Genomic DNA, 50,808 nt, shown 5'->3' with positions numbered 1-50,808 from the left:
GGATCGACTGGTACAACTACCACCGACCCCACACCGGCATCCAAGGCCAAACACCCGCCAGCCGCGTCACCAACCTCCCCGGACAACACACCTAGCGCCCCTCGCTCCCCTTGCGTTCGCGCGTTCCCGCCCGGATCTCCTCCGTCGCCGCCCGGAACGCCGGGGCCGCCCGCTCGAAGTAGTCGAAGAGCAGGTCCCGCTGCTCCGGCGGGTAGCCGTCGAGCACCTCCGCGATCCGCCGCCGGGCAGGGCCCACGGTCGCCTCGACCCCCGCCAGCGCGTCGGGCACGGCCTCGACCACGACCTTGCGCCGGTCGGCGGGGTCCGTGGTGCGGCGTACGTAGCCCGCGCGCTCCAGCCGGTCGATCAGCCGCGTCGTCGCGCCCGTCGTCAGGCCCGTCCCCGCCGCGAGTTCGCCCGAGGTCAGGCCGCCGGCCAGGGCGATCCGGCTGAGCGCGTACCACTCGGAGGCCTGGAGGCCCGCCGCCTCGGCGGCCGCCATGCCGTGGAGCCCCACGGCGTCGACGTAGTCCCGGAAGACAAGCCGCCGTTCGTCCTGCTCGGCCATCACAACACCTTCCCTTGCCTAATATCTGCGTGTGTGCAGATAATGCATGCGTGCAGTTGTTGCGCCAGTCTAGTCAACGCCGCAGTCGACCGGGAGGCACCACCGTGAACGCCAGGACCGCCAGGACCCTCAAGCGCGCCGCACTCGTCACCGCCGCCGCCCTCGCGCTCGTCGCGGGCGGCGCGTACCTCTACCTCGACACGACCTCCGGGATCCGGCGCACCGGCGCCGAGGACTGCGCCGCGGTCATCCCGGCCGGCGCGGACCGCTCGGACGGCGAGGCCGTCTGCTCCACCCTCGACGCCCTCATCGCGGCCTGGGCGAAGGGCGACGCGGAGGCGTTCGGCCGCCAGTTCACCGAGGACGGCACCTACACCACGTACATCGGCAGCCACTACGAGGGCCGCGCGGACATCACCGAAGGCCACCGCGCGCTCTTCAAGGACTTCCTCAAGGGCACCAAGCTCGCCGCCTCGTACCTCGACATGCGCTTCCTCGGCAAGGACGTCGTCGTCCTCACCGGTCGCGGCGACGACTACACCGGGGCCGAGCCCGCCGCCGACGAGCTCTCCAAGGTCCAGACGTACACGCTGGTCCGCGACACCGACGGCGTCTGGCGCATCGCCGCCTTCCACAACACCCAGCGCCGCAACGTCATGGAGCGGTTCTCCTTCCTCTACGCGCCCGACACGGCCCCGGAGGCGGAGAAGTGACCGCGGTGGCGCGGGCGGGCGGAGCGCCGCGCCCCGCGCGGGCGGACCGGCTCCGGCCCGGGAGGCCGCGCCCGCGGATCCGGACCACCATGGATAGCGGAAGCAGCCCGCCGGACAGGGGCCGGTTCTGCTAGATTGGTCTATACCACACCACCACTCCAGATCGGCAGGCCCCGCGTGGAAGTTGTCATCGTCCCGGACGCCAAGGCAGGCGGCGAGCTCATCGCGGAGGCCATGGCCGCCCTGGTCCGCCGCAAGCCCGACGCCCTGCTCGGCGTGGCGACCGGCTCTACCCCGCTGCCCATCTACGAAGCCCTCGCCGCCAAGGTCAAGGCGGGCCGGGTCGACGCCTCGAAGGCGCGCATCTGCCAGCTCGACGAGTACGTCGGCCTGCCGGCCGGGCACCCGGAGTCCTACCGCGCCGTCGTGCTCCGCGAGGTCGTCGAGCCCCTCGGGCTGAGCGAGTCCTCCTTCATGGGACCGGACGGCTCCGCCGAGGACGTCCAGGCCGCCTGCGCGGCCTACGACGAGGCCCTCGCCGCGGCCGGGGGCGTCGACCTCCAGCTGCTCGGCATCGGCACGGACGGGCACATCGGCTTCAACGAGCCCTGCTCCTCGCTGGCTTCCCGCACCCGGATCAAGACGCTGACGGAGCAGACCCGCGTGGACAACGCGCGCTTCTTCGACGACGACATGGACCAGGTCCCGCACCACGTCATCACCCAGGGCATCGGCACCATCCTCGACGCCCGCCACCTGGTCCTGCTGGCCACCGGCGAGGGCAAGGCCGAGGCCGTCGCGCAGACCGTCGAGGGCCCGCTCTCGGCGCTGGTCCCGGCCTCCGCGCTCCAGCTGCACCGGCACGCCACGGTGGTCGTGGACGAGGCCGCCGCCTCCAAGCTGAAGCTGGCCGACTACTTCCGCCACACCTACGCCAACAAGCCCTCCTGGCAGGGCCTGTAGGCGACGGCCGCGAAAGGCCAGGCCCCCGCCTCGCGGGGGCCTGGCCTTTCGCGCTGTCCGGGCCCGACCGCGCCGGACGGCGGCGGAGCCGGACACCCCCGTGACGGGTGCCCGGCTCCGGATCGTGACGGCCGGGACCCGTCTCCCGGACGGGGCCCACGGCGACAACAGGGCCTGCGGGGCCTACGGGGCGGCGATGACCTCCGCCGCCGCCCGGCCGCAGACCCGCGATGCTCCGTGCGTGGCGATGTGCAGCGTCCCGCGCGGCTCGGCGCGCGGCAGGCCCATCTCGACCACCACGGTGTCCGGCCGGGCCGCGACCAGCGCGTCCAGGACCTCCGCCATCCACGGGTGCCGGTGCTCGTCGCGGACCACCGCGACGACCGTACGGTCTCCCGCCGCCGCCAGTACGTCCCCGGCCGCACAGCCCTCGGGGTACACGCCCGATCCGGTCCCCGGGACCAGCTCGGCCAGCTCGGCCGCGACGCCCCACGGGGTCTCGTCACCCACCGCGATGTTCGCGACGGGGGCGAGGGTGGCGACGTACGGGGCCGCGACCGGCCGGGCCGCGCCCGTGACGACCACCGCGCGGCGGGCCGCCGTCAGGCCGATGCCGGGCGCGCTCCCCTCCGGTGCGCCCGGCGTGGTGACGGCGGCCCGGGAGCGCCGGGTCCATTCGGCCAGGGCGCGGACCCGGGCGGCGGCGTCGGCGAGCCGCTCCTCGGGAAGCGCGCCCTCCCGTACGGCCGCGACCAGCGCGTCCCGCAGCCGCAGGACGGTCTGCTCGTCCGCGAGCCCGCCGCCCACGCAGATCGCGTCGGCGCCGGCCGCGATGGCCAGGACCGAGCCGCACTCGATCCCGTACGTCCCGGCGATGGCGTTCATCTCCATGCCGTCGGTGACGATCAGGCCCTCGTAGCCGAGCTCCTTGCGCAGCAGTCCGGTCAGGATCTGTGGGCTGAGCGTGGCCGGGCGGGTGGGGTCCAGGGCGGGCACCAGGATGTGCGCGCTCATCACGGCCTTGGTGCCGGCCTCGATGGCCGCCTTGAACGGTACGAGCTCGCGTGCCGTCAGGGTGGCGAGGTCGGCGTCGATGCGCGGCAGCGCGTGGTGCGAGTCGACGTTGGTGTCGCCGTGGCCCGGGAAGTGCTTGGTGCAGGCGGCCACGCCGGCGGCCTGGAGGCCTTCGACGTACGCGGCGGTGTGCCGGGCGGCGAGGCGGGTGTCGGCGCCGAAGGAGCGGACGCCGATGACCGGGTTGTCCGGGTTGGAGTTGACGTCCGCGGACGGGGCCCAGTTGAGGTTGACCCCGCACTCGGCGAGACGGCGGCCGAGCTCGCGGGCGACCTCGCGGGTCAGGGCGGTGTCGTCGACGGCGCCGAGGGCCAGGTTGCCGGGGAAGGACGAACCGCCCCGCACCTCAAGGCGGGTGACGTCGCCGCCCTCCTCGTCGATGGCGACGAGGACGTCGTCCCGCTCGGCGCGCAGCTGCGCGGTCAGCGCGGCGAGCTGTCCGGGCGAGGCTATGTTGCGGCCGAAGAGGCCCACGGCGGTGAGGCCTTCGCCGACCAGGCGCAGCAGCCAGGCGGGGGCGGTGGTGCCCTCGAAGCCGGGCTGGAGGACCGCGAGGGCGTCCCTCGTCAGCGCGTCGTTGGGATCGGGCGCGGTCGTACGGTGCGCAAGGACAGTCATGGGCCGTTATCCCTTCACGGCGCCGGCGGTCATGCCGCCGACGGCCTTGCGCTGGAGGAAGATGAAGATGACCAGGACCGGGACCGCGAAGAGGGAGGACGCGGCCATCGTGGCGCCCCAGTCGTTGCCGAAGGCCGTCTGGAACTGGGTCAGCCACAGCGGCAGGGTCTGCGCGGTCTTGTCCTTGTTCAGGATCAGGACCATCGCGAACTCGTTCCAGGCGGTGATGAAGCCGAAGAGCGAGGTGGACATCAGGCCGGGGGCCAGCAGGGGGAAGATCACCTTGCGGAAGGCCTGGCCGCGGGTGCAGCCGTCGATCTGGGCCGCCTCCTCCAGCGTCACCGGGACGGCGGCGATGAAGCCGCGCAGGGTCCAGATGGTGAAGGGGAGGACCATCACGAAGTAGATCGCGGTGAGCAGCGGGAGGCTGTTCAGCATCTCGCTGTCGCGGGCGATCATGTACATCGCGATGACCATGACCTCCCAGGGGGCCATCTGGGCCATCATCACGGCGAGGACGAGGCCCTTGCGGCCCCTGAACTTCATGCGGGCGATGGCGAAGCTCGCGGCGAGGGCGACGAGCAGGGCCAGCGCGACGGCGCCGACGGTGACGATGAAGCTGTTGCCGACGTACGTCCAGAACAGCTCGACGCCGGTGGCCTTGGTGAAGTTGTCCAGCGTCGGGGTGAAGACGAAGACGGGGTCCTTGGAGAGGACCTCGCTGTTCGGCTTGAGGGCCGAGGAGAACATCCAGTAGACGGGGAAGACGAAGACGACGGCGAGTACGAGTGCGCCGAGGTTCTTCGCGACGGCTCCGGGGCGCAGCGGGCGGCGCTTGCGCAGGTGCTGGGCGGGCTTCGCGGCGGGCGCGGCGGGCGCGGGCTTCGGGGCGGTGGTCGTGCTCACTGCTCCTCCTCCTGCTTCAGGATCAGGCGGAAGTAGAAGGACATGACGATCACGAGCATCACGATCGTCAGGACGGAGATCGCGGCCGCGAGGGCGTAGTGCCCCTGGCTCTGTCCCTCGATGAAGGCGTAGACCGGCAGGGTCTCGGAGGCCCGGTCGGGGCCGCCGTGGTTCATGGAGTAGACCTGCGTGAAGGCCTTGAAGACCCAGATCACCTCCAGGAAGGTGGTGACGAGGAAGAACGACTTGAGGTTCGGGAAGATGACCTGCCAGAAGGTCTGCCACCCGTTGGCGCCGTCCATGCGCGCGGCCTCGTACAGTTCGCCGCTGACCGTGGTCAGGCCGGCGTACATGTTGAGGGCGACGAAGGGCACCGAGCCCCAGACCACGAGGACCGTGACGATCGTCAGGGTGGAGAGGCCGCTCTCGAACCAGTTGTGCTGCTCGTAGCCGGAGAAGCCGAGGGTGCGCATGACCCAGTTCATGACGCCGAACTGCTCGTCGAACAGCCACTGGAAGACGGTCACGGAGGCGACGATCGGCATGGCCCAGGCCATCACCAGCGCCATCGACAGGACGAGGCGCATCCACTTGCCCAGGCGGTTGAGCAGGATGCCGATGAGGCTGCCGATCACCATGATCAGCGCGACGTTGGCCGCGGTGAAGGCGAAGGTCCGCACGACGACGGTCCAGAAGTGCGAGTCGCCCAGCAGCTGGGTGTAGTTCTCGACGCCGTTGAAGGGCGCCTTGCGCTGGATGAACTCGATCTTGTCGACCTTCTGGAACGACAGGATCACGTTCTTGGCCAGCGGGTACAGCAGCAGGGTGGCCAGGCTGAGTACGGCCGGCCCGATCAGGAGGTACGGCAACCACCCTGAGGGGAGCGACTTTCTGCCCCCGCGAGGAGACTGGGACGTTCCCTTGGCTCCGGTGGGCGGCGGGGACTTCCGCTGCCCGGCGGACTTCTGTGGTGCGTCCTGTGGAGCGGAGGTCACCGCTCCCTGGGAGTGCACGGTCATGTCTTGGTTTCCTCGCGGTTGACTGTGGCGACCGGCGCCCACTCCCCCGCTAAGGGCGGGCGGCGCATACGTCTGTCAATGCGCGACCGGGGGCGCGACGGGCGCGAGGGCGCCTGTCGCACCCCCCGGTGCGTGCTCCTGCGTACTGCTCGGTGCTACTTGTTGATGCGGTTCGCGATTTCCTTGTCCGCGGCCTCGCCCGCCTTGGCGGCGTCCTCACCCTTGAGGACCTTGGTCATGAACTCCTTGATCGGGTTCGGCTCGGTCTCGACGTTCGCCCAGCCCGGGGTCACCGGGGTGATCTTGCCGTTGAGGCCCGCCTTGCCCATCGCCTCGGCGAAGGAGCCCGCGGGGGCCGTGAAGTTCGCGCCGGCCTGGTTCGGGAGCAGCGCGCCCTTGGTCTCGGCGGCGTACTTGGTCATCTGGTCCTTGCCTGCGGCGAGGGCCAGCCACTCCTTGGCGAGCTCCTTGTTCTTGGAGCGCTCGGCGATGGCGAGGTTCGAGCCGCCGAGGAAGACGGTGCCGGACTTGTCGGCGGTCTTGCCCGGGATCGGGAAGTAGCCGAAGTCGGCCTCCTTGCCCGCCTCCTTCAGCGCCTTCTCGGCACCGCCGGCCTCCCAGCCGAGGCCGATCCAGGAGCTGACGCCGCCCTTGGGGACGATGTCGGTGGACTGCTGCGGGGTGGCCTCGTCCTTGTCCTTCGGAGCCGTGGAGAAGGACTGGAGCTTCTTGTAGAAGTCCATGGCGGAGGCGGCCTGGGGCGTGGCGAGGCCGCCCTTCCACTTGGCGCCGTCCTTGGTGGCGAGGTCGCCGCCCTCGTCCCAGATGAAGCCGGCGAGGATGTACCAGCTCTGGCCGGGGAGGTAGATCGGCTGCGCGGCCGGGTCGGAGGCCTTCAGCTTCTCCAGACCGGCCACCCACTCGTCGCGGGTCTTCGGCGGGGTGACGCCGGCCTTCTCGTAGGCCTTCTTGTCGTAGATGACGACGCGGTTGGCGGCGTACCACGGAGCCGAGTAGAGCTTGCCGTCGACCTCGGCCGAGGCGAGCATGCTCTTCTGCCAGGCGTCCGCGCCGAGCTTCGCCTTGTCTCCGGTGAGGTCGGCGAGGCCGCCGGTGACCGCGTAGCCGGCGGTCTGGGTGTTGCCGAGCTCAAGGACGTCCGGCGGGGTGTTCTCGGAGAGGGCGGTGGTGATCTTCTCCTGGATCCCCGTCCACTTCTGCTCCTCGACCTTGACCGTGACACCGGGGTGCTTGGCCGAGAACTCCTTGTTGACCTCGTCGATCCAGGCCTTCGGTGCGGAACCGTCCATCACCCAGACGGTGATCTCCTTGGCGCCACCCGCGTCGGTCTTCGCCTTGTCGTCGCCGCCGTTGCCGCACGCCGCGACACCGGCCATCATGCCCGCGACACTGACCGCCGCGATGAGCTTGCGCTTCACGCCACCCTCCTCAGGGATGCTGCCTGCAACTTCCCTCGCCCGCCGCGGTGACATAAGCACCAAGTACTGCCCGTGGGCCGGGATCTGATCCATATTGGTGTAGACCAGTAACCGGAGCTTGGCCTAGACCTTTAGGGGTGTCAAGGGTCTAATGAGCGGGTGATCGGTCCGTTATCGGACCGACACCTGGGGGAGGGAGGAGGCCTGTCCTCCCGCTCGTGTCACGATGTGACCGCACATATGGAGGAGCCGGTGACGGCAGCGAAACTGGAGTCGGGAAGGCGGGCGGCGATGGCCACCGAAGGGGCGACCACGGAGCCGGAAGGCGGGGCAGCCACTCGCACGGCGCGTGTGCCCAAGTACTACCGACTCAAGCGGCACTTGCTCGACATGACCGAGACGCTCCCCCCGGGCACCCCCGTGCCGCCGGAGCGCACCCTCGCCGCCGAGTTCGACACCTCGCGGACCACCGTCCGCCAGGCCCTCCAGGAGCTCGTGGTCGAGGGCCGGCTGGAGCGGATCCAGGGCAAGGGCACCTTCGTCGCCAAGCCCAAGGTCTCCCAGCCGCTCCAACTCTCCTCGTACACCGAGGACATGCGGGCGCAGGGCCTGGAGCCCACCTCCCAGCTGCTCGACATCGGCTACGTGACGGCCGACGACACCCTCGCCGGACTCCTCAAGATCTCCACCGGCGGACGCGTCCTGCGCATCGAGCGGCTGCGGCTGGCCAGCGGCGAGCCCATGGCCATCGAGACCACCCACCTCTCGGCCAAGCGCTTCCCCGCGCTGCGCCGTTCGCTGGCCAAGTACACCTCGCTCTACACCGCCCTCGCGGAGGTGTACGACGTACGGCTCGCGGAGGCCGAGGAGACCATCGAGACCTCGCTGGCCACCCCGCGCGAGGCCGGACTGCTCGGCACCGACGTCGGCCTGCCGATGCTGATGCTCTCCCGCCACTCGCTGGACGCCGACGGCGAACCGGTCGAATGGGTACGTTCGGTGTATCGCGGCGACCGTTACAAGTTCGTAGCCCGTCTACAGCGCCCCGCCGTGTGATCGACGGTTGACTCCGGTTCGACCCCCGGTGGACGCTCGTACCGCTATGCGGACGGGGGCTTACGTCCACCGGTCGGGCCCCCGTAGATTCCCTGCGCTCAAGCAGTGATCAACGAGGGGACGAGGATCATGCCGGAACCGGAAGCAACTGGTACACAACGGGCCGCGGCGGGAGCCTCACCAGGAGGGCTCTCGCCGAAGTCCGTGGCCGTCTGGGTGCTCGTGGCCCTCGTAGGGGCGATCGGCTGGGGCGTACTGGCCCTCTCCCGCGGCGAGGAGATCTCGGCCGCCTGGCTGCTCGCCGCGGCGCTGGGCTCGTACGCCATCGGCTACCGCTTCTACGCCCGCTTCATCTCGACCCGCGTACTGAGGGTGGACAAGACCCGGGCCACCCCCGCCGAACGCCTCGACAACGGTGTCGACTTCCACCCCACCGACCGCCGGGTGCTCTTCGGCCACCACTTCGCCGCCGTCGCAGGCGCGGGCCCGCTGGTCGGGCCGGTGCTCGCCTCGCAGATGGGCTACCTGCCGGGCACCATCTGGATCGTCGCGGGCGTGATCTTCGCCGGCGCCGTCCAGGACATGGTGACGCTCTTCTTCTCCACCCGGCGCAACGGCCGATCCCTCGGCCAGATGGCCCGTGACGAGATCGGCCCGGTGGGCGGAGCCGCCGCCCTCGTCGCCGTGTTCATCATCATGATCATCCTGCTCGCGGTGCTGGCCCTGGTCATCGTCAACGCGCTGGCCGACTCCCCCTGGGGCGTCTTCTCCATCGGCATGACCATCCCGATCGCCCTCTTCATGGGCTTCTACCTGCGCGTGCTGCGCCCGGGCCGGGTCACCGAGGTCTCGCTCATCGGCGTCGCCCTGCTGCTGCTCGCCATCGTCTCGGGCGGCTGGGTCGCGGACTCCTCGCTCGCGGAGTTCTTCACCCTCGACAAGCAGACGCTGGTCATCTGGATGGTCGCCTACGGCTTCGTGGCGTCCGTACTGCCGGTGTGGATGCTGCTCGCGCCCCGCGACTACCTCTCCACCTTCATGAAGGTCGGCACCATCGCGCTGCTCGCGGTCGGCGTGGTCATCGCCATGCCGATGCTGAAGATGCCCTCGGTCACCGACTTCGCCTCGCGCGGCGACGGCCCGGTCTTCGCCGGGTCGATGTTCCCGTTCGTCTTCATCACCATCGCGTGCGGCGCGCTCTCCGGCTTCCACGCGCTGGTGTCCTCCGGCACGACCCCGAAGATGATCCAGAAGGAGACCCAGGTCCAGGTCATCGGCTACGGCGCGATGCTGACCGAGTCCTTCGTCGCCATCATGGCGGTGATCGCGGCCTGCATCATCGAGCCCGGGCTGTTCTTCGCGGTGAACTCCCCCGCCGGCGTGGTCGGGACCACCGTCGAGACCGCCTCGCAGGCGGTGACGAACTTCGGCTTCGCCATCTCCCCGGAGGCCCTCGCCCAGGCCGCCAAGGACGTGGAGGAGACCACCCTGCTGTCCCGTACGGGTGGCGCGCCGACCTTCGCACTCGGAATGTCGGAGATCTTCTCGTCCGTGATCGGCGGGGCCGGGATGAAGGCCTTCTGGTACCACTTCGCCATCATGTTCGAGGCGCTGTTCATCCTGACCACGGTCGACGCGGGCACCCGGGTCGGCCGGTTCATGCTCCAGGACACCCTCGGCAACGTGCACAAGTCCTTCAAGGACGTCAGCTGGAAGCCCGGCGTGTGGATCGCGAGCGCGGTCGTCGTGGGCGGCTGGGGCTACTTCCTGTGGGTCGGCGTCAGCGACCCGCTGGGCGGCATCAACCAGCTCTTCCCGCTGTTCGGCATCGCGAACCAGCTCCTGGCCGCGGTCGCCCTGGCCGTCTGCACCACGCTCCTGGTCAAGTCGGGCCGGCTCAAGTGGGCCTGGGTGACGGGCGTCCCGCTCGCCTGGGACGTGGCGGTCACGCTCACCGCCAGCTACCAGAAGGTCTTCTCCGACAACCCGAAGATCGGCTTCTTCGCGCAGCGCGACCTGTACCAGGACGGCATCGACGCCGGGAAGGTACTCAAGCCCGCCAAGAACCTGGACGAGATGCACACCGTGGTCACCAACGCCACGGTGGACGGCGTGCTGTCGGTGCTGTTCGCGGTCCTGATCATCATCGTGCTGCTGGACGCGGCCCGGACCTGTTTCAAGGCCGTCCGCGACCCGGCGTCGACCACCCTCACCGAAGTCCCCTGGAGCGAGTCGAAGATCATCGCCCCGGCCGGCCTGATAGCGACCACCGAGGAGCGGGCGGAACTCGCCGCCGCCGGACTCGACTCCGGCGGCGGCAAGGTCAAGGAACCGGTGTGACCGCCGCGACCGGCATGACGGCCGTCCGCGGGGCCCTGGCGAAGGCCCGGTTCTACGTACGCGAGTTCTCGGGCGAGGCCGCGTACGACCGCTACGTGGCCCACGCCCGCTCGCACGACCCGGACGCCCCGGTCCTGACCCGGCGCGCCTTCGAGCGGGCCCGTACGGACGCCCGCGAGGCCGACCCGCGGGAGGGCTTCCGCTGCTGCTGACCCCCTCCGGGGTCCCGACCGGGCCGCCGCACTTCCCCTCCGGGAAATGCGGCGGCCCTTCGCGTGGGGCTGGCGCACACTCGGTGGCATGGACATCGTGATCAGAGCGGCGGCCGCCGCCGAATACGAAGAGCTCGGCGAGATCACCGCCCGGGCCTACCTCGACGACGGCCTGCTGGACCGCAGCGAGGACGGCGGCTACCTGAACGTGCTGCGCGACGTCGCCGGCCGGGCCGGCGCCGCCGAGGTGCTCGTCGCGGAGTACGAGGGCGAGGTGCTCGGCGGAGTGACCTTCGCCTCGAACACCAGCCCGCTCGCCGACATCGCCGGGCCGGGCGAAGCGGAATTCCGGATGCTGGCCGTGGCCCGCGAGGCGCGCGGGCGCGGCGCAGGCGAGGCCCTGGTACGTGCCTGCATGGCCCGCGCGCGGGCCCTGGAGGGCGTGACGCACCTGGTGTTGTCCACCCAGACCTCGATGTCGGCGGCGCACCGGATCTACGAGCGGCTCGGCTTCACCCGAACACCAGACCGAGACTGGGCCCCGATCCCGGGCCTGACGCTCCTCACCTACCGCTTGGAGCTGTAACCACGCCGACACAACATGTGGGGGGTCACTCATCAACCCGCCCCCACATGTATGCTCGTGCTCGCTGTCGTCGCAGGGGAATCCGGTGCGAATCCGGAACTGTCCCGCAACGGTATGAACTGCACCCATTGGTGCATAGCCAAGTCCGAGGACCTGCCGCCAGCGCGCCCGGCTCGACCGAACCGGGTGCAGACACGTCCGGGCCTCGCGGTTGGGCCGGTGGACGCCATGCGGTGCACGTACCGCCTGCCCTGTCCGGGCCGGATCGTGCGCAGGTCCGCATGCGCCCGCTCGCGCCATCGCCGTCGGTGATCCGGAGCCGAGCAAGGGAGAGCTCCCCCCGTGACCATCGCGCCCTCCGCACCGCGCGCCGAGTCCGTTCCGTCCGAGACCTCGATCGAGGCTGCGATCACGTCCGGGGGACCTGGGGCCGCGCTGCTGCGCACCCTGACCGAGCTGACGGCCGACCTTCCCGACACCGACCCCGGCCGCGTCGCCGCCGCCGCACTGCGCGGCCGCAGCTCCACCTCCGACGAGGCCGAACTGCGCGGGCTGGCCACCGAGGCCGCCGCCGGGCTGATCTCCGAGGACCCGGCGTACTCCCGGCTCGCCGCGCGCCTGCTGACGCTCGCCGTCCGCGACGAGGCCGCCGGCCAGGGGTCCACCTCCTTCTCCGCCTCCGTCGAGGTCGGCCACCGCGAGGGCCTGATCGCCGACCGCACCGCCGAGTTCGTGGCGACCCACGCGGCCCGCCTGGACGCGCTGGTCGAGCACACCCTCGCCGAGGGCGCGGACGACCGCTTCGGCTTCTTCGGCCTGCGCACCCTGCACAGCCGCTACCTGCTGCGCCACCCGATCACCCGTCAGGTCATCGAGACCCCGCAGTACTTCATGCTGCGCGTGGCCTGCGGCCTCGCCGAGAACGACACCGTCCAGGCCGTCGAGGAAGTCGCTTCCCTCTACCGGCTGATGAGCCGCCTCGACTACCTGCCGTCCTCCCCCACGCTCTTCAACTCCGGCACCCGCCACCCGCAGATGTCCTCCTGCTACCTGCTGGACTCCCCGCTGGACGAGCTCGACTCGATCTACGACCGCTACCACCAGGTCGCCCGCCTGTCCAAGCACGCCGGCGGCATCGGTCTCTCGTACTCGCGCATCCGCGCCCGCGGCTCCCTGATCCGCGGCACCAACGGCCACTCCAACGGCATCGTGCCGTTCCTGAAGACCCTCGACGCCTCCGTCGCCGCCGTGAACCAGGGCGGCCGCCGCAAGGGCGCCGCCGCCGTCTACCTGGAGACCTGGCACGCGGACATCGAGGAGTTCCTGGAGCTCCGCGACAACACCGGCGAGGACCAGCGCCGTACGCACAACCTGAACCTCGCCCACTGGGTGCCCGACGAGTTCATGCGCCGCGTGAACGCCGACGCCGACTGGTCGCTGTTCTCCCCCGCCGACGTCCCCGAGCTGGTCGACCTGTGGGGCGACGAGTTCGACGCCGCCTACCGCAAGGCCGAGGCGGGCGGGCTGGCCCGCAAGACCATGCCCGCGCGCGACCTGTACGGCCGGATGATGCGCACCCTCGCGCAGACCGGCCAGGGCTGGATGACCTTCAAGGACGCCTCCAACCGCACGGCGAACCAGACCGCCGAGCCGGGCACCGTCGTCCACTCCTCCAACCTCTGCACCGAGATCATCGAGGTCACCAACGACGGCGAGACCGCCGTCTGCAACCTCGGCTCGGTCAACCTCGGCGCCTTCGTCCTCGCCGAAACGGGCGAGATCGACTGGGAGCGGCTGGACGAGACCGTCCGCACCGCCGTCACCTTCCTCGACCGCGTGGTGGACATCAACTTCTACCCGACCGAGCAGGCCGGCCGCTCCAACGCCCGCTGGCGCCCGGTGGGCCTGGGCGCGATGGGCCTCCAGGACGTCTTCTTCCAGCTGAAGCTGCCCTTCGACTCCCCCGAGGCGAAGGCCCTGTCGACCAAGCTCTCCGAGCGCATCATGCTCGCCGCGTACGAGGCCTCCTGCGACCTCGCCGAGCGCAGCGGCCCGCTCCCCGCCTGGGAGCAGACCCGTACCGCCCGCGGTGTCCTGCACCCGGACCACTACGACGTCGAGCTGAACTGGCCGGAGCGCTGGGAGGCGCTGCGCGCCCGCGTCGCGAAGACCGGCATGCGCAACTCGCTGCTCCTCGCGATCGCCCCGACGGCGACGATCGCCTCGATCGCGGGCGTGTACGAGTGCATCGAGCCGCAGGTCTCCAACCTGTTCAAGCGCGAGACGCTGAGCGGTGAGTTCCTCCAGGTCAACGCCTACCTGGTGAACGAGCTCAAGCGCCTCGGCGTCTGGGACGCCCAGACCCGCGAGGCGCTGCGCGAGGCCAGCGGCTCCGTGCAGGGCTTCGGCTGGATCCCGGCCGAGGTGCGCGAGCTGTACCGCACGGCGTGGGAGATCCCGCAGCGCGGTCTGATCGACATGGCGGCGGCCCGTACGCCGTTCCTCGACCAGTCGCAGTCGCTGAACCTGTTCCTGGAGACGCCGACCATCGGGAAGCTGTCCTCGATGTACGCGTACGCCTGGAAGCAGGGTCTGAAGACCACCTACTACCTGCGCTCCCGCCCGGCGACGAAGATCGCCCGCGCCGCCTCCGGCAGCGCCGTCCCGGCGGCCGCCACGCCCCTCCCGCAGGCCGTCGACGCCGACGCTCTGGCCTGCTCCCTGGAAAACCCCGAGTCCTGCGAGGCCTGCCAGTAATGAGCTCCACCGACAAGAAAAACCTGCTCGACCCGGGCTTCGAACTGACCCTGCGCCCCATGCGGTACCCGGACTTCTACGAGCGCTACCGGGACGCGATCAAGAACACCTGGACCGTCGAGGAGGTCGACCTCCACTCGGACGTGGCCGACCTCGCGAAGCTGACGCCGGGTGAGCAGCACATGATCGGCCGGCTGGTCGCGTTCTTCGCGACGGGCGACTCGATCGTCTCGAACAACCTCGTGCTGACGCTCTACAAGCACATCAACTCCCCGGAGGCGCGCCTGTACCTGTCGCGCCAGCTCTTCGAGGAGGCCGTGCACGTCCAGTTCTACCTGACGCTGCTCGACACCTACCTGCCCGACCCGGACGACCGCGCGGCCGCGTTCGACGCGGTCGAGGAGATCCCGTCGATCCGCGAGAAGGCGCAGTTCTGCTTCAAGTGGATCAACGAGGTCGAGAAGCTGGACCGGCTGGAGACGCAGGCCGACCGCCGCCGCTTCCTGCTGAACCTGATCTGCTTCGCCGCGTGCATCGAGGGCCTGTTCTTCTACGGCGCCTTCGCGTACGTGTACTGGTTCCGCTCCCGCGGGCTGCTGCACGGTCTGGCGACGGGCACCAACTGGGTGTTCCGCGACGAGACCATGCACATGAACTTCGCGTTCGAGGTCGTGGACACGGTCCGCAAGGAGGAGCCGGAGCTCTTCGACGACGCGCTCCAGCAGCAGGTCACCGACATGCTGAAGGAGGCCGTGGATGCGGAGCTGCAGTTCGGCCGCGACCTGTGCGGTGACGGCCTGCCGGGCATGAACACCGAGTCGATGCGCGAGTACCTGGAGTGCGTCGCGGACCAGCGTCTGGTCCGCCTCGGCTTCCCGCCGGTGTACGGCTCGCAGAACCCGTTCTCGTTCATGGAGCTCCAGGGCGTCCAGGAGCTGACGAACTTCTTCGAGCGCCGCCCGTCGGCCTACCAGGTCGCGGTCGAGGGCACGGTCGACCTGGACGAGGACTTCTGACCTCGACGGTCTTCCGCCTTCACCCGAGCATCACCGGATCGGCCGGCAGCAGCCTCGCGCAGCTGCCGGCCGATCCGGCGTTCCCGGGCCAGGCCGAACAGGGCGGGGCCGGCCAGGAGGGCGGCCACGGCGAGGACGGTGAGGTAACTGAGGAACGTGTTCATGCCTCCACTCTCGCCAGCCGCACCGAAACCCGACAGTGGCAGGACTGTCATGAGAGTGCGAATTACTGCCACACTGGGGTCATGGAGAAGACCGGGGTTCTCAAGAACGTGGCCGTGGCGCTCGTCAATGGCGTCGCCCCCTTCGAGCTGGGGATCTTCTGCGAGGTCTTCGGCCTCGACCGGAGCGAGATGGGGCTGCCGGTGTACGACTTCGCCGTGTGCGCGGCGGAGGACCGGCGCTCCACCACCGGGGACGGGCACTTCGACATCGTCGTCCCGCACGGGCTGGAGCGGCTGGAGGGCGCGGACCTGATCTGTCTGCCCGCCGACCGCCAGGCCGCCACCCGGGAGTACCCGCTGGAGCTGCTGGAGGCCCTGCGCCGGGCCGTGGACCGGGGTGCGCGGGTGCTCAGCGTGTGCAGCGGCGCCTTCGTGCTCGGCGCGGCCGGGCTGCTCGACGGGAGGCGCTGCACCACCCATTGGCTGCACGCGGCGGAGCTGGCCCGCCGCTACCCGAAGGCCGTGGTCGACCCGGACGTACTGTACGTGGACGAGGGCCCGGTGGTCACCGCCGCGGGCACGGCTTCGGGCATCGACGCCTGCCTGCACGTCGTGCGCCAGGCGCACGGCGCCGAGGTGGCGAACACCATCGCCCGGCGGATGGTGGTACCGCCCCACCGCGACGGCGGCCAGGCCCAGTTCATCCAGCGGCCGCTGCCCCGCACCGCCTGCGACACGGTCGGGGAGGTGATCGGCTGGATGGCCCGCCACCTGGACGAGGAGATCACCGTCGAGCAGCTCGCGGAGCGCGCGCACATGTCACCGCGCACCTTCGCCCGCCGCTTCCAGCAGGAGACGGGCACCACCCCGTACCAGTGGGTGCTGCGTCAGCGCGTGCTGCTGGCGCAGGAGCTGCTGGAGTCCTCGGACGACACGATCGACACCGTCGCGGGCCGCTGCGGCTTCGGCAACGCGGCGGCCCTGCGCCACCACTTCCTGCGGACCCTGGGCACCACGCCGAACGCGTTCCGGCGCACCTTCCGGGGCCCGCAGGCCGTCGTCGCGTAGGTCAAGTCCGAGGACCCGGCCGACCAGGGCAAGGACTAGGCGTTCGGGACGGTCTCGTAGCGGGGGGTGCCCTCTTCCATCTGGCGCAGGGCGTCCTTGCGCTCCCGCTTCGAGAGCCGGTCGATGTACAGGTACCCGTGCAGGTGGTCCGTCTCGTGCTGGAGGCAGCGCGCGAAGTAGCCGGTGCCGCGGACCTTGATCGGGTTGCCCTGGGCGTCCTGGCCCTCGACCTCCGCGTAGTCCGGGCGGGCCAGCGAGGCGTAGGCGGTCGGGACCGACAGGCAGCCCTCGTTCGAGTCGTCCAGCACGCGCGCGGAGGCGGGCAGTTCGACCAGCTTCGGGTTGACCACGACACCGGTGTGGCGCTTGCCGTCGTCGTCCGGGCAGTCGTAGACGAAGACCTTGGCGTCCACGCCGATCTGGTTCGCGGCCAGGCCCACGCCCTCGGCGGTCTTCTGGCTGGCGAACATGTCGTCGATCAGCTGCGCCAGCTCTTCGCCGAACTCGGTGACGTCCTTGCACTCCCGGTGCAGGACCGGGTTGCCGACCACCGTGATGGGGCGGGAGGTGCCTCGCTCGCGGTGGGCGAGCTCGCGCGCCTCACAGTCCTCCGTGTCCACGACGTAGCCTTCGTCGTCGACCGGGACAACCTGGTTCTCCTGCTGCGCCATGTCCGCCGTACGCCTTCCGTAAGTTCGCCGAGTCACCGATGTGACCGGTACAGCCTACGGCCCCCGCTCAGCAGACTTCTTCGAGATCCCGCCACTCGCGGCTCTCCGGGCTGTCGGCCACCCAGCCGTCGAGCAGACCGCGGACCAGACCGGCGGGCGCGGCGATGCCGCATTCCCGCTCCGGGACCCACAGGGATCCGGAGCCGGCCGTACGGTGCCCCAGCGGGCCGGGGTGTCCGGGCTCGCTGTGGTCGTGGGGGTCCAGGTGCTCGCCGTCGCCCTCGTCGCTCGGCATCGCGCTCTCCGAGCAGGTGCGGCACAGCAGCCGCACCGACGAGGACCAGTCCTCGGCGGCGAAGCCCGCGTCGGAGGCCAGCTGCTCCAGCGCGTCCCGGTCCGCCTCGGTGGCGGCCTCCAGCAGCACCACCCAGGTCGGCACCGGCGAGGGCGCCCACAGCTCGATCTCGTCGAAGACGGGGTAGGAGGGGCCGGCCGCGGTGATCCGCTCGCCGTGCGGCACGCCGTCGTGGAGGACGACCTCGCCCCAGCGCCGCCCGGAGGACGGCAGCGGGATCGAGAGGACCTCTATCCGGGCCGGATCGAGTCTGCGGCCCCACACGACCTCGGCCTCGCCCTCGGGCGACAGCCGGACGGCCGCGCTGCCCAGTTCCATGCCGACCGGTTCGCCGGCGTGCGGGTCTCCGGGCACCTTCAGCCCGTACGCCTGCCAGGCCCGGCGGGCCAGCGGCCAGTCCTGGAGGGCGGTGGCGGCGATGCCGACGTTCCACCAGTCCGGGGCGCCGGTCTCGCGGTCCAGCAGGGCCACGGCACGCAGCCCGGCGGCCCGCGCCTGCTCCCAGTCGTGCCGGAACTTGTGCAGCAGGGCCAGGTTGAACCAGGACTCCGACAGCCAGGGCTCCAGGTCCGCGGCTCTGGTCAGGAGCGCGCCCGCGTCCTCGTACCGCCCGTCGCCGATCAGCGTGAACGCGCGGTCGGTGGCCTGCCGCCACGAGGCGGAGGGCCGATGCCGTACCTTCCCGAAGATCCTCACGATTCCCGCCTGCCGGTCCAACGGTGCAGCCTTGCGGACACCCTCACGGACACTCTTACTCGCATCCAACCATGCCCACTCGGACGGCCGCTCATTACCCATGGGTTACCCAGGCGGGACGGGAACAACTCTGGCACGTCCGCCCCTGGCCAGAACCCTCGCCAGGGACTCCACGACCTCCGGCTGGTAGTCGTGCCCGGTGCCCAGCCGCAGGCGCTCCAGAGCGGCCAGTGAGCCGCCCGGGTGAGTGCTCGCGCCGCACAGGTCGTCGTACGCGTTCACCGTGCGCACGATCCGCGCGGCGACGGGCTGCTCCCGGTACGGGTCCGCCTGCCGCTCCACGACCACCGCCACCTCGGCGGGGACCCCGGTCTGCCGCGCCACCTCGCCGCCCAGCCCGGCGATCCGGCGGGCCTCGGCCGCGGGCAGCTCGACGGTGGCCCCCGCCGGTACCGGGTCGACGAGGGAGAGCTGCCCGATGTCGTGCATCAGGGCGGCGTACTCCAGCACCGTGAGCTCCCGCTCCGACAGCCCGAGGTCCCGGCCGACGGCGCAGCTCAGGGCGGCCACCCGGCGGGAGTGGCCCGGGCGGGTGTATCCGGCGATCTCGGTGGCCCGGGCGAGGGAGGTGATGGTCTGGCGGTAGGTGGTGCGGATCGCGGTGATCCGGTGGAAGGACATCTGGGTCAGCAGCAGCGGCACGCTGAAGACGGGCAGGGCCCAGACCCCCGCCACGGCCACGCCCAGCGCCATGACCAGGCCGGTCGCGCAGATGGCCGAGCCGATCCCGGCCGGCGCCCGCAGCTCGTCGCGCAGCAGGGACCCGTACGGCCACCCGGTCCGGGCCCCCGCCAGAGCGGCGGCGAGCACCGCGTCGCACAGGGCGGTGAGGGCGAGCAGGAGCAGCAGGAACAGGACGAGGTACGGGCCCTGCCCGACCAGGTCCTCCAGTCGGCCGGAGTTGTAGAGCGGCTGGAAACAGACGGCGGCGAAGGTGACGGTGAGCACCCGCCGGGCCACGTGGTCGAGGGCGGGCCCGCGCCCGCGGGCCACGTGCGGGACGATCCCGACGAGGGCGGCGGCGACCACGACGGCGACGATCTGCAGCACACCGTGCTGCGTGGGATGCCCGGCGTCGTGGCCGAGCAGGGCGTACGCGAGGGCTCCGGCGGAGCCGAGCGGCGCGGGCTGGCGGTCCTCGGCGGCCGGGTTCTCGGCGGGATGCCCGGCGGCGGGGCGGTTGTCGCGCCGGGCGAGCTCCCCGACGGTGACGAGGCCGCCGAAGGCGAGGGCGGTGCCGGGCTCGACGACCCCGTTCCACAGGGTGTGGCCCAGGGCCAGGGCGGTGAGCAGGGCGGCGGCGCCCCGTACGGTCCAGGCGGCGAAGGCCCTCACCCTCCGGCTCCGGACTCCGCGCCCGCCCCCGGAGCCGGGGCTGCGCCCGCGCCCGGAGCCGGAGCCGGGCCCGCGCCCGGAGCCGGAGCCGGGCCCGCGCCCGGAGCCGGCCGCCCGCCCTGTACGGGCCGCCCGCCGGGGACCGGTCCCCCGCCCTGCGCCGGGAGCCCCGGCAGGGCGGCCCCCTCGCCGTCGGGGAGCCCGCCCGGCCCGGCACTGATCACCTGGAGGTCGTCGTCCGAGGTGACCACGGGATGCCAGCCGTGGCGCCCGATGGCCTCCACGAGGGCCCGCACCATCGCCGGGTCGAACTGCGACCCCGCGCACCGCTCCAGCTCGGCCAGCGCCACCGGCACGGGCCGGGCCCTGCTGTACGAGCGGGTCGAGGTCATCGCGTCGAAGGAGTCGGCCACCGCCACCACCCGGGCGAGCACCGGGATCTGCTCGCCGGTCAGCCCGTACGGGTACCCGGACCCGTCGACCCGCTCGTGGTGGTGCAGGATCGCGGAGCGGGCCTCCCCCAGGAAGCCGATGCCGCGCACCATCTCGTGGCCGTACTCCGGGTGCAGTTCGATGATCCGGCGCTCCTCGGGGGTCAGCGGCCCGTCCTTGCGCAGCAGCCGGGTCGGGACGCCGAGTTTGCCCACGTCGTGGAGGATTCCGGCGATGCGGACGACTTCCGTCCGGTCCTCCGCCATGCCCAGCTCGCGGGCGATCAGCGCGGAGGCCTGGCCGACCCGTTCGCTGTGTCCGCGCGTATAGCGGTCCTTGATGTCCACGGCCTGCACCAGGGCCCGGATCGTGGCCCGGTGGGCGGCGCGCTCGCGGTGGTACTGGGCGAAGACCCAGCAGGAGATGTACATCGGCAGCAGCACCAGCAGCGCGGCCGGCAGCCCGTACGGGCTGCGCCACATGACGGCCGTCATCAGTCCGGCCAGGCCGTGGACGCAGTGCGGGGCGAGGTTGGGGGTCCCCCCGGACGAAAACCGCGGGAGGGCCGGCAGGCCGCGCCGGGCGGTGGCGGCGGGCCGCCGTTCGGCCGCGGCCAGGACGGCCCCGTCGAGGACGGTGAGCACCAGGCAGAAGGCCACCGCGGCGACGGCCGCGGGCAGCACCACGTAAGGGAAGTCCGCCACCCAGGCGGTCGGGTCGGAGCCCGTCCCGGTCCCGCCCGGGAGTCCGGACCCCCCGGGCCCGGCGAGCGCCTCGGGGCCGCCCAGCAGCGCGTACGTCCGCCCGGCCGTCCAGGCGGCTATCGACTGCTGGGCGGCGTGCCACACCCTGCGCACCCGGGCGGGCCGCTGGACCACCGTCCCGGCGAATCCGCCGGGCAGCGCCACGAGCGCGGCGGCCGCGGGCGGGAGCAGGAACACGGCGGCCAGCACCACGGGGAAGAAGGAGCCGATGCCCTCGGGCACCCTGCTGCCCGGCAGCGGGCAGACCTTGACGAGTTCGCAGCCGAGGTAGAGCAGGGAGAGCAGGGCCACCGTGGGCCAGGGGGTGCCGGAATCGGCCACGGCCGGGTACGCGCAGGCGAATGCCGCGAGGACCGCGCACAGGACGAGGGCGCGCGCCGCCGGCGGAAGTACCCGCATGGCGTTCGCCTCCCCACCTGTGCCGTGCACACCGGGTACCGAATCGAATCGGTACCGGAAGGGGAGAATAGGTGGGGCCCCGCGCCGAGTGGCCCACATTTTCGCATTGCGGCGTTCGGGTGCCCCCGGATTAGCACCTTCGAGTGAAGGAACTCAGTCTCCGGGGGCGGTTGTTCGAAAGGAATGCGGCTGGTGCCCTCAGCCGGTCGCGGGACCGGCCGTGATGTCGTGATCGGGCACGGCCTGCCCCGAGCGGATCAGCTCGATCCGGCCCATCACCTTCGAGCGCAGGTCACTCGGCACGTCGTCCGACCCGCAGCAGCGCTTCACCAGCTTCTTCACGGCCTGCTCCAGGCCGTACTTCTCAAGACAGGGATTGCACTCGCCGAAGTGTGTCTCGAACTTCGTGCAGTCGCTGTCGGGCATCTCGTGGTCCAGGAACTCGTAAAGATGGTCCAGGACCTCGGCGCACTCCGTCTCGTGCGGCTCTCCGCAGCTCATGAGCCCGAGCCTTTCAGGTCGTTCGACTCTCCCGCGCCGGCGGGAACCAGCCCGCGCTCGCGGGCATAGTCCTCCAGCATTCCGCGGAGTTGACGGCGGCCACGGTGCAGTCGGGACATGACCGTACCGATGGGTGTACCCATGATGTCCGCGATCTCCTTGTACGCAAAGCCCTCTACGTCGGCAAGATAGACCGCGATGCGGAACTCCTCCGGAATGGCCTGGAGGGCCTCCTTCACGTCCGAGTCGGGCAGGTGGTCGAGCGCCTGCGATTCGGCGGACCGCAGGCCCGTCGACATGTGCGATTCGGCGCGCGCCAGCTGCCAGTCCTCGATCTCCTCCGCCGCACTGCGCTGGGGCTCGCGCTGCTTCTTGCGGTAGGAGTTGATGAAGGTGTTGGTCAGGATGCGGTAGAGCCACGCCTTGAGGTTGGTGCCCTCACGGAACTGGTGGAAGGACGCGTACGCCTTCGCGTACGTCTCCTGGACCAGGTCCTCGGCGTCGGCCGGGTTGCGCGTCATGCGCAGCGCGGCGGAGTACATCTGGTCGAGGTAGCCGAGGGCGTCCCGCTCGAAGCGCGCGTTGCGCTCCGGGGTCGTCTCCTCCGCGTGGCCTTCGTCGGTCCCAGCGACAGGACCCACCTCCTCCGACAGCGTGGCGGCTCCGAAAGCGGATCCGCTCGAATCGGAGAATAGTCGACCATCCCGGCCCTCCGCCGCCCGAAGCCTGCCGGGCTTGGGACCGGGCAGAACGGTCCACTCCAGGTCAGCGGCCTGCGGACGGTTCTGGCTGATGACCTGGGTCATGCGCTCCCTCTCCTCCGACGAACTTCTCCTGCATACCGACATCCGGGACAACAGAAGGCCCGGGCGCCGCATTCCCGGGCGCGCCAAGGGTTTCCGGGATCCGTCAGGTCGGTGGGGGCGGGGGTGAGCCGGATCACGCGGGAATCTGTCAGGTCTGGCGCACAGCGGGCCCACCCCGGGTGCACCCCGGGCACGCGGCGGGCTGCCGGCGGGCCCTGGCCGGGCTCACAGCGGGAGCCGTCCGAGCCATCCGGCCACCGCCCCGGTGATCACCGCGAGGGCCTCGTCCTGCGTCGGGCCGGCCTTCTTCGGCACCGCGAAGCCGTGGTCGCCGTGGGCCACCTCGACCAGCTCGTACGGGTCCTCCCCGGCCGGCGGCGGAAACTCCTCCGGCCGCCCGAAGGGGTCCCGGCCGCCTTGGACCACCAGGGTGGGCCGCCCGGCGCCCAGCAGCTCCTCGGCCCGCGACTTCTCGGGCCGGCCCGGCGGGTGCAGCGGGAACGCCAGCGCCAGCACCCCGGCCGCGCCCAGTGCGGCGGCGGTCCGGCAGGCCACCCGGGCCCCCGCGCTGCGTCCGCCGGCCACCACGGGCAGCCCGGGCGCCGCCAGCGCCGGCCAGAGCCCGCGCCAGCCCTCGTCCAGCACCTTGGGGGCGGCGGCGACCTTCTTCCCGGCGACCCGCCAGGGCTGCTCGACCAGCGCCACCGTGACGCCCCGGGCGGGCAGGTCCGCGGCCAGGGCCTGGAGGTCCCGGGCCTCGATCCCGCCGCCGGCGCCGTGGCCGAGGGCGAGCACGAGGCGGGCCGTGCGGGCCGGGGCCGGGTGCCAGGTGACGCGGGCGGCGCCCGCCGGGGTGTCGACGCTCTCGGTACGCGTGCTCATACGCCGATCATGCCCTGGCCGGGGCCGGAACCGGGGTTGGAACCGGGGTGGGAACCGGCTTGAAAACCGGAGTGGGAACCGGGGCCCGAGCGGCGCTAGAAGAGCGTGCCCTCCTCCGGCGCGGCCAGCTCCGCCAGCAGCTCGGGCCCGTTGTTGCGCACGTTGCTCACGGCGGTGGGCACCGGGTACGCCCGCATCAGCCCGCCGGGCGGCGGCTCCAGCAGCTCGCGGAGCTCGTCGGTGTCGGTGCGCGCGGGGTCCAGCCAGGGGTCCCACTTGTCCGGGGTCAGCATCAGCGGCATCCGGGGGTGGATCTCGGAGAGGGACCGCGGGCCCTCGGCCGGGGCCACCCCCAGCGGCCCGGTCTCGGCCTCGGTGGTGATCACCGAGCAGGTCACCCACCAGGCCAGCGGGTGCTCGTCGGGCACGGTCCGGTCGCGCCAGAACTCGTATATGCCGGCCATGGCGAAGACGGCGCCGTCGGAGGGGAGCACGAAGTACGGCTGCTTGCGGGCCCGCTTCTTCCTGCCCTCGACCTCCAGCTGCCGTTCGTCGTGGGCGGTGACCCACTCGTAGTAGCCGTCGGCCGGGATGATGCAGCGGCGCTGCGCGAACGGACGGCGGAAGGACGGCTTCTCCGCCAGGGTCTCGGACCGGGCGTTGATCATCCGGGCCGCGCCCTCGGGGCTCTTGGCCCAGGACGGGACCAGCCCCCACTTCAGCACCCGCAGCTGCCGAACCGGACGGCGGCTCGGCGCGTCCTTCAAGGGACGGTCGAGGACGACGTGGACCTCTTTCGTCGGCGCCACGTTCCAGTCGGGGGCCAGCGTCTCCTGCGGCTCCCACTTCTCGATACCGAAGATCTCCGCCAGTTCCTCCGGCGCCCGGCTCGCTGCATACCTTCCGCACATGGCTGCCACACTGCCATGGCACCCGACCACCACCGCAAGGAGTCCGCCACTCCATGGACAGCACCACGACGGCCGGTCTCTGGGACCGGCTCTCCGGCATACAGGACGAGCCCGCGCTCTGGCTGGTGATCGCGACCGGGGTGGTCGCGCTGGCCGCCGTGGGCCCCCGCCCGCTGTGGCGGGTGGCCCGCAACGCGATCACCATCGCGCACGAGGGCGGCCACGGGCTCCTCGCGCTGCTGACCGGGCGCAGGCTCGACGGGATCCGGCTGCACTCGGACACCAGCGGAGTCACGGTCAGCCGGGGCAGGCCGACCGGGCTGGGGATGGTGCTGACGGCCGCCGCCGGCTACACCGCGCCCTCGCTGCTCGGGCTCGGCGGCGCGGCGCTGCTGTCGGCGCACCGGATCACGCTGCTGCTGTGGGCGGCGACCGCCCTGCTGGTGGCGATGCTGGTGATGATCCGGAACGCGTACGGGCTGCTGACCGTGGTGCTGGCCGGCGGGACCTTCGTGGCGGTGTCCTGGCTGGCCCCGTCCGAGGTACAGGCGGTGTTCGCGTACGGGGTGGTGTGGTTCCTGCTGCTGGGCGGTGTCCGGCCGGTGTTCGAGCTCCAGGCCAAGCGCAGGCACGGCGGAGCACCGGACTCGGACGCGGACCAGCTGGGCCGGCTCACGCACGTGCACCCCATCGCGTGGCTGCTGTTCTTCCACGCCGTCGCGCTGTGCTCGCTGATCGGCGGAGGGCGCTGGCTTCTCGGCCTCTGAGACGGGGCACCGCCGGGGCAGCGATCAAGATCTGGGTCCCGGGGAAGCCACTAAAGTGGAGGCCATGACCGAGACCTCCGCGCTCCACGCCCTCTGGCCCGCTCCGCTCGCGGACGGCGCCGTCCGCGCCACCGTCACCGTGCCGGGTTCCAAGTCGGTCACCAACCGTGCCCTGGTGCTCGCCGCGCTGGCCGCCGAGCCGGGCTGGGTGCGGCGCCCGCTGCGCTCGCGCGACTCCCAGCTGATGTCGGACGCGCTGCGGGCCCTGGGCGTCGGCATCGAGGAGACCGTCTCCTCCAGCTCCGCCGACGGCGACAGCGGCGAGGCCTGGCGGATCATCCCGGCCGCCCTGCACGGCCCGGCCACCGTCGACGTCGGCAACGCGGGCACGGTCATGCGCTTCCTGCCGCCCGTCGCCACCCTGGCCGCCGGCGACATCCGCTTCGACGGCGACCCCCGCTCCTACGAGCGGCCGCTGGGCGAGGTCATCAACGCGCTCCGCGTGCTCGGCGCCCGGATCGACGACGACGCGCGGGGCGCCCTGCCGCTGACGGTCCAGGGCGGTGGCGCCCTGGAGGGCGGCACCGTCGAGATCGACGCCTCCAACTCCTCCCAGTTCGTCTCGGCGCTGCTGCTGTCCGCCCCGCGGTTCAACCAGGGCGTCGAGGTCCGGCACATCGGTGCCAACCTGCCCTCGATGCCGCACATCCGGATGACGGTGGAGATGCTGCGCGCCGCGGGCGCCCAGGTCGACACCCCCGAGGCCGGCGGCGAGAAGAACGTGTGGCGGGTCGCGCCCGGCGCGCTGCTCGGCCGCGACATGGTCGTGGAGCCCGACCTGTCGAACGCCCAGCCGTTCATGGCCGCGGCGCTGATCACCGGCGGCACGGTCACCATCCCGGACTGGCCGCGCCGCACCACGCAGCCCGGTGACGCGCTGCGCCGGATCTTCACGGAGATGGGCGGCTCCTGCGAGCTGACCGACGCGGGCCTGGTCTTCACCGGCACGGGCAAGATCCACGGCATCGACGTGGACCTGGGCGAGGTCGGCGAGCTGACCCCGGGCATCGCGGCGGTGGCCGCGCTGGCCGACTCCGAATCGATCCTGCGCGGGGTCCAGCACCTGCGGCTGCACGAGACGGACCGGCTGGCCGCGCTGACCGCCGAGATCAACGGGCTCGGCGGCGACGTCACCGAGACCGCCGACGGTCTGCACATCCGCCCGCGCCCGCTGCACGGCGGCGTGTTCCACACGTACGACGACCACCGGATGGCCACCGCGGGCGCCGTGATCGGCCTGGCCGTGGAGGGCGTACGGATCGAGAACGTGGCGACGACCGCGAAGACCCTGCCGGACTTCCCGAAGATGTGGGCCGACATGCTCGGCCAAGCGCCGACGGGCGCGGGAGCGTAGGGGCCCGGCATGCGCAGGTACGGCAAGCACACCGACGAGGACGACATCCGCCAGCGCCCCAACCCCAAGGGGAACCGGCCGCGGACGAACATCAGGCCCAAGCACGAGGACGCCTCGGAGGGCTTCGTCCTGACCGTGGACCGGGGCCGGCTGACCTGCCTGGTAGACGGCCGCCCGGTGCACGCGATGAAGTCCCGCGAGCTCGGCCGCAAGGCGGCGGTGGTCGGCGACCGGGTCTGGATCGTCGGGGACCTGTCCGGCAAGAAGGACACCCTGGCCCGCATCGTCCGCATCGAGGAGCGCAGGTCCGTCCTGCGGCGCACCGCGGACGACGACGACCCGTACGAGCGGGTGGTCGTCGCCAACGCCGACCAGCTGGCCATCGTCACGGCCCTGGCCGACCCGGAGCCCCGGCCCAGGATGATCGACCGCTGCCTGGTGGCCGCGTACGACGCCGGGCTGGAGCCGCTGCTCGTGCTCACCAAGTCCGACCTGACCTCCGCCGACAAGATCCTGGAGATCTACTCGACGCTCGGCGTGAACTACGTGGTCACCAACCGCGAGGAGCTGGCGACCGGGGACGCGGCCGACCGGGTGCGCGAGCGCCTCAACGGCCGGATCACCGCCTTCGTCGGGCACTCGGGCGTCGGCAAGACGACCCTGGTGAACTCGCTGGTCGCCGAGGGCCGCCAGCGCGCCACGGGCCACGTCAACGCGGTGACCGGCCGCGGCCGGCACACCACCACCTCGGCGCTCGCACTGCCGCTGCCCTCGGGCGACGGCTGGGTCATCGACACCCCGGGCGTGCGCTCCTTCGGCCTGCACCACGTGGACCCGTCCCGGGTCATCCTGGCCTTCCCGGACCTGGTGGCGGGCACCGAGGGGTGTCCCCGCGCGTGCAGCCACGACGAGCCGGACTGCGGGCTCGACAAGTGGGTGGAGGACGGCCACGCGGACCCGGCGCGGCTGTACTCGCTGCGGCGGCTGCTGGAGACGCGGGAGCGCCGCGAGGGGGACTGATCCGGCGGTGCGGGCGGCCGGTCCGGCGGACGGGGCGGCGGACGGGACGGCCGGTCCGGCGGGCCCCGGCCGGTCCGGCGGGGTTTGCAGCGGTCCATGTCTGGTAAATGCATAATCGCACCAAGTGACGCGACGTCACGTGACGCGGGGAGGCATTCGCCATGGCGTGGCTGCTGGTCGTGGTCGCCGGAATCCTGGAAACGGGTTTCGCGGTGTGCCTCAAGCTGTCCCACGGGTTCACCCGGCTGTGGCCCACGGTCGCCTTCGCCTGTTTCGCACTCGGCAGCTTCGGCCTGCTGACCCTGGCGCTCAGGAAGCTGGACGTGGGTCCGGCCTACGCGGTCTGGACGGGCATCGGGGCGGCCGGTACCGCGATCTACGGCATGGTCTTCCTCGGCGACCTGGTGTCCACCCTCAAGCTCGTCTCGATCTCGCTGGTCATCCTGGGGGTCATCGGGCTCCAGCTGTCCGGTTCGGCGCACTGACCAGCCGCAGCAGCTCCCCGGTCCCCGGCTCCTCCCCCGGGGCGATCACGTAGGACAGCGCGAGCCGTACGACGAGCTCGCACCGCTGCGCCGTCTCCGGCGAGAGCGCGGCCGACGCCCGGTCCCGGACCGCCCGGATCAGTTCCCCGGGGCCGAGCGCCGGGACCCCCGGCCGGGAGCCCAGGCCGGGCGGGGCCGGCAGGTTGCCGTTCCACGACCCGGTGAGCAGGGCCCGTACGAGGGGACGCGCGCGGGCCGCCCGTACGGTCCACTCGGCGACCCCCGCGAGCCGCTCCGCGGTGCCCGTACGGGCGCCCAGGGTCCGGTCCACGCCGTCGAGGTACCAGTCGGCCTCCTGGCGGACCAGGGCCCGGCCCAGCCCGGCCTTGCCGCCGAACTCGTTGTAGAGCGTCTGCCGGGAGACCCCGGCGGACGCCGCCACGTCCACCATCCGTACGGCCGGCCAGGGGCGCGCGGACAGCGCCGCTCCAGCCGCTTCCAGCAAGGACTCCCGGGCCGCCGGCATCGTCGCCTCCCCCGTTTGGCTCACCCGCCAGAGTTGACGGGCCGACAGTTCCTGTCAAGGGCGCCTCCCGGCCGTAGCGTGGACGCCGTTCGCCGGGCCGCGGCAGTCTCGATACTGTTCGGCCATGCCCGAGTATGACGATGACCTCCGCCTTGCCCTTGAGCTCGCCGACGCGGCGGACGCCGCCACGATGCAGCGCTTCCGAGCCCTTGACCTGCTGGTCGAGACGAAGCCGGACATGACTCCGGTGAGCGAGGCCGACAAGGCCGCCGAGGAGATCATCCGGGCCGGCATCCTGGCCGCGCGCCCGGACGACGCGATCCTGGGCGAGGAGTACGGACTCCAGGGCGACGGCCCGCGCCGCTGGGTCGTGGACCCGATCGACGGCACGAAGAACTACGTGCGCGGGGTGCCCGTCTGGGCGACGCTGATCTCCCTGATGGCACAGGGCGCCGACGGGGTGTTCCGCCCCGTGGTCGGCGTGGTCTCCGCGCCCGCCCTCGGCCGCCGCTGGTGGGCGGCCCAGGGCAGCGGGGCCTTCGCGGGCGGCGCCCTGGGCGAGACGGCCGCGATCGGCGTGTCGAAGGTGGCGACGCTGGCCGACGCCTCGTTCGCCTACTCCTCGCTGAGCGGCTGGGAGGAGCAGGGGCGGCTGCCCGGCTTCCTGGACCTGGCCCGCGCGTGCTGGCGCACGCGGGGCTACGGCGACTTCTGGCCGTACATGATGGTCGCGGAGGGCTCGGTCGACCTGTGCGCCGAGCCGGAGCTGAGCCTGTGGGACATGGCCGCCATCGCGGTCGTGGTCCAGGAGGCCGGCGGGCGCTTCACCAGCCTGGACGGGGTCGACGGCGTGGACGGCGGGAACGCGGCGGCTTCGAACGGCCTGCTGCACGAGGAGATGCTGGCCCACCTGCGCCCGCGCGGCTGAGCCGACGGGCGAGACGCGGCGCCGGACGCGGCGCCGGGCGAGGCGAGGCGCCGGGCGCTTCGGTCGCCGGGTTCCGCGCCCCGGGCGCGCGCCCTGCTGTGACCGGGGACGACCCGCGCATGCCGAGCGCGCCCTCTTGATGACCCTCCGTGTCCGTGGGAATCTGATACTCCCCTGCTTGTGCGCTTGTGAAGGCCTTCTCTAAGTGCAACGCCACGGTCTTCGCCCGTGCACCCACCCAAGCGGGGGACTCACCCAGGAGGTGGCTCTCTTCATGCTCGTCCGCGACGCCATGAGCACCGTGATCCTCACCCTCGGACCCGCGCACACCCTCAGGCAGGCGGCCTGCCTGATGTCCGGCCGGCGCGTCGGCGCGGCCGTCGTCCTCGACCCCGACCACAGCGGAATCGGCATCCTGACCGAGCGCGACATCCTCAACTCGATCGGCGCGGGCCATGATCCCGACCGCGAGTCCGTGGGCGCGCACACCACCAACAACGTCGTGTTCTGCACCCCGGACGCCACGGTGCAGGAGGCCGCGGAGGCGATGGCCCACGGCGGCTTCCGGCATCTGATCGTGCTGGAGGACGGCGGCCCCGTCGGCATCGTGTCCGTACGCGACGTCATCCGCTGCTGGGCGCCCGCGCGGCGCGCCAGCACCGTCACGGTGTAGCGGCCGGGTCCCCTCGGCGAACGCCGACGGGCCGGCACTCCCCGGGGAGTGCCGGCCCGTCGGCCTGCCACGACAAGCGATCCGTCAGCCGCGAAGGGCCTGGACCGCGGCTTCCAGCCGCTTGCCGAAGTCGCCGTCCGCCTGGCGGAAGTTGTTGATCGCGCGCTCGACTATGTCGTCGCGCGAGACCTTGGCGATGAAGCCGGACAGGTTCTCGATCAGGCGGGCCTTCTCGTCCTCCGAGTAGAGGCGGTAGAGGTTGCCGGCCTGGACGAAGTCGTTGTCCTCGCGGTGCACGGGGGCCGCGTGGTTGCCGGTGCCGCCGGTGAGGGCGACCGGCTGCCACAGCGGGCGGTCCGTCTGGTGCGGGCCGCCGAAGCTGTTCGGCTCGTAGTTCTTCGCACCCTTGTGGCGGCCGTCGTACAGGTAGCCGTCACGGGAGTTGGTGCGCGCCTCGGTGGCGTGCGGGCGGTTCACCGGCAGGTGGTCGGCGTTGATGCCGACGCGGTAGCGGTGGGCGTCGCCGTAGCCGAAGAGACGGCCCTGGAGCATCTTGTCCGGGGAGGGACCGATACCGGGAACGAAGTGCGCCGGGCTGAAGATGCTCTGCTCGACCTCGGCGAAGACGTTCTCCGGGTTGCGGTTGAGCTCCAGCTTGCCGATCTCGATCGGCGGGTAGTCCTCGTGCGGCCACACCTTGGTGAGGTCGAACGGGTTGAAGCGGTACTCGGCCGCCTCGGCCGCCGGCATGATCTGGACCTGCACGGTCCAGGAGGGGAAGTCGCCGCGCTCGATCGACTCGCGCAGGTCGCGCTGGTGCGAGTCGGGGTCCTCACCGGCGAGCTGGTTGGCCTCGGCCTGGGTGAGGTTCTTGATGCCCTGGTCGGTCTTGAAGTGGTACTTGACCCAGAAGACCTCGCCGGCCTCGTTGTTCCACTGGAACGTGTGCGAGCCGTAGCCGTTCATGTGGCGGTAGGACGCCGGGATGCCGCGGTCACCGAAGAGCCAGGTCACCTGGTGGGTCGACTCGGGGCTCAGGCCCCAGAAGTCCCACACGTTGTCGGCTTCCTGCGAGCCCGTGTACGGGTCGCGCTTCTGGGTGTGGATGAAGTCCGGGAACTTGATGGCGTCCTTGATGAAGAACACCGGGGTGTTGTTCCCGACGAGGTCGTAGTTGCCCTCTTCGGTGTAGAACTTCAGCGCCCAGCCGCGGGGGTCGCGCACCGCGTCGGCGCTGCCGAGGTTGCCCGCGACGGTGGAGAAGCGCAGGAAGGTCTCGGTCTGCTTGCCGACCTCGGACAGGAACTTCGCACGGGTCCACTGCGAGACGTCACGCGTCAGCGTGAAGGTGCCGTAGGCGCCGGCGCCACGGGCGTGCACGACGCGCTCCGGGATGCGCTCGCGGTTGAAGTGCGCGAGCTTCTCCAGCAGCAGCTGGTCCTGGACCAGAACGGGGCCGCCGACGCCAGCGGTCTCACTGTTCTGGTTGTCGGCGACCGGAGCCCCGGCCTCCGTGGTGAGCGGTCCCTGCGTCACGTGCGCCTCCTGCGTCATTCCTGCGTGTCCTGTCCTTGGCGTTCGCCGTATCCGATCCTACGATGGACTTTGTCTAAGTCAAGTAAGAATCCAAGTCCACATCGGTTCGGGAGTTACACCGAATCCCCTCGCTGTTAGGCTGGCGTCTATGAGTGACCTGCTGGAACGACTTCGCGGACGCGGATGGCGCATGACCGCACAGCGGCGTGTCGTGGCCGAGGTGCTCGACGGTGACCACGTTCACCTGACGGCTGACGAGGTACACGCGCGCGCCGTGGCCAAGCTGCCCGAGATCTCCCGGGCGACGGTCTACAACACCCTGGGCGAGCTCGTATCCCTTGGCGAGGTCCTGGAGGTCTCCACGGACCGGCGCGCCAAGCGGTACGACCCGAACGCCCACCGCCCCCACCAGCACCTGGTGTGCGCGCAGTGCGGCGCGATCCGTGACGTCCACCCGGCGGGCGACCCGCTGGCCGACCTGCCCGACGGCGAACGCTTCGGCTTCGTGGTCTCGGCGGTCGAGGTGACGTACCGCGGGGTCTGCCCGAACTGCGCGGGCGCCTGATCATCGAGGAAGAAGGGCCCGGAAGCTTCCGCTTCCGGGCCCTTCTCGTCATGCGCTCACGGCCGCGCCGCTTCCGTCCGGGAGTTTCCGTCCGGGAGTTTCCGTCCGGGAGTTTCCGTCCGGGAACGACTGAAGGCCCGGATCCATGGGATCCGGGCCTTCGGCCTTCAGTAGCGGGGACAGGATTTGAACCTGCGACCTCTGGGTTATGAGCCCAGCGAGCTACCGAGCTGCTCCACCCCGCGTCGGTAAACCTGACTTTACGGGAGGGCCCCCGGCAGATGCAAATCGGTTAACCGGCCGCCACCCGGGGCGGCCGAACCGGTGACAGGACCCGGCCGCGCGGCCGCCCGCGCCACCCCGTCCGACCCCCGTCCGACCCCCGGCCAGGGTCAGGGCTCAGGGCTCAGGCGTCAGGCGGAGATCTCCTCCGCGAGCGCGTCCCGCAGGCGCGCCGCCCGCTCGGAGACCTCGGCCGGCCCGAGCTCCATGGCCCGCACGCACCACTTCTGCCCCTCCGTGAGGTCCCCTTGCCGGGCCGCCAGCAGCCCCAGCCGCAGCGCCGCCCGGCCGTGTCCGGAAACGGCCGCCCGCGTCCACCACAGCGCCGCCTCCGGCTCGTTGCCCTCGCGCGCCAGCAGCAGCCCCAGGTTGAAGGCCCCGTTCCGGGAACCGGCCTCGGCCGCCTCCCGGTACCAGCGGGCCGCCACCGCCAGGTCGCCCCGCGCGGCGGCCAGCATCCCGACCCGCACCTGCGCACGCCGGTGCCCCTGCTCGGCGGCCCGCTCGTACCACTCCTCGCTCTCGGTGCGCGCGGCGCCGCCCACCGGCTCGCCCAGCGCCACCGGCTCCGGCGGCGGGGCCAGCGACTCCAGCAGCGCGGCCAGCCGGAAGGCCGCCTCCGCACTGCCGCCGCCCGCCGCGCACCGCAGGTGCCGTTCCGCGGCCCGCTCCTCGCCGTCGCGCACCAGCGCGATGCCGACCTGGAGCGCCGCGTCCGTGTGGCCCGCCGACGCGGCCCGCTCGTACCACTTCAGCGCCGTGCGGTCCTCGTCCCGGCTGGCGAACAGGATCCCGAGGTTGAAGGCGGCGTCCACGCTGCCCGCCTCCGCCGCCTTCGAGAACCACGGCTCGGCGCCCTCGGTGTCGCCGCCCTGCAGGAGCAGGATGGCCAGCGCGTTGGCCGCCTCGCGGTGGCCCGCGTACGCCGCCCGCCGGTACCACTGTTCGGCCTGCGCGGTCCTCTCCTGTGCGGCGCACAGCAGAGCAAGGTTGTACGCCCCGTTCTGGTCGCCCGCGTCCATGGCCGCCCGGTACCACTTCTCCGCGGTCTGGGTCTCGCCCCGCGCGGCGTGGAGCGCGCCCAGCGCGTTGGCCGCGTTGCCGTCGCCGTCCTGGGCGGCCCGGTGCCACCACGCGGCCGCGCTGTCCTCGTCCCCGGCGTCGCGCAGCAGGAAGCCGAGCGCGCACGCCGCGCGGGCCTCGCCCTGCTTGGCGGAGGTCAGGTACCAGCGGCCGGCCTCCTTGAGCTCCCCGCGGGCTTCCAGGAGCGCGCCCAGGTGGAGGGCGGCCCGGCGGTGTCCGCGCGCGGCGGCCTGCCGGTACCACTGCTCGGCCTCGACGGGGTCGCCCTTCCTCAGGTGCCGCGCCAGCCGGTACGCGGCTTCGCGGTGCCCCTGCTCGGCGGCGGCCCGGAACCAGCGCTCGATGCCCCGGTCCCCGCGGTGCTCCAGCAGGTCGGCCAGTCCGTACGCGCCCAGGGCGTGGCCGGATTCCGCCGCCTGGCGCAGCCAGTACTCGGCGGCGGGCTCGTCGCCCCGTTCGCGGTAGTGCCGGCCCAGGGCGTGCGCGGCGGGGGCGGATCCGGCCACGGCGGCGACCCGCCACCAGCCGGCGGCCTCTTCGGGGTAGCCCCGCTGGTGCAGCAGTACGCCGAGGTTGTTGGCGGCGGCGCGGTCCCCTTCCCCGGTGGCGCCGCGGAGGTAGGGCTCGGCCCCGGTCAGGTCGCCGCGGCGCAGCAGCAGCGCCCCGAGCACGCTCATGGCGCCCGGGTCGCCCTTGTCGGCGGCCACCCGGTGCCGGGCTTCGAGCTCGGCGTCGCTGGCCACGTCGGCTTCGACGAAGGCTTCGTCCGTGAAATCCGCATCGGTCAGTGCGGTCTGTGCGTTAACGTTCCGAGCCGCCTCGGCTGCTCCCGTGCCCGACTCGGCCTCCGCCCTCACAAACCGCCCTGTCTCCAGCAGAGTTGACCTGTCCCCCATAAATCCCATCGTCGCACCACCTGCTACCCGTGCACACCTGGTATGTCGCAGTCAGTGAGGTCACTACAGCGTTTTGTCGACATGCCCACAGAGAGACAAGTCAAACACGCTCCCACCCCAACTCACCCGTCCCGGTGATGCCGTGTCGCCCCCGGACATGACGAAGGCCCGGATCCCATGGATCCGGGCCTTCGTCTTCAGTAGCGGGGACAGGATTTGAACCTGCGACCTCTGGGTTATGAGCCCAGCGAGCTACCGAGCTGCTCCACCCCGCGTCGGTAAAACCACAGTAGCACGACGCGGGACGGGGCCATTACCGGTTTACTGCTGACCCCCCGGCTTGGGGGCCGTGAGCTTCGCCTCGGCGTCGATCGCCCGCTGAAGCGCTGCCTTGATCTCGTCCTGCGCCTTGCCGAAGGCCGCCCAGTCGCCCGACTGACGGGCCTTCTCGGCTGCCTCGATGGCCTTCTGCGCGTCCGAGAGCGCCGCCTTGACCGTCGGGTCCTGTGCGGCCGGCGGCGTGGTGGTGCCTTCGCCCGGCGGCTGCGGATTCGTGGGCACGGTCGGGGCCTCGGCTCCGAAGACCACGTTCAACGCCTTCTCCAGGGTGTCCTCGAAGGCCGTCTGGCCGCCGTAGGTCACCAGCACCTTGCGCAGCAACGGGTACTTCAGTCCGGAACTGCGGACGTACACCGGCTCCACATAGAGCATTCCGCCGTCGAGCGGCACCGCGAGCAGGTTTCCGTACTCGACCTCGGAGTCACCGCCGCGCAGCAGGCGGATCGACTCGGCGATCTTCGGTTCGGACTGGAACTTGCTCTGCACCTGCTTGGGGCCGTCGACCGGCTTGCTGGTCGGCAGCTTCAGGAGTCTGATCTTGCCGTAGTCCGGGGTGCCCGGATCGGCGTTGACCGCCATGTAGGCGCTCAGGTTGTCCCGTTCGTTCGGCGTGAACGTCGTCGTGAGCGAGAAGACCTGGTCCTTCTCCTGCTGGCCCGGCATCTTCATCGACAGGTAGTACGGCGGAAGCGCCGTGCCCGCCTTGACGGTCGGGTCGTCCGGGACGGCCCAGGCCTCACTGCCGCTGAGGAAGGTCTGCGGGTCCGTGACGTGGTACCGGGTCAGGAGCTCGCGCTGGACCTTGAAGAGGTCCTGCGGGTAACGCAGGTGGTCCATGAGCGACTTGGGGATCTCGTTCTTGGTCTTCACCGTGCCCGGGAAGGCCTTCATCCAGGTCTTGAGGACCGGGTCCTCGGTGTCCCACTGGAACAGCTCGACCTTGCCGTCGTAGGCGTCGACGGTGGCCTTCACCGAGTTGCGGATGTAGTTGACCTGGTTCTCCTGCGCCACCACCGCGCGCTGGCTGTTGGTCAGCGAGTCCGCGGTGCTCTGGCCGAGCGTGGTGCGCGAGGCGTACGGGTAGCCGTTGGTCGTCGTGTACGCGTCGACGATCCACTTGATCCGGCCGCCCACGACCGCCGGGTACGGGGCCCCGTCGATGGTCAGCCAGGGCGCGACGGCCTCGACGCGCTCCTTGGGCGTGCGGTGGTACAGGATGCGCGAGCCGTCGCCGATGGCCCCGGAGTACAGGATCTGGGGCTCGCTGAAGGCGAGCGCGTACGCGGCGCGGTTGACCGGGTTGTCGAGGTTGACGCCGGAGTCGCCCTTGTAGGAGGTCTCCTTCTCGCCCTTGTCGTCCGAGTAGTCGAGCTCCTTCTGCGGTCCGCCGACGATCGAGTACTGCTTCGTCTGCTCGCCGTAGTAGATGCGCTGCTCGAAGTCGGTGCCGAACATGCCCTTCGAGGGCAGGTCGGACTGGGTGAAGTCGGGGGCGCCCTGGTCGCCGACGGTGGTGCCCTTGGCCGCGACCACGCCGTAGCCGTGCGTGTACTTGAAGTGGTCGTTGATCCAGTTGTTCTTCGGGATGCCGCCGATGTTCAGCTCGCGCAGGCCGATGACCGTGTCCTGGCCGCTGTACCGGTCCACGGCGAGCGTGGACGGGAAGCCGTAGTAGCCCTTGACCTGCTGGAGCTGCTGGAAGGCCGGGGACACGATGTTCGGGTCGAGGAGCCGGATGCTGGCCGTGGTGTCCGCGGCCTGGCGCAGCTTGGTCTTGTCCTCGGTCTGCGGCACGCCCGGGTAGTCCTTGACCTCGGACTGGGCGATTCCGTAGGCGTCGCGCGTCGCCTTGATGTTCTTCTCGACGTACGGCGATTCCTTGGCCTGCTCGTTCGGCTGGACCTGGAACTTCTGGACGATCGCCGGGTACAGCCCGCCGATCAGGATCGCCGACAGGACCATCAGGCCGAAGCCGATGACCGGCAGCTGCCAGGTCCGGCGCCACAGGGTGGCGAAGAACAGCAGCGCGCAGATCGCGGCGATGGCGACGAGGATCGTCTTGGCCGGGAGGTAGGCGTTGGCGTCGACGTAGCGCAGGCCGGTCCAGTTGTCGGCCGCCTTGAAGTCACTGGACTTCACGGCGAGGCCGTACCGGTCGAGCCAGTACGCGATCGCCTTGAAGGTGACGAAGAGGCCGAGCAGCACCGACAGGTGCCCCGTGGCCGCGGCGGTGGCCCGGGCGCCCGGGCTGGTCACGCGCAGTCCGCCGTACAGGTAGTGCACGACGACGGCGGCGATCACCGACAGCACGATCGCGGCGAAGCCGAAGCCGAGCAGGAAGCGGTACCAGGGCAGGTCGAAGGTGTAGAACGACACGTCCAGGTTGAACTGGGGGTCCTTCGTGCCGAAGGGCACCCCGTTCACATACATCAGCCAGGTCTTCCACTGGCCGGCCGCCGAGGCACCGGCGATCAGGCCGACGATCGCGGCGATGCCCAGGAGCAGCCACTTCTTGTACGGCGCGACGCTCATCCGGTAGCGGTCGAGGCTCTGCTGCTCCATCGACATCGCGCTGAGCGGGGGCCGCAGCCGGTGCGCCAGCCAGATGTTGAAGCCGACGACGCCGGCCATCAGCAGGCCGAACACGGCGAAGAGGCCGATCTTGGTCCACAGGGTGGTGGTGAAGACGGTGGAGTACTCGACCGAGCGGAACCAGAGCCAGTCCGTCCAGAAGCCCGCGAACATGATGAACGCCATGGCCAGAACGGCCAGGACCCCCAAGGTCATCAGAAGAGTCCGGGCACGCCGGGAGGGGCGGCCGACTCTCATCCGTGGCCCGGAAGGGCCTCCGCCGCGGTCCGGCATCTGGAAAGCCAAGGTGCGCACCTCTGAAAGTCGCTGGGTCTGGTAATCAACGGGCCCCCGATCGTAGAGCCCACTCATGCAACTTACTGAGGCTTTAGTCAGTTCCCGGTATCCGATGGAAAGGAGGCAGGATGTTGTCCATGTCCAACCTTTCGCCTTCCCCCGGCACCCCGATGGCCGCCACCCCGCTGACCCGCGCCGTCCTCGAGATCGACGAATACGCCTCCACCCTCGGCTGGGACAAGCCCGCCCGGCTCTTCGCCCTGGTCGACACGGCCAGGCTGCGCAAGCAGGAACCGGGGCTCGCCCGCCAGCTCGGCCTCGACACCGACGACACGGGCAAGAGCCAGCTCACCCCGATCGAGCAGGACGAGGTGCCGGCCGGGACCCCGCTGGACAAGTTCCTGGGAACCATCGCCTGGCCCGCCGCGATCGTGGGCTGCGCGCTGACCGTGGAGCGGCTGATGCTTCCGCCGTCGGCGGAGTCCTCCGTACCCGAGGGCCTCAGCGACAAGCAGCTGGCCAAGTGGGTCGCCGGGCACCCGGAGCGGCAGGAGGTGCGGCTGACCGTCGGCGTGCTGCGGGACGGCTCGCGCGAGTCCGCCGTACGGCTGCGCGAGAAGGACTCCTCCAGCGAGGTGCTGACGGGCGCGAGCCTGGTGCCGGGACTGGCCGAGGCGCTGGCCGCGACCTTCCTCGACTAGGTCGCGGGACCTTTCTCGACCAGGTCCCGCGGATCCTCGCCGGGCTTCGGATCATGGCCGGGGCGGACCGGTCAGGGCTTGGTGCACTGCGGCAGCCCTGCCGTGTCCCCCTTGCCGATCTTCTCCAGCGCCTTGGTGGCGTCGCCGATGGTGGAGACCTTCACCAGCGTCAGCCCGTCGGGGACGTGGGAGGCGGCGGAGGCGCAGTTCTCGGCCGGGGTGAGGAAGTACTCGGCGCCTGCCTGGCGGGCGCCGATGGTCTTCATCTGGATGCCGCCGATCGGCCCGACCTTGCCGGAGTCGTCGATGGTTCCGGTGCCCGCGATGAACTTGCCTCCGGTGAGGTCCTCCGCGGTGAGCTTGTCGACGATGCCGAGCGCGAACATCAGGCCGGCGCTCGGGCCGCCGACGTCGGCGAGCTTGATGTCGATCGGGAACGGGAAGGTGTGGTCGATCCCCGCCCGGATGCCGACGATGGCGTGACCGTCGCCTTCCGCCTTGCCCGTGGTGATCGTGACCTTGGCGGTGGTGGCGGGCTCGCGGTTCGCCTTCTCGGCCGCGGCCGACTCTTCGGCCGGCACGATGACGAACTCGACTGGCTCGCCGGGCTTGTGCTTGGTGACGAGCTTGGCCACGTCCGCGGCCTCGGTCACCGGGCTGCCGTCCACGGACTTGATCACGTCCCCGGCGTGCAGCTTGCCCTCGGAGGGGCTGTCCTTGACCACGGAGGACACGATGACGTGCGGGGTGACCGGGATGTTCAGCTGCTTGAGGGCCGCCACCTTGGCGCTCTCCTGGGACTGGCTGAACTCCTCGGCGTTCTCCTGCGTGGACTGCTTGTCCGTCTTGCCGTCCGGGTAGAGGTTCTCGTGCGGCACGACGATGTTGTCGTCGGCCAGCCAGCCGTACACCGCTTCCAGCAGGTTCATGTCGTAGTCCGCGCCGGTGACGCGGACCGTCGTCATGTTCAGGTGCCCGGTGGTGGGGTACGTCTTGTGCCCCGAGATGTTCAGGACCGGCTCGCCGCGCGAGTCCCCGAGCGTGTTCACCGTGGGACCGGGGCTCATCTCGGAGTACGGGACCTTGATGAAAACCCCTGCGCAGAGCAACGCGAACAGCATGAGGGTGGAGGCGAGCATCGTCGCAGTGCGGCGTGGCATGGATCGACAGTACGGGACGCCCCTGGCGGGCGGCCCGTGGGGCCGGTCCGTACGGGGCCGCGGGCGGAAACTCTCAGAGGATTCTCAGGGACTCGCGGGACGGGACTCGCGGGACGCCTCAGACGGCGTCGGAACCGGAGTGCGCCTTCGCCCTCGTGCCGGCCTGTTCGGACTTGCCCATGACCTCGCGGAACCTCGCGTAACCGGCCAGCTCCGATATGTCACCGGATGTCCGGTCGCGAGCCGCCCAGCTGCCCCATATCGCCGCTCCGACGGCGGCGAACAGCGGAATCAGCAACCACGCCAGTGACGCCATGGACGTGCCTCCCTGCCCCGAAAGTACGTGTCGTTGGTGGCTTCAACGCTCGTGCCCGGGAAGGGGTTACGCAAATCGAGGGCGTGTTGCGCGGCCGAACGGGTGTGAGGTTACCCCCCGCCGGGGACGGTGCTCCGGCCGGGGGCCCCGGCAGCGGCGGGCCGGAGGCCGGGCGGCCTCCGACCGGGGTTCAGCAGGCGCCGACCCACTCCTCGGTGCCGTCCGCGAAGGTCTGGTGCTTCCAGATCGGGACCTCGTGCTTGAGGTCGTCGATCAGCATCCGGCAGGCCTCGAAGGCCTCGCCGCGGTGCGGGCAGGAGACGGCGACGACGACGGCGAGGTCGCCCACCGACAGGTCTCCGACCCGGTGGACGGCGGCCAGGGCGCGGACCGGGAACTTGGCCACGACCCGCTCGGCGACGCGGCGCATCTCGGCCTCGGCCGTCGGGTGGCAGGAGTAGCCGAGGGAGTCGACGTCCGCCCCGCTGTCGTGGTTGCGCACCGTGCCGACGAAGAGCGTCGTCCCGCCCGTCGCATCGTCGCCGACGGCCGTGAAGACCTCGTCGATGGACAGCGGCGTGTCACGGATCTCGAGCAGCCGGATCGGGTCCGGAGCGGCCTGCTCGCCGGGGTGGTCGAAGTGCGGAGCCATACAGCCATCGTGCACCACCCTTCTCACATCGCGGAATAGCCAATTCGACCGGCTGTACCACCCCGGCGTATGGAGCCTCCTACAGTCCCGGGGGTCAGATCCCGCGCCTCTTGCGGGCCCGGCGGACCGCGGCGGCGGCGCCGAGCAGCGCGACCGTGGCGCCCGCCGCACCGGCGGCCGTGGCGGCGTCCTTGCGGCCCAGGCGGCGGCCGGCGACCGTGTGGCGGCCCGCGACCTCCTGGAGGAGCTCGGCCAGCACCTCCTCGTTGGTCCAGCGCGGCCGCCAGCCCGCCGCGTGCAGCCCGCTGACGCTGACCACCCACGGGTGCATCGTGTACGCGAGGTCCCCGGCCGGGGAGGGCGTCAGGCCGATCCGGTGCAGCCGGGCCGCGGCGCCCAGGGCGACCGCCGAGGGCAGCTCCATGCGGCGGATTCCGCTGAGCTCCTCGACCTCCTCCTGCTCCAGCCAGCCCTCGCAGCCCACCGCCAACTCGCCGTCGACCTTCTCCAGGGCCGCGTACTCCAGGGCGCTGACCAGGTCCTCGACGTGGCAGAACTGCCAGGTGGGCCGGGATCCCGCCACCACGAGCAGGCGCGGCGACTCGAAGTACCGGGTCAGCGCGGTGTCGGTGCCGCCGACCAGGACGGCCGGGCGGACCACGGTGACGTTCAGCCCGGGGTGCGCGCGGGGGGCCCGGCGGCCGAGCCGCTCGATCTCCAGCAGGTCGCCGACGCCGGTGGCCTCGGCGGTGGCGCGCAGCTCGGAGTCCTCGGACAGCGGGATGTCGTTGTCCGGCAGGGCCCCGTAGACCATCGCGGAGGTGCACAGGACGACCCGGTGCACCCCGGCCGCGGCGGCGGCGGTCAGTACGGTCTGGGTCCCGCGCACGTTGTACGCCGTACGGGCCGCCGGGTCCGTCTCCAGGTCGAGGTCGAGCGCGAGGTGGACGACGACGTCCGCGCCCCGCAGCTTTTCGGCGATCGCGGGGTCCCGTACGTCCAGCACGTGCCACTGCGCGGCCGCGCAGTCGCCCCGCCGCTCGTCGATCGCGACGACCTGCTTGATCTCGTCGGATTCGACGAGGCGGGCCACCAGGGCCGCGCCGACTCCCGACGCGGCGCCGGTGACGGCGATCACGGGGCCCCGCTGGTTTCGCGGCTGGCGAACGCCGTGGGGGCTGTCACCGTGCTCAGGGCGCTTTTCGGCGTCGCGGCTGTGATCGTCCGAGCCTTGCTCGTCCGAAGCGTGCGGATCCGGGGAACTCACCAGGCGTCTCCAGCGGTTGTCTTCAGTAGGGACGCGCCGTGACGCGTACCCACCAGGTGATGTCCATCCTGCCGCAGCCCAGGAGTCGGCGGAGCACCGAGCCCGGAAGCGGGCCGGGTGTCTACCCTGGGTGGTGTTGTCGGACCATTGCCCGTCGGCTCCCGCCGACGGCCCTACGAGCCGAGGAAACCCGTGAGCGACACCCCATTCGGATTCGGCCTTCCGCCGGAGGAGCCGGAGAACGGCGACGAGGGCAAGAAGGGCGGCCAGGGCGGCCCGGCGAATCCGTTCGGGTTCCCCGGCATGGGCCTGCCGGGCGGCGCGGGCGGCCCCGGCGGCCCGGGCGGCGCGGACAATCCGTTCGCCGCGATGTTCGGTTCGATGAACCCGAACGACCTCGGCGCGGCCTTCCAGCAGCTCGGCCAGATGCTGAGCTACGAGGGCGGTCCCGTGAACTGGGACATGGCCAAGGACATCGCCCGCCAGACCGTCGCGCAGGGCACCGCGGACGGGGTGAAGGACAACAGCGTCGGCATCGCCGAGAGGTCCGCCGTCGAGGAGGCCGTGCGCCTGGCCGACCACTGGCTGGACGGGGTGACCTCGCTGCCCTCGGGCGCCACCACGGCCGTCGCGTGGAGCCGCGCCGAGTGGGTCGAGGCGACCCTCCCGGTGTGGAAGGAGCTCGTGGACCCGGTCGCCGAGCGCGTCGGCGCGGCCATGGGCGGCGTCCTGCCCGAGGAGATGCAGGCCATGGCGGGCCCGCTGCTCGGCATGATGCGCTCGATGGGCGGCGCCATGTTCGGCCAGCAGATCGGCCAGGCCGTGGGCGTGCTCGCGGGCGAGGTCGTCGGCTCGACCGACATCGGGCTGCCGCTGGGCCCGGCGGGCAAGGCCGCGCTGCTTCCGCTGAACATCGAGAGCTTCGGCAAGGACCTGGGCGTCCCGGCGGACGAGGTCCGGCTGTACCTGGCGCTGCGCGAGGCGGCCCACGCCCGCCTCTTCGCCCACGTGCCGTGGCTGCGCTCGCACCTGTTCGGCGCGGTCGAGGGCTACGCGCGGGGCATCAAGGTCGACACCTCCAAGCTGGAGGACGTGGTCGGCCAGCTCGACCCGTCGAACCCCGAGCAGCTGCAGGAGGCGCTGGCGGGCGGCATGTTCCAGCCGCAGGACACCCCCGAGCAGAAGGCCGCCCTGGCCCGCCTGGAGACGGCGCTCGCGCTGGTCGAGGGCTGGGTCGACGCGGTGGTGCACGAGGCCGCCAAGCCCCGGCTGACCTCGGCGGACGCCATGCGCGAGACCATGCGCCGGCGGCGCGCCTCGGGCGGCCCGGCGGAGCAGACCTTCGCGACGCTGATCGGCCTGGAGCTGCGGCCGCGCCGGCTGCGCGACGCCTCCCGCCTGTGGGCCTCGCTCACCGACGCGCGGGGCGTGGACGGCCGCGACGGGCTGTGGGAGCACCCGGACATGCTGCCGACCGCCTCCGACCTGGACGACCCGGACGGGTTCGTGCACCGCGAGCAGCTGGACTTCTCGGAGATCGACAAGATGCTCGGCGAGGCCGCCGAGAAGCGTGAGCTGGGCGACGGCGAGGGCGAAGAGAAGAAGTGAGCCTGTACGACGACGCGGTCCTGGTCCTCAAGGGCTTCGAGGGGCGGGACCCGCAGCAGAGCGAGCTGCGGGACGTCTATCTGGAACATCTCGCCGCGCATCCGGACGGGGTCTACAAGCCGTGCCGGGCCGGGCACATCACGGGCAGTGCCCTGGTGGTCGACCCGGCGCGGGGGCGGGTGCTGCTGACCCTGCACAAGAAGCTGGGCATGTGGCTGCAGATGGGCGGGCACTGCGAGCCCGGTGACACCACGCTCGCCGGGGCGGCGCTGCGCGAGGCCGTGGAGGAGTCGGGCATCACCACCGGGCTGACCCTGCTGCCGGGCGGCCCGTTGCGGCTGGACCGGCATCCGATCCCGGCGCCGTGCAACTGGCACCTGGACGTGCAGTACGCGGCGCTGGCCCCGGCCGGGGCGGTGGCGGAGATCAGCGAGGAATCGCTGGACCTGCGCTGGTTCCCGTACGAGGAGGTCGCGGCGGTGGCCGACGCCTCGGTCGTGCGGCTGGTGGAGGCGACCCGGGCGCGGCTCTGACGCGCCCGCGGGACATGTGGAAGGGGCGGTCCCGTGGGACCGCCCCTTCCGGCGTTCGACGCGGGGCGGCGCCGGTCAGTTCCAGGCGTTGTTCTGGTTCTGGGCGTGGGCGCCGTGCTGGCCCACGCCGAACTGCGCGGCCGCGCCCTGCCCGATCTGCGCGTTCTGCGGCGGCAGCGCTTCGCTGGGCTGGACCAGGGCGAAGCCGGTGCCGAGGAAGCTCAGCTCCCAGCCCTCGCCGGTGTTGCCGCGCCTCCGCCACACGCCGGTGGAGTGCGTCTGGGCCTGCATCTGCACGCGCAGCGAGGTGGACCAGGCGACGATCGCGTCGGCGTCGGCGTTGACGTACTTGTCGGGCGTGACCTGCATCATCAGCGGCTGCCCGGAGGTCATCAGCGCGACCTTGCCGCGGCCGGTGATGTTGAGCTGGTACTTGCCGGAGCCGGAGATCCCGTACTGGCTGTCCACCGCGATGACCTCGGTGTGCAGCGTGGAGTCCAGGGCCAGCACGTAGCTGCTGTCGACGGTGAGGCCCTCGTGGTCCACGTCCATGACGTGCACGTACTGGGCGAGGTTGGCCAGGTAGACCGTGCCCTGCCCGGAACAGCGCATCAGGTCGAGGCCCTCGCCGGTGCGGCGGCGGGCGCTGCGCTGGTTGTTGCTCTGGTACTCCCCGTCGAAGTCGATGATCCCCTGGTAGGCGACCATCGCGCCCTTGCGGGCGAGTACGTCGTCGGTGCCGCTCAGGGAGACCCGCAGCAGCTGCGGGTTCTGCACGGTGTACCGCTCCTGGGACTGCGCCTCGGCGTGGGCGAAAAGTGAGCTCTGCATGATGTGCCTTCTCCCCCTCAGCCCCGGGCCCGGAGCCGGTCGGTGCTGTCCTCGCTGGGCTGTACGACGACGATTCCCTGGCCGGAGAAGGCCATCTGGTAGGCCTCGCCGCTGCCTCGGCCGATCATCGACGAGGCCTTGAAGCTGCGCTTCCCCTTGACCTTGAGGTTCGGGGACCAGGCGACGAGCGCGTCCGGGTCCACGTACGTCTCGTCCTCGCCGCGACCGCAGTCGACGACGATCGGGGTGCCCCGGGAGGTGATCGCCACCCAGCCGGTTCCGGCGATCTGTACGTTGAACAGGCCCTGGCCGGCGAATTTGGCCATGCCCTTGACCCGCTCGACGCCCCACTGGAGGTGGGCGTCGAAGGCGAGCAGGTTGGTGCCGTTGACGGAGAGGGCGTCGTTGTTGAGGTTGATGACGACGACGTCCGCGCCGTAGTCGGCGAGGTAGAGCAGGCCGTCGCCCGTGCACTTCATCAGGGGCGCGCCCTCGCCGGTGAGCCACTGCGAGGCCATCTGGCGGACGGCGGGCGGATTGGGCTCGTACTGCACGAAGCCCTCGTACGCGACCATCGAGCCGGTGCGTGCGAAGAGGTCCTGGCCGCTCTGCATGGCGACCTTGAGCATGGCCCGGCCGTGGTTCTCCATCCGGGCCGTGACGGGGGTCGGGGCGTAGCCCGCGAGCTGCTGGTTCATGGCGTTCATATCGGGCTCCCTCAGACCTCGTACGGCTGGACGACGATGAAGTTGCCGGGTGCGCCGCGGAACTGGAGGTTCACCGTCTCCCCGCTGTGACCGGGGTAGGCGTTGCGGCGCAGCCGGACCTGGCTGGAGATGATCACCTGTGAGGCGGCGGACCAGGCGACGATGGCGTTGCTGTCCGCGAAGGTGGTCGGGGTGACGGGCAGGACGACCGGGACGCCGTGCGTCTTGACGATCACCGTGCCGGTGCCCTGGAACTGCATGGTGAACAGGGCGCCGCCGGGGATGCCGTGGCCCTCGATGCGGCGCACCTCGTGCTGGAGCGACTCGTCGAAGGCGAGCACGTTCTCGGCGGAGACGCAGATCCCGTCGCCCTGGAGCTCGATGGCGTGCAGGTGGGCGCCGTTCTCCGCGAGGAAGACCTGGCCGCGGCCGGTGCAGCGCATCAGCTGCATCTCCTGGCCGGTGGCGTTGCCGACGATCCGGCCGGCGAAGCCGGCTCCCTTGTAGCTGAAGTCGACCTTGCCCTGGTAGAGGACCATGCTGCCCTGGCGGGCGAGGACGGCCTGGCCGCCCATCGACAGGTCGACGCGCATGAGCTGCTGGTTCTGCGGGGTCCAGCGGGCGCCGGTGGGGGCTTCCTTGTACGGCTGGAGCGCGGCGGCCAGGCCCGCTCCGGCGGATCCGGGCTGGGGCTGCTGGGCGTACTGGGGCGGCTGCTGGCCGAAGGCGGGCTGCTGGCCGTACGGGGGCTGCTGGCCCGGGACCTGGCCGTACGAGGGCTGCTGCGGCGGCTGCCCGTAGGGCGCGGGGGCCGGGGCGGGCGGCGGGACCTGGTTGCCGTAGCCGGGCTGCTGGCCCGGGACCTGGCCGTAGGAGGGGGGTCCGGGCTGCTGCGGGGGGTGCGGCGGCTGGCCGTACGGCGCGGGGGCGGGCGGGACGAGCGGCCCGACCATGGTGGGGGCCGAGTGCACCGGCTGCTGCGCGGCGGGCTGGACCGGGGCGCCGAAGGACGGTGCGGGGGCGGGCGGGGCGGGCGCGGGCGCCGGGGCGGGGGTCTGCGCGGGTGCGCCGAAGGCGGGCGCCGGGGCGGTGGCCTGCGGCGGCGGGGCGAATCCGGGCGCGCCGCCGGACTGGGCCGGGGCCTGCTGCGCCGGCTGCTCCTCCTCGGCGACCTCGCCGCCGAAGTTCTGCAGCAGCGCGGCGAGTCCGCCGTCGAAGCCCTGGCCGACGGCGGCGAAGCGCCAGACGTCCTTGAGGTAGAAGTCACCGATCATCAGGGCGCGCTCGGTGCTGAATTCCGCGCCCGTGAACGCGTACCGGACCACTTCCTCGCCGCCGGCGACGACCCTGATGTAGCCGGGGCCGATCTGCGACATCTGCCCGGGGCCGTCGATGGAGGCGGCGAAGGACAGCTTGTGGATGTTCGCCGGGATGCGGTCGAGGGTCACCCGGAAGGATTCGCTGTCACCGGCCTGCGCGCCGAGCTGCTGGATGGACTCTTCGGGCGATTTCGGCTGATTGTAGAAAACGAAGTAGCGGTCGTCCGACAGCTGCTCGTTGGCGTCGAGGCCGAAGCAGCTGATGTCGATGGCGAGTCCGGGCCCGGCGATCTGGACGCCCACGTACAGATCCGTGCCCGCTGTCAGATCGCTGATCTTGGCCTTGTGGCCGCGTTGGAATTCCCTGGCCATACGTCCGACCGTCCCCCATCCCGACTGTGAATGCGTGCCGCTCAGGCTAACGGCTTCCGCCGACATCAGGCCAAGTCGGTACCGACCCGGTACAGATCACGCTCTGTCACGCAACGGATCATTCCTCGCGCGCTGCGGGGACCTTGGGGAGGCGCTCGGCCGCGACCACTCCCTCGAGATATCCGCGGGCCCGCTCGGTCTTCGGGTACGCCTCCAGCAACTGCCAGAAGCGGGGGCCGTGACCGGGCACGAGGAGGTGCGCCAGCTCGTGCAGCAGCACGTAGTCGACGACGTACTCCGGCATGCCCTGGAGGCGGTGCGAGAGCCGGATGCTGCCCTCGGCCGGGGTGCAGGAGCCCCAGCGGGTGTTCTGGTTGGTGACCCAGCGAACCGAGCGGGGGCGGGCGCGGCCGCCGAAGTACTGCTCGGACAAACGCTCGGCGCGGTCGGTGAGTTCCGTGTCGCCGAGGGTGCGCTTGCTCTCCTGGGCGGCGAGCTTGTCGAGCATCACGCCCACCCAGCGCTTCTCCTCCGCCTCGGACATCCGGGCAGGGATCAGGACGACCGTCCGCTCACCCTCACGGTAGGCGGATACGGTCCTGCGGCGGCGCGCGCTCCGGCGGACTTCGACGGCGCGCTGCGGTGGATCGGCGGACACGCCAGCACGGTACCCGGTCGCCACGGCCGAAGTCCCGCGCGCCCACGGTTCGAACATGATCGATTCGCCGCCGATACCGGAAGCACCCCATTTCTCCATCTCATATGCCTGATACCTCCTGCCTGTGGACAAATTCCCGCACGGAATCCGGGGGGCGGGCAATGTTGCGGAGGAAAGGCGGAGGGCGGTGCGGAGGGCGGTGCGGAAGCCGCCGGGTCCGCCCGACGCACTCACGAGGGTTGGAAATCGAGGGGGAAGGGTCATGTATCCGAAGGTGAAGCCGGCGCTGGCGCGGGCTTGGCGGGATCTGCAGACGGTGCAGTTCGGGGTGACTCCCGCCCATGCGGTGGCGCTCGGCCCGGTGGACACGGCCACCGGTGCGCTGATCGACCGGATCGACGGCGCCCGGAGCATGGAACTGCTGCGTGCCGAAGGCGCGGGGATGGGGCTGTCGCAGGGCCGGGTGGACGAGCTGGTCCGGCGGCTGGCCGGGGCCGGGCTGCTGGACGACGCCACCGCCGGCGGGCCCCGCGCGCAGGCGGTGCGCGAGCGGCCCGAGGCGCTGGAGCGGCTCGGGCCGGACCTCGCCTCGCTCTCGCTGGTCCACCGCGAGCCGGGTGGGGATCTGCGGTCGGTCGCGGCCCGGCGGACCATACGGGTCCAGGTGCGCGGGAGCGGCCGGGTGGGCGGGGTGATCGCCGCCGTACTCGCGGGGGCGGGCGTGGGGCGGGTCGAGGTGCTCGACGGGGGCCGGGTGCAGCCGGCCGATGTGGCACCGGGCGGGCTGGGGCCGGGCAGCGTCGGCCGGCTGCGCGCGGAGGCGGCGGGGGCGGTCGTACGGGCGGCGGCCCCGGGACGGGCGCCGCGGGCGGGGGAGGGCGAGGGGCCGCAGTCGGGGCTGGCCCTGGTGGTGATCGCGCCCCGGGACGGACTCCAGGCGTGGGCCCCCGATCCGGAGACGGCCGCGGACTGGGTGGCCACGGGCACTCCGCACCTGTACGCGGGTGTGCTGGAGGGTACGGGGCTGGTCGGGCCGCTGGTGCTGCCGGGTGCCACGGCCTGCGCGGGGTGCATGGAGCGCGACCGCGTCGACCGGGACCCGGCCTGGCCGAGGATGCTGGTCCAGTGGCGCTCCGCGCACCGCCGCCGCGCGACCGCGGCCTGTGACCTGGGGCTGGCCACGGCGGTGGCCGGGCTGGCCGCCGCCCACGCGTTGGCCTTCCTCGACGGCCGGTTGCCCGCCTCGACGGGAGCCCGGTGGGAGGCCGCCCTTCCCGCTCTGCACTGGGAGCGTTCCGAGGTCCGCCCGCACCGGGAGTGCCCCTGCTCGGCGGCCGTGCCGGTGGAGGCGGCCGGGGCGGAGGCCGGGGACGGGGGCGCGGGTGGTGATGGCGGCCGGGGCGGAGGAGACCGGGTCGTTGGAGGGGCCGGGGTCGATGGAGGGAGCGGGGGTCGTGGAGGCGGCAGGCTTGGTCAAGCGGTGCTGGAGAGGAGGGAGGCAGGATCGGCCTGAAGGCGCCGAGGGGGGCCATGACAGGATGCGTTTTGTCTGCCTCAGGGGGCGCACCCCTGAACCGCCGCTTGCGGCACAGCTGTCTGGGAACTGGAGGGGCGCATGTCTGATCTTCCCCGGAAGGCGGTCACCCGTACCGTCAAGCTGGCCGCGCTGCCACTGGGCATCGCAGGCCGGGCCACCTGGGGGCTGGGAAAGCGGATCGGAGGCAAGTCGGCGGAGATCGTGGCGCGGGAACTACAGCAGCGCACCGCCGAACAGCTGTTCCGGACGCTCGGCGAGTTGAAGGGCGGGGCCATGAAGTTCGGGCAGGCCCTGTCGGTCTTCGAGTCGGCCCTGCCCGAGGAGGTCGCCGGCCCCTACCGGGCAGCGCTGACCAAGCTTCAGGAGGCGGCGCCGCCGCTGCCCGCGACGCGGGTGCACCAGGTGCTCGCGGAGCGGCTCGGCGAGGACTGGCGCGAGTTGTTCGAGGAGTTCGAGGACAAGCCGGCCGCGGCCGCCTCGATCGGGCAGGTGCACCGGGCGGTGTGGCACGACGGCCGGCAGGTGGCGGTCAAGGTCCAGTACCCGGGAGCCGGTGAGGCGCTCCTGTCGGACCTCAAGCAACTGAGCCGGTTCGCGGGGCTGCTGGGGCCGCTGATACCCGGCATGGACATCAAGCCGCTGATCACCGAACTGCGTGACCGGGTGGCGGAGGAGCTGGACTACGAGCTGGAGGCCGAGGCGCAGCGGACGCATGCCGACGCGTTCGACGGCGACGAGGACGTGCTCGTTCCGGACGTCGTGCATCAGGGCGACCAGGTGCTGGTGACGGAGTGGATGGAAGGGACCCCGCTGTCGGAGGTGATAGCCGACGGCACGCAGGAGGAGCGCGACCGTGCCGGGCAGTTGCTGGCCCGGTTCCTCTTCTCCGGGCCGGCGCGCACAGGCCTGCTGCACGCCGATCCGCACCCGGGGAACTTCAGGCTGATACCGGGTGCGGACGGCCGGATGCGGCTGGGCGTACTGGACTTCGGCACCGTCGACCGGCTTCCGGGGGGCTGGCCCAAGCCGATCGGCCGGTCGCTGCGGATGACGCTGGAGGGGGATGCCGAGGGGGTCTACGGGCACCTGTGCGCCGAGGGGTTCGTGAAGGAGTCCATCGAACTCGACCCGGACGCGCTGCTGGACTACCTGAAGCCCATGCTGGAGCCCGCCGAGGCGGACGAGTTCACCTTCACCCGGCCGTGGCTGCGCGGCCAGGCCGCGCGGATCGCCGATCCCCGCTCCCCCGCGCACCAGCTGGGGCGGCAGATCAACCTGCCGCCGTCCTACCTGCTGATCCACCGGGTCACGCTGAGCACCATCGGGGTGCTGTGCCAGTTGGGTGCGACGGTCCGGCTCCGTGAGGAACTGGACGCCTGGCTCCCGGGTTTCCCTCCCGAGGACTCCGCACGACCCGACAACGCCGAGGGCTCCAAGGGCTCGTAGGGGCCCTA

Annotated in this window: 47 protein-coding genes, 2 tRNA genes and 1 riboswitch; of the genes, 21 read left to right on the top strand and 28 right to left on the bottom strand. The window is 71.6% G+C overall.

The features are described 5' to 3' along the window. Positions 1-91: 91 nt before the first annotated feature. Positions 92-568 (bottom strand): MarR family winged helix-turn-helix transcriptional regulator, encoded by a 477-nt coding sequence (locus ACZ4TG_RS27250; protein WP_468167293.1) that lies wholly within the window; start codon positions 566-568, stop codon positions 92-94. 104 nt (positions 569-672) lie between these two features. Between ACZ4TG_RS27250 and ACZ4TG_RS27245 the strand changes: the two genes are divergently transcribed. Then, positions 673-1,281 (top strand): SgcJ/EcaC family oxidoreductase, encoded by a 609-nt coding sequence (locus ACZ4TG_RS27245; protein ID WP_468167291.1) that lies wholly within the window; start codon positions 673-675, stop codon positions 1,279-1,281. A 177-nt stretch (positions 1,282-1,458) separates the two neighbouring features. Further along, positions 1,459-2,244: a glucosamine-6-phosphate deaminase gene (gene nagB / locus ACZ4TG_RS27240; RefSeq protein WP_468167289.1), complete on the top strand. Its 786-nt coding sequence runs from the start codon at positions 1,459-1,461 to the stop codon at positions 2,242-2,244. A 183-nt stretch (positions 2,245-2,427) separates the two neighbouring features. On the opposite strand, the gene ACZ4TG_RS27235 is transcribed toward nagB, so the two are convergent. The 4 genes from ACZ4TG_RS27235 to ACZ4TG_RS27220 form a co-directional block, all read right to left on the bottom strand. Further along, positions 2,428-3,936: a glycoside hydrolase family 3 protein gene (locus tag ACZ4TG_RS27235; protein WP_468167287.1), complete on the bottom strand. Its 1,509-nt coding sequence runs from the start codon at positions 3,934-3,936 to the stop codon at positions 2,428-2,430. Positions 3,937-3,942: 6 nt separating this feature from the next. Continuing rightward, a complete protein-coding gene (locus ACZ4TG_RS27230) occupies positions 3,943-4,779 on the bottom strand; it encodes a carbohydrate ABC transporter permease (RefSeq protein ID WP_468167318.1) in 837 nt (278 codons plus the stop codon). A 59-nt stretch (positions 4,780-4,838) separates the two neighbouring features. Beyond that, positions 4,839-5,861, bottom strand: a complete 1,023-nt coding sequence (locus tag ACZ4TG_RS27225) for a carbohydrate ABC transporter permease (protein WP_468167285.1) — start codon at positions 5,859-5,861, stop codon at positions 4,839-4,841. Between the two features lie 155 nt (positions 5,862-6,016). Continuing rightward, the gene (locus ACZ4TG_RS27220) at positions 6,017-7,300 is read right to left on the bottom strand and encodes an extracellular solute-binding protein (protein ID WP_468167283.1); all 1,284 of its coding nucleotides are present in this window, start codon (positions 7,298-7,300) and stop codon (positions 6,017-6,019) included. A gap of 291 nt (positions 7,301-7,591) precedes the next feature. On the opposite strand from ACZ4TG_RS27220, the gene ACZ4TG_RS27215 reads away from it, so the two are divergent. The 6 genes from ACZ4TG_RS27215 (at position 7,592) to ACZ4TG_RS27190 (ending at position 15,267) form a co-directional block, all read left to right on the top strand. Then, positions 7,592-8,356 (top strand): GntR family transcriptional regulator, encoded by a 765-nt coding sequence (locus ACZ4TG_RS27215; protein WP_468167316.1) that lies wholly within the window; start codon positions 7,592-7,594, stop codon positions 8,354-8,356. Between the two features lie 129 nt (positions 8,357-8,485). Beyond that, positions 8,486-10,696: a carbon starvation CstA family protein gene (locus tag ACZ4TG_RS27210; RefSeq protein ID WP_468167281.1), complete on the top strand. Its 2,211-nt coding sequence runs from the start codon at positions 8,486-8,488 to the stop codon at positions 10,694-10,696. A 14-nt stretch (positions 10,697-10,710) separates the two neighbouring features. Next, on the top strand, positions 10,711-10,908 hold the full coding sequence (locus tag ACZ4TG_RS27205; RefSeq protein WP_468167314.1) for a YbdD/YjiX family protein: 198 nt from the start codon (positions 10,711-10,713) through the stop codon (positions 10,906-10,908). Between the two features lie 88 nt (positions 10,909-10,996). After that, positions 10,997-11,494 (top strand): GNAT family N-acetyltransferase, encoded by a 498-nt coding sequence (locus ACZ4TG_RS27200; protein ID WP_468167279.1) that lies wholly within the window; start codon positions 10,997-10,999, stop codon positions 11,492-11,494. Between the two features lie 47 nt (positions 11,495-11,541). Beyond that, positions 11,542-11,669: riboswitch (cobalamin riboswitch) on the top strand. A 167-nt stretch (positions 11,670-11,836) separates the two neighbouring features. After that, positions 11,837-14,251, top strand: a complete 2,415-nt coding sequence (locus tag ACZ4TG_RS27195) for a ribonucleoside-diphosphate reductase subunit alpha (RefSeq protein WP_468167277.1) — start codon at positions 11,837-11,839, stop codon at positions 14,249-14,251. Next, on the top strand, positions 14,251-15,267 hold the full coding sequence (locus tag ACZ4TG_RS27190; RefSeq protein WP_468167275.1) for a ribonucleotide-diphosphate reductase subunit beta: 1,017 nt from the start codon (positions 14,251-14,253) through the stop codon (positions 15,265-15,267). The genes ACZ4TG_RS27195 and ACZ4TG_RS27190 overlap by 1 nt, the downstream gene beginning before the upstream one ends. Here the strand turns inward: ACZ4TG_RS27190 and ACZ4TG_RS27185 are convergent. Next, positions 15,219-15,431, bottom strand: coding sequence for a hypothetical protein (locus tag ACZ4TG_RS27185; RefSeq protein WP_468167272.1), 213 nt, complete (start codon positions 15,429-15,431; stop codon positions 15,219-15,221). The genes ACZ4TG_RS27190 and ACZ4TG_RS27185 overlap by 49 nt on opposite strands. 81 nt (positions 15,432-15,512) lie before the next feature. Here ACZ4TG_RS27185 and ACZ4TG_RS27180 point away from each other — a divergent pair, with 81 nt between their 5' ends. Next, a complete protein-coding gene (locus ACZ4TG_RS27180; RefSeq protein WP_468167270.1) occupies positions 15,513-16,499 on the top strand; it encodes a helix-turn-helix domain-containing protein in 987 nt (328 codons plus the stop codon). A 35-nt stretch (positions 16,500-16,534) separates the two neighbouring features. Here the strand turns inward: ACZ4TG_RS27180 and def are convergent, their stop codons facing one another. From def to ACZ4TG_RS27140, 8 genes are all read right to left on the bottom strand, one after another. Next, the gene (gene def, locus ACZ4TG_RS27175; RefSeq protein WP_468167268.1) at positions 16,535-17,170 is read right to left on the bottom strand and encodes a peptide deformylase; all 636 of its coding nucleotides are present in this window, start codon (positions 17,168-17,170) and stop codon (positions 16,535-16,537) included. Between the two features lie 67 nt (positions 17,171-17,237). Next, positions 17,238-18,221 (bottom strand): tetratricopeptide repeat protein, encoded by a 984-nt coding sequence (locus ACZ4TG_RS27170; RefSeq protein WP_468167266.1) that lies wholly within the window; start codon positions 18,219-18,221, stop codon positions 17,238-17,240. A gap of 105 nt (positions 18,222-18,326) precedes the next feature. Beyond that, entirely contained in the window at positions 18,327-19,616 is a 1,290-nt protein-coding gene (locus tag ACZ4TG_RS27165; RefSeq protein WP_468167264.1) for an HD-GYP domain-containing protein, read from the bottom strand. Next, entirely contained in the window at positions 19,613-21,211 is a 1,599-nt protein-coding gene (locus ACZ4TG_RS27160; protein WP_468167262.1) for an HD-GYP domain-containing protein, read from the bottom strand. Before ACZ4TG_RS27160 ends, ACZ4TG_RS27165 begins: the two co-directional genes overlap by 4 nt. 198 nt (positions 21,212-21,409) lie before the next feature. Continuing rightward, positions 21,410-21,712: a mycothiol system anti-sigma-R factor gene (gene rsrA / locus ACZ4TG_RS27155; protein WP_468167260.1), complete on the bottom strand. Its 303-nt coding sequence runs from the start codon at positions 21,710-21,712 to the stop codon at positions 21,410-21,412. Further along, complete coding sequence (locus tag ACZ4TG_RS27150; protein WP_008741505.1) at positions 21,709-22,353, bottom strand: sigma-70 family RNA polymerase sigma factor; 645 nt, start codon at positions 22,351-22,353, stop codon at positions 21,709-21,711. The genes rsrA and ACZ4TG_RS27150 overlap by 4 nt, the downstream gene beginning before the upstream one ends. A 390-nt stretch (positions 22,354-22,743) precedes the next feature. Next, positions 22,744-23,400: an alpha/beta hydrolase family protein gene (locus ACZ4TG_RS27145; RefSeq protein ID WP_468167258.1), complete on the bottom strand. Its 657-nt coding sequence runs from the start codon at positions 23,398-23,400 to the stop codon at positions 22,744-22,746. Positions 23,401-23,495: 95 nt separating this feature from the next. Beyond that, a complete protein-coding gene (locus ACZ4TG_RS27140) occupies positions 23,496-24,311 on the bottom strand; it encodes an SOS response-associated peptidase (protein ID WP_468167256.1) in 816 nt (271 codons plus the stop codon). A 53-nt stretch (positions 24,312-24,364) separates the two neighbouring features. Between ACZ4TG_RS27140 and ACZ4TG_RS27135 the strand changes: the two genes are divergently transcribed. From ACZ4TG_RS27135 to ACZ4TG_RS27120, 4 genes are all read left to right on the top strand, one after another. Next, positions 24,365-25,078, top strand: coding sequence for a M50 family metallopeptidase (locus tag ACZ4TG_RS27135; RefSeq protein WP_468167254.1), 714 nt, complete (start codon positions 24,365-24,367; stop codon positions 25,076-25,078). A 64-nt stretch (positions 25,079-25,142) separates the two neighbouring features. Then, on the top strand, positions 25,143-26,492 hold the full coding sequence (gene aroA, locus ACZ4TG_RS27130; RefSeq protein ID WP_468167252.1) for a 3-phosphoshikimate 1-carboxyvinyltransferase: 1,350 nt from the start codon (positions 25,143-25,145) through the stop codon (positions 26,490-26,492). Positions 26,493-26,501: 9 nt separating this feature from the next. After that, positions 26,502-27,512: a ribosome small subunit-dependent GTPase A gene (rsgA, locus tag ACZ4TG_RS27125; RefSeq protein ID WP_468167250.1), complete on the top strand. Its 1,011-nt coding sequence runs from the start codon at positions 26,502-26,504 to the stop codon at positions 27,510-27,512. A gap of 161 nt (positions 27,513-27,673) precedes the next feature. Then, positions 27,674-27,997 (top strand): DMT family transporter, encoded by a 324-nt coding sequence (locus tag ACZ4TG_RS27120; RefSeq protein WP_401178044.1) that lies wholly within the window; start codon positions 27,674-27,676, stop codon positions 27,995-27,997. Here ACZ4TG_RS27120 and ACZ4TG_RS27115 read toward each other — a convergent pair. Beyond that, positions 27,963-28,523: a TetR/AcrR family transcriptional regulator gene (locus ACZ4TG_RS27115; protein WP_468167312.1), complete on the bottom strand. Its 561-nt coding sequence runs from the start codon at positions 28,521-28,523 to the stop codon at positions 27,963-27,965. The genes ACZ4TG_RS27120 and ACZ4TG_RS27115 overlap by 35 nt on opposite strands. A gap of 124 nt (positions 28,524-28,647) precedes the next feature. Here ACZ4TG_RS27115 and hisN point away from each other — a divergent pair, with 124 nt between their 5' ends. Further along, positions 28,648-29,451 carry a histidinol-phosphatase gene (gene hisN / locus ACZ4TG_RS27110; RefSeq protein WP_468167248.1) on the top strand — a complete coding sequence of 268 codons (804 nt, stop codon included), beginning with the start codon at positions 28,648-28,650 and terminating at the stop codon, positions 29,449-29,451. 274 nt (positions 29,452-29,725) lie between these two features. After that, positions 29,726-30,124: a CBS domain-containing protein gene (locus tag ACZ4TG_RS27105; RefSeq protein WP_468167246.1), complete on the top strand. Its 399-nt coding sequence runs from the start codon at positions 29,726-29,728 to the stop codon at positions 30,122-30,124. Between the two features lie 84 nt (positions 30,125-30,208). On the opposite strand, the gene ACZ4TG_RS27100 is transcribed toward ACZ4TG_RS27105, so the two are convergent. After that, positions 30,209-31,678: a catalase gene (locus ACZ4TG_RS27100; protein WP_468167244.1), complete on the bottom strand. Its 1,470-nt coding sequence runs from the start codon at positions 31,676-31,678 to the stop codon at positions 30,209-30,211. Between the two features lie 130 nt (positions 31,679-31,808). On the opposite strand from ACZ4TG_RS27100, the gene ACZ4TG_RS27095 reads away from it, so the two are divergent. Next, positions 31,809-32,225, top strand: coding sequence for a Fur family transcriptional regulator (locus tag ACZ4TG_RS27095; RefSeq protein WP_468167242.1), 417 nt, complete (start codon positions 31,809-31,811; stop codon positions 32,223-32,225). A gap of 171 nt (positions 32,226-32,396) precedes the next feature. Here the strand turns inward: ACZ4TG_RS27095 and ACZ4TG_RS27090 are convergent. The 4 genes from ACZ4TG_RS27090 to ACZ4TG_RS27075 all read right to left on the bottom strand — a co-directional run bounded on the left by ACZ4TG_RS27090 (position 32,397) and on the right by ACZ4TG_RS27075 (position 37,690). After that, positions 32,397-32,470, bottom strand: a tRNA-Met gene (locus ACZ4TG_RS27090). 168 nt (positions 32,471-32,638) lie between these two features. Then, the gene (locus ACZ4TG_RS27085; RefSeq protein ID WP_468167240.1) at positions 32,639-34,495 is read right to left on the bottom strand and encodes a tetratricopeptide repeat protein; all 1,857 of its coding nucleotides are present in this window, start codon (positions 34,493-34,495) and stop codon (positions 32,639-32,641) included. A gap of 192 nt (positions 34,496-34,687) precedes the next feature. Beyond that, positions 34,688-34,761, bottom strand: a tRNA-Met gene (locus ACZ4TG_RS27080). Between the two features lie 46 nt (positions 34,762-34,807). Next, positions 34,808-37,690: a UPF0182 family membrane protein gene (locus tag ACZ4TG_RS27075; protein WP_468167310.1), complete on the bottom strand. Its 2,883-nt coding sequence runs from the start codon at positions 37,688-37,690 to the stop codon at positions 34,808-34,810. A 131-nt stretch (positions 37,691-37,821) separates the two neighbouring features. Between ACZ4TG_RS27075 and ACZ4TG_RS27070 the strand changes: the two genes are divergently transcribed. Beyond that, entirely contained in the window at positions 37,822-38,394 is a 573-nt protein-coding gene (locus ACZ4TG_RS27070; RefSeq protein WP_468167238.1) for a PPA1309 family protein, read from the top strand. Positions 38,395-38,465: 71 nt separating this feature from the next. Here the strand turns inward: ACZ4TG_RS27070 and ACZ4TG_RS27065 are convergent, their stop codons facing one another. The 4 genes from ACZ4TG_RS27065 to ACZ4TG_RS27050 all read right to left on the bottom strand — a co-directional run bounded on the left by ACZ4TG_RS27065 (position 38,466) and on the right by ACZ4TG_RS27050 (position 41,789). After that, positions 38,466-39,554, bottom strand: a complete 1,089-nt coding sequence (locus tag ACZ4TG_RS27065; RefSeq protein ID WP_468167236.1) for a YlbL family protein — start codon at positions 39,552-39,554, stop codon at positions 38,466-38,468. 118 nt (positions 39,555-39,672) lie between these two features. Further along, positions 39,673-39,870, bottom strand: a complete 198-nt coding sequence (locus ACZ4TG_RS27060) for a hypothetical protein (protein WP_468167234.1) — start codon at positions 39,868-39,870, stop codon at positions 39,673-39,675. A 190-nt stretch (positions 39,871-40,060) separates the two neighbouring features. Further along, positions 40,061-40,522, bottom strand: coding sequence for a molybdenum cofactor biosynthesis protein MoaE (locus tag ACZ4TG_RS27055; protein ID WP_468167232.1), 462 nt, complete (start codon positions 40,520-40,522; stop codon positions 40,061-40,063). A 94-nt stretch (positions 40,523-40,616) separates the two neighbouring features. Further along, a complete protein-coding gene (locus ACZ4TG_RS27050) occupies positions 40,617-41,789 on the bottom strand; it encodes an SDR family oxidoreductase (RefSeq protein WP_468167230.1) in 1,173 nt (390 codons plus the stop codon). Positions 41,790-41,981: 192 nt separating this feature from the next. Here ACZ4TG_RS27050 and ACZ4TG_RS27045 point away from each other — a divergent pair, with 192 nt between their 5' ends. After that, positions 41,982-43,397: a zinc-dependent metalloprotease gene (locus ACZ4TG_RS27045; RefSeq protein ID WP_468167228.1), complete on the top strand. Its 1,416-nt coding sequence runs from the start codon at positions 41,982-41,984 to the stop codon at positions 43,395-43,397. Next, complete coding sequence (locus tag ACZ4TG_RS27040; protein WP_468167226.1) at positions 43,394-43,930, top strand: NUDIX hydrolase; 537 nt, start codon at positions 43,394-43,396, stop codon at positions 43,928-43,930. Before ACZ4TG_RS27045 ends, ACZ4TG_RS27040 begins: the two co-directional genes overlap by 4 nt. 75 nt (positions 43,931-44,005) lie before the next feature. Here ACZ4TG_RS27040 and ACZ4TG_RS27035 read toward each other — a convergent pair whose 3' ends face one another. The 4 genes from ACZ4TG_RS27035 to ACZ4TG_RS27020 form a co-directional block, all read right to left on the bottom strand. Next, on the bottom strand, positions 44,006-44,761 hold the full coding sequence (locus ACZ4TG_RS27035) for an AIM24 family protein (protein ID WP_468167224.1): 756 nt from the start codon (positions 44,759-44,761) through the stop codon (positions 44,006-44,008). Between the two features lie 17 nt (positions 44,762-44,778). After that, complete coding sequence (locus ACZ4TG_RS27030) at positions 44,779-45,459, bottom strand: AIM24 family protein (protein ID WP_362051639.1); 681 nt, start codon at positions 45,457-45,459, stop codon at positions 44,779-44,781. A 20-nt stretch (positions 45,460-45,479) separates the two neighbouring features. Then, positions 45,480-47,159, bottom strand: coding sequence for a TerD family protein (locus ACZ4TG_RS27025; RefSeq protein ID WP_468167222.1), 1,680 nt, complete (start codon positions 47,157-47,159; stop codon positions 45,480-45,482). A 118-nt stretch (positions 47,160-47,277) separates the two neighbouring features. Continuing rightward, a complete protein-coding gene (locus tag ACZ4TG_RS27020; RefSeq protein ID WP_468167220.1) occupies positions 47,278-47,874 on the bottom strand; it encodes a M48 metallopeptidase family protein in 597 nt (198 codons plus the stop codon). A 205-nt stretch (positions 47,875-48,079) separates the two neighbouring features. Between ACZ4TG_RS27020 and ACZ4TG_RS27015 the strand changes: the two genes are divergently transcribed. Together ACZ4TG_RS27015 and ACZ4TG_RS27010 are read left to right on the top strand one after the other, a co-directional pair. Continuing rightward, entirely contained in the window at positions 48,080-49,330 is a 1,251-nt protein-coding gene (locus tag ACZ4TG_RS27015; protein WP_468167218.1) for a ThiF family adenylyltransferase, read from the top strand. A 102-nt stretch (positions 49,331-49,432) separates the two neighbouring features. Beyond that, positions 49,433-50,800, top strand: coding sequence for an ABC1 kinase family protein (locus tag ACZ4TG_RS27010; protein WP_468167216.1), 1,368 nt, complete (start codon positions 49,433-49,435; stop codon positions 50,798-50,800). Positions 50,801-50,808: the final 8 nt, after the last annotated feature.

This window comes from Streptomyces sp. NPDC028314, assembly GCF_055565795.1.
Note: the sequence above shows the minus strand (reverse complement) of the source record. Positions and strands in the feature narration are given on the sequence as shown.

Excerpts from the sequence above, each read along its gene's own strand:
- ACZ4TG_RS27250 (WP_468167293.1), bottom strand. The coding sequence starts at position 568 with ATGGCCGAGCAGGACGAACGGCGGCTTGTCTTCCGGGACTACGTCGAC.
- ACZ4TG_RS27235 (WP_468167287.1), bottom strand. The coding sequence starts at position 3,936 with ATGACTGTCCTTGCGCACCGTACGACCGCGCCCGATCCCAACGACGCG.
- ACZ4TG_RS27225 (WP_468167285.1), bottom strand. The coding sequence starts at position 5,861 with ATGACCGTGCACTCCCAGGGAGCGGTGACCTCCGCTCCACAGGACGCA.
- ACZ4TG_RS27215 (WP_468167316.1), top strand. The coding sequence starts at position 7,592 with ATGGCCACCGAAGGGGCGACCACGGAGCCGGAAGGCGGGGCAGCCACT.
- ACZ4TG_RS27210 (WP_468167281.1), top strand. The coding sequence starts at position 8,486 with ATGCCGGAACCGGAAGCAACTGGTACACAACGGGCCGCGGCGGGAGCC.
- ACZ4TG_RS27205 (WP_468167314.1), top strand. The coding sequence starts at position 10,711 with ATGACGGCCGTCCGCGGGGCCCTGGCGAAGGCCCGGTTCTACGTACGC.
- ACZ4TG_RS27200 (WP_468167279.1), top strand. The coding sequence starts at position 10,997 with ATGGACATCGTGATCAGAGCGGCGGCCGCCGCCGAATACGAAGAGCTC.
- ACZ4TG_RS27190 (WP_468167275.1), top strand. The coding sequence starts at position 14,251 with ATGAGCTCCACCGACAAGAAAAACCTGCTCGACCCGGGCTTCGAACTG.
- ACZ4TG_RS27185 (WP_468167272.1), bottom strand. The coding sequence starts at position 15,431 with ATGAACACGTTCCTCAGTTACCTCACCGTCCTCGCCGTGGCCGCCCTC.
- ACZ4TG_RS27180 (WP_468167270.1), top strand. The coding sequence starts at position 15,513 with ATGGAGAAGACCGGGGTTCTCAAGAACGTGGCCGTGGCGCTCGTCAAT.
- def (WP_468167268.1), bottom strand. The coding sequence starts at position 17,170 with ATGGCGCAGCAGGAGAACCAGGTTGTCCCGGTCGACGACGAAGGCTAC.
- ACZ4TG_RS27160 (WP_468167262.1), bottom strand. The coding sequence starts at position 21,211 with ATGCGGGTACTTCCGCCGGCGGCGCGCGCCCTCGTCCTGTGCGCGGTC.
- rsrA (WP_468167260.1), bottom strand. The coding sequence starts at position 21,712 with ATGAGCTGCGGAGAGCCGCACGAGACGGAGTGCGCCGAGGTCCTGGAC.
- ACZ4TG_RS27145 (WP_468167258.1), bottom strand. The coding sequence starts at position 23,400 with ATGAGCACGCGTACCGAGAGCGTCGACACCCCGGCGGGCGCCGCCCGC.
- ACZ4TG_RS27140 (WP_468167256.1), bottom strand. The coding sequence starts at position 24,311 with ATGTGCGGAAGGTATGCAGCGAGCCGGGCGCCGGAGGAACTGGCGGAG.
- ACZ4TG_RS27135 (WP_468167254.1), top strand. The coding sequence starts at position 24,365 with ATGGACAGCACCACGACGGCCGGTCTCTGGGACCGGCTCTCCGGCATA.
- aroA (WP_468167252.1), top strand. The coding sequence starts at position 25,143 with ATGACCGAGACCTCCGCGCTCCACGCCCTCTGGCCCGCTCCGCTCGCG.
- rsgA (WP_468167250.1), top strand. The coding sequence starts at position 26,502 with ATGCGCAGGTACGGCAAGCACACCGACGAGGACGACATCCGCCAGCGC.
- ACZ4TG_RS27120 (WP_401178044.1), top strand. The coding sequence starts at position 27,674 with ATGGCGTGGCTGCTGGTCGTGGTCGCCGGAATCCTGGAAACGGGTTTC.
- ACZ4TG_RS27115 (WP_468167312.1), bottom strand. The coding sequence starts at position 28,523 with ATGCCGGCGGCCCGGGAGTCCTTGCTGGAAGCGGCTGGAGCGGCGCTG.
- hisN (WP_468167248.1), top strand. The coding sequence starts at position 28,648 with ATGCCCGAGTATGACGATGACCTCCGCCTTGCCCTTGAGCTCGCCGAC.
- ACZ4TG_RS27105 (WP_468167246.1), top strand. The coding sequence starts at position 29,726 with ATGCTCGTCCGCGACGCCATGAGCACCGTGATCCTCACCCTCGGACCC.
- ACZ4TG_RS27100 (WP_468167244.1), bottom strand. The coding sequence starts at position 31,678 with ATGACGCAGGAGGCGCACGTGACGCAGGGACCGCTCACCACGGAGGCC.
- ACZ4TG_RS27095 (WP_468167242.1), top strand. The coding sequence starts at position 31,809 with ATGAGTGACCTGCTGGAACGACTTCGCGGACGCGGATGGCGCATGACC.
- ACZ4TG_RS27085 (WP_468167240.1), bottom strand. The coding sequence starts at position 34,495 with ATGGGATTTATGGGGGACAGGTCAACTCTGCTGGAGACAGGGCGGTTT.
- ACZ4TG_RS27075 (WP_468167310.1), bottom strand. The coding sequence starts at position 37,690 with ATGCCGGACCGCGGCGGAGGCCCTTCCGGGCCACGGATGAGAGTCGGC.
- ACZ4TG_RS27070 (WP_468167238.1), top strand. The coding sequence starts at position 37,822 with ATGTTGTCCATGTCCAACCTTTCGCCTTCCCCCGGCACCCCGATGGCC.
- ACZ4TG_RS27065 (WP_468167236.1), bottom strand. The coding sequence starts at position 39,554 with ATGCCACGCCGCACTGCGACGATGCTCGCCTCCACCCTCATGCTGTTC.
- ACZ4TG_RS27060 (WP_468167234.1), bottom strand. The coding sequence starts at position 39,870 with ATGGCGTCACTGGCGTGGTTGCTGATTCCGCTGTTCGCCGCCGTCGGA.
- ACZ4TG_RS27055 (WP_468167232.1), bottom strand. The coding sequence starts at position 40,522 with ATGGCTCCGCACTTCGACCACCCCGGCGAGCAGGCCGCTCCGGACCCG.
- ACZ4TG_RS27035 (WP_468167224.1), bottom strand. The coding sequence starts at position 44,761 with ATGCAGAGCTCACTTTTCGCCCACGCCGAGGCGCAGTCCCAGGAGCGG.
- ACZ4TG_RS27030 (WP_362051639.1), bottom strand. The coding sequence starts at position 45,459 with ATGAACCAGCAGCTCGCGGGCTACGCCCCGACCCCCGTCACGGCCCGG.
- ACZ4TG_RS27025 (WP_468167222.1), bottom strand. The coding sequence starts at position 47,159 with ATGGCCAGGGAATTCCAACGCGGCCACAAGGCCAAGATCAGCGATCTG.
- ACZ4TG_RS27020 (WP_468167220.1), bottom strand. The coding sequence starts at position 47,874 with ATGTTCGAACCGTGGGCGCGCGGGACTTCGGCCGTGGCGACCGGGTAC.
- ACZ4TG_RS27015 (WP_468167218.1), top strand. The coding sequence starts at position 48,080 with ATGTATCCGAAGGTGAAGCCGGCGCTGGCGCGGGCTTGGCGGGATCTG.
- ACZ4TG_RS27010 (WP_468167216.1), top strand. The coding sequence starts at position 49,433 with ATGTCTGATCTTCCCCGGAAGGCGGTCACCCGTACCGTCAAGCTGGCC.